We start from the raw sequence: 57,671 nt of genomic DNA on the forward strand, positions 1-57,671 counted from the left end.
GCCAAGCTGTTAACCCAAAAGAAGACGGCGAAAAAGTGAAGAAAAAACCAGTCCGCAGCAAAGATGCAAATATTGGCCGTAATGATTTATGTCCATGTGGTAGCGGTAAAAAATATAAAAACTGCCACGGTGCAGTTTAATAAAGCCTAATTGTATGATTAAATGAATAGGTGGTAACTAACAAAACATGGGGGGATTTTATCCTCTCATGTTTTATGCCGTCCTAAGGGGTAATCATTTAGGCAAAGATTATTGTGAAATAATCAAACCAAATTTGGAGGAATACAAAAAATGTTTGAATTAGCAGACGTGCGTAATGAGTTAGACAATTCAGCTAAGAAATTAGCGGACTTCAGGGGGTCTCTTTGACTTAGAAAACAAAGAGGCACGAATACAAGAATTTGACGAATTAATGCTTGAACCAGAATTCTGGAACAATCAACAACAAGCACAAAATGTTATTAACGAGTCAAAAGGCTTAAAAGAAGTTGTGAATGAATATAAAGAATTAGAAGATACACAAGAAAACTTAGAAATGACATTAGAATTATTACGTGAAGAACCTGATGAAGAATTACAAGAAGATTTAGCCGTGGAGTTAAAAGAATTCGTAGCACGTTTAAAAGAATTTGAACTACAGTTATTATTAAGTGAACCGTATGATAAGAACAACGCAATCTTGGAACTTCACCCGGGCGCTGGTGGTACCGAGTCACAAGATTGGGGTTCGATGTTATTACGTATGTATACACGTTGGGCTGAAAAACGTGGCTTTAAAGTTGAAACAATGGATTATTTACCCGGCGATGAGGCCGGCATTAAGTCGGTTACATTGGCTATCAAAGGGCATAATGCATATGGCTATTTAAAAGCTGAGAAAGGTGTTCACCGTCTTGTACGTATTTCGCCTTTCGATTCATCAGGTCGCCGTCATACTTCATTCGTATCATGTGATGTGATGCCAGAATTCAATGATGAAATTGAAATTGATATTCGCACAGAAGACTTGAAAGTTGACACGTATCGTGCAACTGGTGCTGGTGGTCAGCATATTAACACGACTGACTCCGCTGTTCGTATCACACATACACCAACAGGTACGGTTGTTCAATGTCAGGCTGAACGTTCACAGATTAAAAACCGTGAAAAAGCAATGGGTATGTTAAAAGCGAAGTTGTATCAATTGAAAATTGATGAACAACAAGCACAATTGGACGAAATTCGTGGAGAACAAAAAGAAATTGGCTGGGGTAGTCAAATTCGTTCATATGTATTCCACCCATATTCAATGGTAAAAGACCACCGCACAAGTGCTGAAACAGGAAATGTGCAAAATGTTATGGATGGTGACATTGATCAATTTATCAATGCTTACTTACGATCTAAACTTTAATTTAACTATGAAAAGCCATTCGACGGAGTAATTCGTTGAATGGCTTTTTTGCATGTAAAAAGGGTATGCTTCCTACTTGCAATTTCTTGTAAACGTAGTAAAATACAAAGTAAGAACAAATGTTCCTATTTTGGAGGTGGAAGCATGTCGCGTATCCCAAATGAAGCTCTTGTAGTGCTTGAAACAGTTATTTACTTACCAATGGTACTATCCATTTTTGAAAGAGACTGTAAAGCATTTGAACAAGGAACATTCAAATTGAAGCGGCCATATATCGATTTAGTGCATGAAGCGATGAAACAGGTGCAAAGTGAATTACATGCAGCTCATCAAAATTTGCAAAAAAACCGACTTAAAATTATGCGAGGAAATCGTGATGAGTTATTTTCTGAATATATCTTCATTTACAATAATAATGAAGAACATCGTCGGTATTCTAATATTCGATTACGTAACCGAGTAGAAGAATTGTTATCAATGTATTTAACACGAGTTCAATTTAAAAAAGAGAAGGACGTTTAATCTCAAAACGTTGTTGTAAAAAGTATGCCATTGCTAGTTGAGTTCTCATTGTGATGACTGATACGTCTACTTCAACATCTTGTCCGTTTTTAAAAGACACAAGACTTTTTGATGGACCAGCATCTTCAAAAAACTCAATTGCATGCATAGCAAACCAAACATTATAATGCGAACTAGGTGATAAAGTGGGCATGAAAATACAAGGTGTACCATAATCATATGCAACAACAATCGGTAGTTTATGGCGTGCGCCAAGATATTCTTTTGACTTGTTAGTAGCAAGCTTAAAAGAAGTACCATAGTCAGAGCAAGATTTATGTATTACTCGAGATGGCCTTGCATCTACAAGAAATTCCCTCTCCTTTTCAATTACTCTTGTGTAAATGTGATTACCCTCAAAAACTGGCATAAGGGCAAATGTACTAAAAGACAATGTAAAATTCGATAATTTTGTCAGTTTTTCACCCAATACTTGTTCCTCCCTTCAGAAATAATTAAAATTAGTATAATTTAACTATTATTTTAACTATAATTGGTATAAAGTGCAACTGTAAAATGGAATATATAATTATAATATCCTATATATTTCCTTCGGTATAAATTAAGATTGATTATTTTTCTGAAATTTCTTATAATAGAAAAAAGGCATTCGAGGTGAGATCGTTGGATAAATATTATTCCTATACCGATTTTCTAAAAGTTTTTGGACGAACTGACAACACGAATAATGCTGAAAAATTATTAGATACGATCTATTTAGATTTATTTTTAAACCATGTGCATCGTGCACAAACGGAAGAGTATCTATTAGCTTGCATTGACTCAGCCCTAGATGAAAGAAATGAAGTCGCCTTTTATAAATACGCAAAAGAATTAGAGAAATTGCAGACGACCGCCGGATAAGTATTATTAGACAATTAATGATAATAGAAATACTCGTATAAGTTTCGAACTTATACATAGAGAATTTTTCAGCAAAAAAAAATCGTTCCAATATTGGAACGGTTTTTTTATTGATTAAATCATTGGGTAAAAAAAGTGTAACAGCATAGTGCAAAGATATAATCTCGTTTTTAAATTGAAATTAACGATAGTAAAAGAAGTGATAAAATCCTAAAAACAAATGCCTGGGGAGTACAATAATTGGCAAAACAACGAAACTAGTTTGAAAAACATATGTTCGCTTATTGCTCGATATTTCCAATTTGCTATGGTAAAATATATGTAATTAGTAACAAGGAGGACGTGGCTATGGTTCAGGCATTTGATTTACATTCACCATACAAGCCAAATGGCGATCAGCCAGCAGCAATAGCAGAGCTTGTCGAAGGTGTTCGTCAAGGTAAACAACATCAAACCTTACTAGGTGCAACTGGTACAGGTAAAACATTTACAATTTCCAATGTTATAAAAGAAGTAAAAAAGCCGACCCTAGTAATTGCGCATAATAAGACACTTGCGGGTCAATTATATAGTGAATTTAAAGAATTCTTTCCAAATAATGCAGTAGAATATTTCGTCAGCTACTATGACTACTATCAGCCAGAAGCTTATGTACCACAAACCGATACATATATCGAGAAGGACTCTAGTATTAATGATGAAATTGATAAGTTGCGACATTCAGCAACATCTTCATTATTTGAAAGAGAAGATGTCATCGTCATCGCATCTGTTTCTTGTATTTATGGTCTCGGTTCACCGGAAGAATACCGAGAAATGGTGTTATCCATCCGAACAGAGATGGAAATCGAAAGGAATCAATTGTTACGTAAACTTGTAGATATTCAGTATGAACGTAATGATATTAATTTTACCCGCGGAACATTTCGAGTACGCGGTGATGTTGTCGAGATTTTCCCAGTATCTCGGGATGAGAGATGCTTACGTGTAGAATTTTTCGGTGATGAAGTAGAGCGTATTCGTGAAGTGGATGCGTTAACAGGAGAAATTCTCGGCGAACGAGAGCATGTCGCTATCTTCCCAGCATCCCACTTCGTTACACGAGAAGAAAAAATGGTCAAAGCCATTGAGAATATTAAAGATGAATTGAAGGAACAACTTGAGAAACTTCGTGAGGAAGATAAATTACTAGAGGCACAACGCTTAGAACAAAGAACAAATTATGATTTAGAAATGATGAGCGAAGTGGGCTTCTGTTCAGGCGTAGAAAACTATTCTCGCCATTTAACTCTTAGACCAGCAGGTGCAACACCTTACACATTATTAGATTACTTCCCAGAGGATTTTTTGCTAGTGGTAGATGAAAGCCATGTTACATTACCGCAGATCCGGGGAATGTATAACGGTGACCAAGCGCGCAAAGGTGTTTTAGTTGATCATGGATTCCGCTTACCATCAGCACTTGATAATAGACCGTTAAAATTTGAAGAATTTGAGAAACATGTTCATAACGCGATTTTTGTTTCTGCTACGCCAGGACCTTATGAATTAGAACATACACCTGACATGGTAGAGCAAATTATTCGTCCAACTGGTCTACTTGATCCTGAGATTGAAGTACGACCAATTGAAGGTCAGATCGATGATTTAATCCATGAAATTAATTTACGGACGGAAAAAAATGAGCGTGTATTAATTACAACATTAACGAAAAAAATGTCAGAAGATTTAACGGATTATTTAAAAGAAATTGGGATAAAAGTACAGTACTTACATTCAGAAGTTAAAACGTTAGAGCGAATCGAAATTATTCGTGAATTACGTATGGGCGTTTACGACGTATTAATCGGTATTAACTTACTACGTGAAGGTATCGATATTCCAGAAGTATCTTTAGTTGCCATATTGGATGCAGATAAGGAAGGCTTCCTACGTTCAGAGCGTTCGCTCATCCAAACAATTGGACGTGCAGCACGTAATTCGAACGGACACGTTATTATGTATGCAGATCGTATGACGGATTCGATGACAAAAGCAATCGACGAAACAAATCGCCGTCGTACAATTCAAGGTGCTTACAATGAGGAGCATGGGATTACGCCAAGAACCATTCAGAAGGAAATTCGCGATGTAATTCGGGCAACACAGGCAGCCGAAGAACAAGAAACATATGTAACGAAAGTATTGAAGGGTAAAAAGCTAACAAAGCAAGAAAGAGAAACACTTTTACTTTCATTAGAAAAAGAAATGAAGGATGCAGCAAAAGCGCTCGACTTCGAACGTGCTGCAGAGCTTCGTGATACTATCCTGGAACTGAAAGCGGAAGGATGAAGGAATTGAAAAACCAAGAAATTATTGTTCAAGGTGCACGTGCAAATAATTTAAAAAATGTAGATGTTAAAATTCCGCGAGATAAGCTAGTTGTTATAACTGGCTTATCGGGTTCTGGAAAATCATCTCTAGCATTCGATACAATCTATGCAGAAGGTCAAAGACGTTATGTGGAATCCTTATCTGCCTATGCTCGCCAATTTCTAGGGCAAATGGACAAACCAGATGTAGATGCTATCGAAGGTCTCTCACCAGCTATTTCTATTGACCAAAAAACAACAAGCCGCAATCCACGCTCAACGGTTGGAACAGTCACAGAAATATATGACTATTTACGCCTATTATATGCGCGTGTGGGCAAACCAATTTGTCCAAATCACGGCATAGAAATTACGTCACAAACTGTGGAACAAATGGTCGATCGTCTTGTGCAATATCCTGAACGTACGAAAATGCAATTGTTGGCTCCAATGGTTTCAGGGCGTAAAGGGACACATGTGAAACTTCTAGAAGACTTGAAAAAGCAAGGGTATGTCCGTGTTCGAGTTGACGGAGAGTTACGTGATTTAGATGATAATATTGAATTAGACAAAAATAAAAAGCATAGTATTGAAGTGGTCATTGACCGCATTGTTTTAAAAGAAGGAGTGGAAGCCCGTTTAAGTGATTCTCTTGAGACGGCACTCAGATTGGCAGAAGGTCGTGTAATGGTTGATGTAATGGAGCATGAGGAGCTACTATTCAGTGAACATCACGCTTGTCCAATCTGTGGCTTTTCAATTGGTGAATTGGAACCGAGAATGTTCTCGTTCAACAGTCCTTTTGGTGCTTGCACAAAATGTGATGGCTTAGGGACAAAATTAGAAGTAGATCCAACACTTGTAATACCTGATTGGAGTCGCACATTAAATGATAATGCACTTGCACCTTGGGAACCAACGAGCTCGCAATATTATCCTCAACTATTAAAAGCAGTTTGTGACCATTACGATATCGATATGGATATGCCAGTTGAAGACATACCGAAAGATAAAATGGATAAAATTTTAAACGGTTCAGGCACGGACAAAATCCACTTCCATTATGAGAATGACTTCGGAAATGTTCGAGACCAAGATATTGTTTTTGAAGGTGTCCTACGTAATATTGAAAGGCGCTTTCGTGAAACGACTTCAGATTATATCCGAGAGCAAATGGAAAAGTACATGGCACAGCAACATTGCCCATCTTGTAAAGGATACCGCTTAAAACCTGAGACACTGGCGGTTAAAATTGATAGCAAACATATTGGAGAAGTGACGGACTATTCTATTAAAGATGCATACTTTTTCTTCTCGACGCTATCGCTTTCAGAGAAGGATATGCAAATTGCCCGATTGATTTTACGCGAAATACTAGAACGTCTAGGCTTCCTCATTAACGTTGGGCTCGATTATTTAACATTAAACCGAGCAGCGGGTACATTATCAGGTGGGGAAGCGCAACGCATTCGCTTAGCAACTCAAATTGGCTCGCGCTTAACCGGTGTTCTGTATATTCTTGATGAGCCATCCATTGGCTTGCATCAACGGGATAATGACCGTTTGATTGATACACTAAAAAACATGCGTGATATCGGCAACACATTGATTGTAGTCGAGCATGATGAGGACACAATGCTTGCAGCCGATTATTTAATTGATGTTGGTCCAGGTGCGGGTGTACATGGTGGAGAAATCGTCGCTGCTGGAACACCTGCTCAAGTTATGAAAGACAAACATTCATTAACTGGGCAATATTTAAGTGGCAAAAAATTCATTCCACTTCCATCAGAACGTCGTAAGCCAGACGGACGGTTCATTACGATTAAAGGCGCTAAAGAAAATAATTTAAAAAATGTTAAAGCGGATATTCCACTTGGTTTATTTATTGCTGTAACTGGAGTTTCAGGATCAGGAAAAAGTACATTAATTAATGAAATTTTATATAAATCGCTAGCGCAAAAATTGAACCGTTCGAAGGTAAAGCCAGGTGAAGTGAAAGAAATTACAGGTATCGAACAGCTTGAGAAGGTAATTGATATCGACCAATCGCCAATCGGTCGTACACCGCGTTCAAACCCCGCGACATATACAGGTGTCTTTGATGACATTCGTGATGTATTTGCAACAACGAATGAAGCAAAGGTACGTGGTTATAAAAAAGGTCGCTTTAGCTTTAATGTCAAAGGCGGGCGTTGTGAAGCTTGTCGTGGTGACGGAATTATTAAAATTGAAATGCATTTCTTACCTGATGTTTATGTACCGTGCGAAGTATGCCATGGTAAGCGTTATAATCGTGAAACATTAGAAGTAAAATATAAAGATAAGAGTATCGCCGATGTTTTGAAAATGACCGTTGAAGATGCAGTGGAATTTTTCACAAACATTCCTAAAATATCACGCAAGTTACAAACGATAGTTGATGTAGGTTTAGGCTATATGGAACTAGGCCAGCCTGCTACAACCTTATCAGGTGGGGAAGCTCAGCGTGTGAAATTAGCGTCTGAGTTGCATAAACGCTCAAATGGTAAGTCAATTTATATATTGGATGAACCGACAACAGGATTGCATGCAGAAGATATCGCTCGATTATTGAAAGTATTACAACGTCTAGTTGAAAGTGGTGATACTGTGTTGGTAATCGAACATAATCTGGATGTTATTAAAACAGCTGATCACCTAATTGATTTAGGTCCAGAAGGTGGCGATAAAGGCGGTATGATTATTGCAACTGGAACACCTGAAGAGGTAATTACAGTGAAAGAATCATACACAGGACATTATTTGAAGCCAATTATAGAACGCGATCGAGCACGTATGGATAAAGTATTGACAACAGCTACAAATAAGTAGTTACAAATTTTCTGGGTATGTGAAACTTTTTCCATGAACTTTCGTAAATAATAGTAATAAGTAGAAGGAGGCCGAAAAATGCAAAGTGAGCGTAAACGCATTTTAACATTGCTTGAAAATGGCACCATTACAGCACAAGAGGCAATATTACTACTAGAAGCTTTGGAAAATAAAACAGCTACTAATACATCAACTGGAGCGAATTATACAAGTTCCAGCCAAACTGAAATGAATCAACAAGTAGGGCAATCACAACCTGAAAGAGAACAAAAACAAACAAATTATGATGACTTCTTTGAGAAAAAAGAAGAACCAAAACAACAGTCATCTAAACAAAAATCTACATCAGAGCAAGAATTCTTTGAAGAAATTAAACAAGATTTCACGCAATTTAGTGCCAAGTTTATGGACTTTATGAATACGGCTGTCTCAAAAGTGAAAGACATTGATTTTGACTTTTCATTTGGTGAAAAAAGTGCATTCGAACAGCGTTTTGATCTAGATAATGCGGAATTTACACATATTAGTGTGGATATTCCGAATGGTCAATTGCAAATTAAACCATCTGTTGATGCAACCGTACATGCAGAATGTCGCGTACGTCCAACAATCGTTCGTTCTAGCGAAGATTTACAGAAGGAATTTCTCAATAAATTTATCTTCACGAATGATCAAGGGAAACTACGCATTATAAGTGATTTGAAAGCAATGCGTGTTGATATCGTCCTATATGTACCGATTAGACGATACGAAGCCATCTCAGCGAACTTATTTAATGGTAGTTTTGTATTAACTGATTTGGATGTCAGTAAACTGAAGGTTAAGACAAAAAATGGTCTGATCGATTGTGAAAGATTCGCATTTAAGAGTGCTGAGCTAGAAACTGCTAACGGTGCTATTAAAGTGAAGGATGTAGCAGGAGAAGACCTTGAAGCTGAGACGTTAAATGGCCAAGTGTATATTGACGGAGCAATTCGCGATATTGAAGCGAAATCTGTCAGTGGCCATGTTGTAGTGACTACTCGTGCAATTGATGCGACAAGAATGAAGGCACAAACCGTTGCAGGTACTGTGGAACTTTATATTCCAAGTACATTGTCACTAGAAGGAGAAGTTTCTTCTAACCTAGGTAAAATGGATGTTCAATTGTCAGATGTTCAATATCGCAATGAGCATGAGCAGTTTTTACAAAAATCGGTGCGCTTCTCTAAAAAGTTACTAGATACTTCAACATTAACGATTGATGGTGAAACTAAAACAGGATCTGTCGTTGTTCGATATAATTTGTAATATAAAATAATTTTAGCGAAGGAGATTTTCTCTCCTTCGCTTTTTTAATACATATTTATGATTATTTCGCTATTACAGCAAATTTTTTTTTGTAATAAGCTAGAATTGGAAATTCAATCTAATTGAAATGAAATTGTAATAGTAGACAGGCTATTCAATGATATAATAGCTATTATAATAGAGTAGGGTTTATAGAAAATAGGTGGTAAAAAAATGATCGAAATGAAGAATGCTTACAAGAAATATCCGAATGGAATAGTAGCAGCAAATGGATTAAGTATTAAGTTTAATCAAGGCGAATTTGCTTATATTGTAGGACCTAGTGGTGCTGGAAAGTCGACATTTATCAAAATGATGTATCGAGAAGAACGAGCTACATCTGGGGATGTTATCGTAAATGGTATGAATTTGACGACATTAAAAAACAAAGAAATACCTTATCTCCGTCGACAAATTGGCGTGGTGTTCCAAGATTTTAAATTGTTACCAATGCTAAATGTCTATGAAAATGTTGCATTTGCTTTGGAAGTTATTGAAGAACAACCGGCTACGATACGTAAACGTGTTATGGAAGTATTAGATTTAGTTGGATTAAAACATAAAGCTCGAATGTTCCCGAATGAATTATCTGGTGGAGAGCAACAACGTGTATCAATTGCACGATCGATTGTGAACGTGCCGAAAGTTGTCATTGCTGATGAGCCTACTGGAAACTTGGATCCTGAGACATCTTGGGATATTATGAATCTTTTTGAAGAAATAAATGCACGTGGAACAACAATTATTATGGCAACGCATAACAAAGAAATTGTTAATACAATAAGACGTCGTGTTATCGCTATTGAGGGCGGATTGATTGTTCGTGATGAAAATGGAGGTAGTTACGGCTATGAAATCTAGAACTATAAGTCGCCATTTCCGTGAAAGTATTAAATCGATTGGTCGTAATAGCTGGATGACAGTCGCTTCTGTCTCAGCAGTAACGGTCACACTATTAATAGTTGGCGTATTTATCATGATAATGATGAACTTAAATAAAGTTGCAACAGATTTAGAAAATGATGTCGAAATTAAAGTACTTATTGATTTAGAAGCGGATCAAAAAGCTGAAGATGCTTTACAGAAACAAATTAAAGAATTATCAAGTGTAGATTCTTTCAAGTATTCAACAAAAGAGGAAGAACTTAAACATCTTGTGAAAGATTTTGGAGAAGACTTAAGCCTATTTAAACAGAGTAATCCGTTACGCAACGTTATCTATGTAAAGGCTAGTGACCCGCAGAAAACGGCAACAGTAGCCGAAGAGATAGACAAGCTCGATAATACATATGAGGTATTATACGGTAAAGGTAAGATTGAAAAGCTATTTAACTTTTTAAATATTAGTCGAAACGTAGGTATTGGTTTAATCGTAGCGTTGCTATTTACAGCAATGTTCCTAATCTCTAATACAATTAAAATCACAATTGTAGCAAGAAGAAAAGAAATAGAAATTATGAAATTAGTAGGTGCAACTAACTGGTTTGTACGTATACCGTTTATTCTAGAAGGTATGTGGTTAGGCCTATTAGGTTCTATCATTCCTATTACGGTTGTAACAATTTCATATGTGAAATTACATAGTGTATTGCAACCGAAATTACAAGGTGAAATGTTCCAGCTGTTAGATGTCACACCATTTATTATCCAAGTAGATTTATTAATTTTAGTAATGGGTGTATTTATTGGTGTTTGGGGAAGTTTCATGTCTGTACGTAAATTCTTAAAAGTATAAGTAATCGATATATATTAATAGAAAAAGAGGGGGTTATTAGTTGAAAAAGCAGTTTAAAAATATTTTATATGTCATTACAGCTACAGTATCTTTATCATTGGTTGTTCAACCAATAGCGAATGCTGAATCTCTTAATGATTTAAAGTCTAAACAGCAAGAATTAGATCAAAAAAAATCGAAACTGAATTCCAACATAAATGAAAAATCAAATAAGATTAAGTACAACAAATCAAAGCAAGAGAAAATCAACAAACAAATCCAAAAGCTTGATAACAAGATTATCAAAACGGATGAGAAAATTAGTGTTGTAAAATCGACAATTGCTCAAACAACGAGTGAAATTGAGGACTTACAAACTTCTATCAAAGATTTAGAGACGAAAATTGCAGAACGTGATGCATTATTGCAAGAACGTGCGCGTGCCATTCAAGAAGGTGGCGGTTCAATTAATTATGTTGACGTTCTATTCGGTGCTAGTAGTTTTGTAGATTTAATTGACCGTTTTTCTGCAGTAAACACTTTGTTAGATGCAGATCGTAAAATTTTGCAAGAACAAGCAGATGATAAAAAAAGCTTAGAAGAGCAACAGAAGAAACTTGAAGAAAAACGTAAAAAACAAATTGACAATCGTGATCGATTAGAAGATCTTAAGAAATCTTTGGACTCACAAAAATCAAGTAAGAATAAGTTGATTGATGATCTAGAGCGTGAGCAATCAAAGCTGAAATCTCAAAAGAAATCACTTCAAAAAGAGTATTCTGAAGCGATTAAAGTAAGTAAAAAAGTTCAGAAAGAAATTCAAAGTGAGCAAGCGCGTTTAGCTGAACGAGCACGTAAAGAAGCTGCAGCGAAAGCAAAAGCGAAATCTAAATCAGCAAATGTTTCAAATGTTGGAGAATCAGATAATATTCCAACTGTTTCTAGTGGTACTTGGACAAGACCTACAACTGGTACTGTTACATCTAATTTTGGCTGGCGTGATATAGGCTCAGGTCCAGAAATTGATTATGGTATCGATATTGCAAATAGTGTAGGTACGCCAATCGTAGCAGCAGCTGATGGAGTAGTCTTCCGTGCAAGCCCTCTATCTACATACGGTAATGTAATTATGATCACTCACTCAATTGAGGGGGAAACTTTTACAACTGTATATGCTCACTTAAGTGGCTATAAAGCAAAAGCTGGACAATCTGTTTCTAAAGGTGAAGTAATCGGTTATATGGGACAAACGGGTCGTGCATTCGGAAGTCACTTACATTTCGAACTTCATACAACAGCTTGGCAAGGGCAAAAAGTTGGGGCAGTTGACCCACGTCGTTATATTTCATTCTAATCAGATTTAATAGAAGTCGTCTGGAAATCGGTAAATTCACCGACTACAGGCGACTTTTCTTCTAGGGAATAAAAATTTTTTTAATAGAGCTTTATATTGTAAAAATCAGTCCAGCCATCAATTAGTAAAATAAAAATCTTGTATTCTACCATGACACCCATTAATATACGGTGTAGGGTATATTAATGAGAGTAGGTGTGAACTTTGCCAGTGACAGAATGGTATACTATACGCGGAGTGACATTTCCGACATCATGGGTTTCGGTTCTGATCGCGTTTACTTTGGCGGGAATTATTCTATGGTGGCGTTATGGTAAAAAAGATGCGAGTGTATATGCGGATCATGCTATATTTTTCATTTTAGTTTGGAAGTTTAGTGTGATTGTCACAGATTTGCCGTTGGTAATAAAACAGCCTTTAATTATACTATTTTTTAACGGTGGGACGGTGGGCTTTTACATAGCGATAGTTGCTACTTGTAGTTCTATATTCCGTCAATTGAAAAAGAATGCATTTGCAGCTTCTCAATTACGTACATTAACAATGGCTATTATTTTAACGCAAAGCGTGTATCAAATTGCAATGGCCATGCAAAATGATGGTCTCACTTGGCAAAGGTGGCTAACGGTTATAGCATTTATCATTTGGTTACTAATAGCGATATTAAATGGTCTCAATCAGGATGTTTGGCGTAAGCAACTCATCATTTTATTTAGCTTATCGCATATAATTATCGCATTATTACAACCTGGTGGTTTTTGGCAAAAATCATTAATGATAACTTTCATATTTAGTTTGTTTGTGTTATTTGTCCATTTCTTAAAAGATAACAGTCGTAAACAGATGGAGGCTTCCTCATGAAGAAAAAAATATTTGCGTTGCTAATAATTGCAGCGATGATTGGAATTGCTGTTACTAATTTTGTGAAAACAAAAGTTGCTGAAGAGCAAAAAGTGGATACGAGAGCAACAATTGTTGAAGACACATTAGGTGTTAAAAGTGGCTTAGCTATTGGTGAGGTGGCACCAGATTTTGAATTAGAAACGTTAGAAGGAAAAAAAGTAAAGCTATCTGATTTTCAAGGGAAAAAAGTTATATTAAATTTTTGGGCATCTTGGTGTCCTCCGTGTAAAGCAGAAATTCCTCATATGCAAAAGTATTACGAAAAATTTGCAAAAGAAGATAATTTTGAAATCGTGGCAGTGAACTTAACAAGTCAAAATGAAACAGTAAAGTATGTGAAAAAATTTGTGAAAACATATGAGATGACTTTCCCGGTGTTATTAGATACTAAGGGAGAACAAATGAGAACATATGAAATTTACACGATTCCAACTACTTATTTCCTTGATACGAAAGGAATCATTCAGAAGAAGGTAATTGGTCCTGTCGATCAGGAGAGTATGCGAGAAAGTGTAAAAGCATTAAATTAATAAAGAAAAATCCACTTTTTGATAGTGTTAATCCTAAGAAATCATTCATAAACTGAATGGATATGAAAGGGGTAGACATGATGCGGAAACGTTGGATTTTTCTTTTTTTTATAGTATTGCTAGGAGCTACAGGAATGTATGCAGTATCAAAAATGCAAGGAGCGGAACCATCAAGTGCAAAAGTGAGTAAACTAGAAAAAATTGATGAAGCTTTTAAACTAATAAGAAAAGAATCGGTGCATGAGACTTCTGAGGAACAGTTAGTCGAAGGGGCAATTAAAGGAATGGCGAGTTCACTGGGTGACCCATATAGCACTTATTACACAAAAGAAGAAGCTAGAATGCATAAGGAATCGCTGTCTGATTCCCGTGTTGGTATTGGCGCTGAAATTACAGCAAGTGATGGCAAATTTATTATTGTTTCACCTGTTAAGGCATCTCCAGCAGAAAAAGCAGGATTGAAACCCTATGATGAAATTGTACAAGTAAATAAGGAACGATTAGAAGGTAAATCCATGGCACAGCTTTTAGCTCTTATTCAAGGAGAAGAGGGTACAACGATAAAAATGACTATATTCAGACCATCAGAAGACCGTCATATTGAGGTTTCAATGACAAGATCCGCAATTTCCATGGAAACGGTTCATAGTGAAATTTTACAAGCTGATGATCAGCTAATCGGATATGTATCTATTTCACTTTTTGGTGAAAAAACTGCAGAAGAATGGCAAAAGCATACGTCTTCTTTAATGAAACAAAAAATCTCAGGTCTTATTATTGATGTGCGTAGTAATCCAGGTGGCTATTTACGAAGTGTTGAGCAAGTTATAGCAAGTGTTGTAAAACCAGGCTCTACATATGCTTTTATGCAAAATGCCAAGGGTGAGCTTGAGCCGTTAGTAACTGATGAAAAGAAAAACAAATTAAATTTTGATGCGCAATTAAAATCGTTGCCTATCGTATTACTTCAAGATGAAGGAAGTGCTTCTGCAAGTGAAGTTTTAAGTGGAGCATTAAAAGAATTAGATCGTGCTACTATAGCAGGTGTAAAAAGTTTTGGAAAAGGCACAGTACAAGAAACTTGGCCATTGTTAAATGGTGGAGAATTAAAGTTATCAACGCATAAATGGCTTACACCAAATAAGAAATGGATTCACGGTAAAGGAATAGAAGCAACTTTACATGTAGAACAGGATGATTTATATCATATGGAATTGCCGCCATTAACAGGCAGCTTTGAAGAAGGAGATTTCAATGAGCAGGTAAGATATGTACAAGAAGTATTATCGAAAATGGACTATAAATTAGAACGAACAGATGGCTATTTTGATCGCCAAACAGCTGAAGCAGTTCTGTTATATAGAAAGACAAAGAAATTAGCACAAGAACCTATTGTTAATGAAGCATTCTTTTCAGCATTACATAAAGAAATGGTAGAATATAAGGGTAGCAATGAAAATGATCATCAATTACAAATGGCTATCGGGTATATGCTGAAAAAATTAAAATGATGAATTAACAAGCAATTTGTTTGTTAAAAGTAACTAAAAAAAGGTGTAGTCTTATAATTTTGAGAAATGGCAACGTCTTTACAAGCTTTTTTCTGATATGCCACCCAAAATAGGCTCTAATATTGAAATTTAATCCAAATACCACTACGTTTTCAAACAGTCGTTTGATACAATTAATAAATAGACAAACTACTAGATACACTACGGAAGGTGATACGGAAAATGTACTTAGATATTATAGTTGAGCTGGTTAAAGGCATTGGCCGTTTCTTTTTAAATCCAATTCTATACATTGCCATTATTTTTGCCATATTAATAGGCTATCGACGCGTAATTACAGAGCGTAAATCATTCAACACAAGGATTCGATGGGGCTGGACAGAAACGCTTTTCTTGTTAAAGGACGGATGGCTATTAGCACTCGGCATATCGATAGTAAGCATTGCAATTGGATTAGTTGTACCATTTGAATACTTAGTGTTATTCAGTTGCGCAAGTATCCTTTGTATTTTAACTTTTTATTATTATACAGCTTCAGCGGTTTATCCTTTCGCTATAGCTTTCGGTGTTATTTGGTATTTATATGCGAATGACAAGTCTTTTGATTTTTTAGGGTGGACATTTCCTGGAGAACCGATGGACTTAGGGTTATATGTAGTGATACCAGCGTTTATCGGTTTACTCTTATTAGCAGAAGGTATACTTGTTTATAAGCACGCATCGAATTTTGCTTCACCTAGATTAGAAAAGTCTGATCGAGGTATGCAGGCCACTACATATTTAGTAAAACGATTGTGGCTATTACCGATTTTCTTTGTTATTCCTGGTGGATTAATTCAAGAATATATCCCATTTTGGCCAAAATTTACGATGTCCAATTCTACGTTTTCAATAATATTAGTACCAGTTGTGATTGGCTTTCAGCAGCGCACACGTAAAACATTGCCTGTTCAATTTTATCCTCGAATGGGGAGAACAATTATCTTACTAGCTCTAATTGTGTTAATAGCAGCAGGTATTGCTTACAAGGTAAATGTTCTTGGCTTTATCGCTGTTTGTATCGCTGTATGTGGGCGTGTGCTAATTTCGATTATATATGCTTGGACTGAGCGAAATGCAGGCTATGCGGTAACGCCACACAATTCTGGTGTGGTCATAGCTGCTGTCTTACCAGGATCTCCTGCACAGGCAATGGGGTTACAGGTGGGGGAATGTATCCGTAAGGTGAATGGTATTGAAGTGCAAAAAGAAGAAGAATTATATGAAGCGTTGCAAATAAATGCCGCACATTGTCGTATCGAAGTATTAAATCATGAAGGCGAAGTTCGCCTGCGACAACATGTTATTCATCGACATGATCATTATAAAATCGGTCTACTCGTCGTAAGATAAAGGAGAAAATATAGTATCTATGGTTACTAAAGTAATTTTAGCGCTGTTCATTCCAGGATTACTCGTCGTATTATTTACACGCATCACATTCAGTCATTATGTAGCTTTAGTGTTATCTGTAGCGCTTATTGCAGCTTCAGTTTATGCTGGTTTTACACATACAACTTTTTTATATGTTATTGATGCGCTATCATTAACAGTTGGCTTCTGGTATGCCACACGTATGGTGAATCACAATAAAGAGCAATAAAAATACAAAAAGAAAGCCCGATATGTCGAATGAGACAATCGGGCTTTTGCTTTGCCAGGAAATGACCTGAATGGAGTGTGAGCTAAGAATGAGTAATATTAATAAATATATTGCTCGAATGAGAGCGGAAAGAATAGTTGTTACAAATGAGTAACAAATGATATGACTGTACTCGAATGAGAGTGAATGATTAGATTTTCTCGCAAATGGGCGATACTCAAATAAGAGTTTCTTAGCAGACAATTGATATCATCAACTTTCTTTATTGAACGAAAAGAGCCTATTGCTCCTTTACCAGAAAGAAAACAATAGGCTCTCAAATATATACGAACCATCTCGTTCTCATCTTTCAAGCAAATAATGCTTGTAGGAATTGGCACAGTGTTCATACATGAATCTGTTGCCGAGACTTCATAGGGCCTGTCCCTCAGTCTCTCTGGATAAGAAAGTGATAATACTATGTAATTGTTGTAAGAATTATATATTACTATATACTTCATTGAAAGAAAAGTCAAATAATTTTGAAAGAAATTAAAAAAACAAATTGTAAATTGATAAAATAGCAATGGCACCAATTACAACGATGATCACATTAGCGGTTGCGAATGCGATTGTAAAAGCAGTTACAGTTCCAACTAAACCGAACAATATATCGCCTTCTTTAATCAACAATATTGCCGGGAAGATCATTGCGCCTAAGATTGCGTAAGGAATATTTTGTAAAATGCCAGAAATAATAGGGGGTAATTCTTTCCCTTCTAAGAATGTTAACGGAATTGCGCGTGGAATATACGTCACAAGTGCCATACCAATAAGCATCCACCAGTACCAAGAACCCATTACACAAAACCTCCTTTACGTTTTGCACGATTTGCATAAACGATTTCAACTGTTATTGAAGAAACCAGAGCAGCAACTAATAATGCCCAGCCAGTTGATAAAATTTGTGTCCAGTAGAAAAAGCAATTAATAACTGCAGCGAGTAAAGCGAGCATAATGACTTTGCGATTGCCTTTCATAGAAGGAACTAACAGGCCGACAAACATGGCATATAGAGCAATCCCCATGGCTACTTGCAAAAAGGCTGGCAAATTTGCACCTATTAAGTGACCGACTGCTGTGAAAACAACCCAACTCCCATATGCAATGAGCATTACACCGACACCAAATGAAGTAGGTAGCTTTTCTTCTTTTCGTGTTGCAAGTACAGAAAATGATTCATCTGTTACCCAGAAAGCATAGATGGATTTTTTCCATTTTGTTTCGGATTGCATCTTTTCATTTAGTGATGCCGTCATTAAAAGGTGACGGATATTGACGACAAAAGTATTAAGGACAATCAGTAAAGGATCTGTCCCTGTTGTCAATAAATTTAAAGCTATATACTGTGAAGCCCCAGCGTAAACGAGTATGCTCATAGCCGTTGCTTCAATCATTGACAGACCGGTTGTTTTTGCGAGCAAACCAAATGTCAGTGCAATTGGAAAGTAGCCGATCGCAATACTAGAACCTGCCTTCATACCAGCTGAAAAGCCGAGTTTTTTCATGTGTAGCTCCTCCATTGAAACGTTTAATAAAGTATACAGCTGTATGATAAAATATACAAGAGGTGAAATTTATGGAAGAAATAAGCCGTAATTTAGGAAAACAATTGAAGAAAATCCGTCATCAACGCTTGCTTAGCTTAGATGATATGGCTAAATTAACTGATGTTAGTAAAGGTCAGTTAGCACAAATGGAAAAAGGAGAATCCAATCCAACTGTGTCGACGATTTGGAAAATTGCTAACGGTTTACGCATTTCTTTTTCAACATTATTAAAACCACCGAAGGAGCAATTTTTTAAAATAAATAGTGCAGAGATGCCATTTGTCACGGAGAACGAAGGAAAATATCGAGTATATTCAATTATTCCTTATGACCCTGAACGGGGTTGGGAACTCTTTAAAGTAGAAATGGATCCTGGATGTAGTCATAAGAGTGATGCACATACTGATGGGGTAGAAGAAACCATAACGGCTATAAAAGGACAAGTAGTTGTCGAAGCTGGTGATATGAGTGAAACCTTAAATGTTGGTGAAACGCTCGTCTTTAAAGGACATCAAATCCATCAATATACGAATACAGCAGATGAAATGACTGTCCTGCACTTTATTTTACAATATAAACAGTAACTTTTAAGTAGCGCTCATTCCTCAATTGGGATACCTACAAGACGCTATTTTTTTAGAGAGGGAGAAACATATGCCTGACTGGTTAACGTTAGAAAATTTTCATGAATTAGCAAAAGAGTATCGATCATTTGGCACGCTTCTAGGTATATTACTACCATTTGTTGAAGCTTTCTTACCATTTCTCCCACTAGCCGCATTTGTCGTCGCAAATGCCAGTGCATATGGGCTATGGATTGGTTTTCTACTTTCTTGGGGCGGAGCGGTGTTAGGATCTTATTGTGTATTTTTGATCGTACGAAAATATGGGCAAAGTCGATTATTGAACTACGTGACAAATCGTGCTACGGTGAAAAAATTAATTCATTGGGTTGAAATGAATGGGTTTACTCCGTTATTTCTATTGCTATGTTTTCCTTTTACCCCATCAGCGCTCGTTAATATTGTTGCAGGCATATCCAATTTAAAGCGCCATCATTATTTGTTTACAGTAATGACTTCAAAACTTGTTATGATTTTCGTTATTAGCTGGATTGGCTCAGATTTAAGTGCGCTGGTAACAAATCCTATCCGTACTGGTATAATCGTTATATTGATAGGGATTATGTGGTGGGGCGGAAAAATGGTTGAAGGACACTTAAATGCAAAAGTAGAAGAAGATATGAAAAGAGCTTCCCGAACGGATAAAAAGTGAAGCAATTTGCCACTGTTCTATTTTTAATATAAAATAAGAACAAATGTTCTTTTGCTAAGGGTCTACATATATTTAGCGTTAATAGTAAAATTTGTTAGAGTTTTTATCGTGATTAAAAGAGGGGGAGTTAGAATGTCACTGCGTATTGTTTCTGGAAGGTCAGGCTCTGGAAAATCGACGCTTATTCATAATGAAATAGTTGATATTATAAAGGAACAGTCGATAGGGGCACCAATATTCTTGCTTGTTCCTGACCAAATGTCATTTTCTTCTGAATATGATTTAACACATCGCTACGGTGTATCAGGGCTTATTCGGGCGCAGGTTACGACGTTTAAGCGTTTAGCGTGGCGCGTTCTGCAAGAAACTGGTGGCATTAGCCGACAAGAGATTAACGGCTTCGGCTACCGAATGCTTATCAAACGTTTATTAGAGGATAATAAAGAACAGTTTTCATTGTTTCGTCAAGCAGCTGGAAAACGCGGTTTTACGGATGAGATGGAAACTTTATTAAAGGAATTTAATCGCTATAGTTTGGATAGCAAGACATTAGAACTGCTTTTATCAGATTTTGAGGGCATGAATGCACCACAAACATTGCGGGATAAGGCACATGATCTTCAGTTATTATTGTCCGCTTTAGAAGAGCGATTAGGTACAACATATATTGATAGTGAAGGTTATTTCCCCTTGCTAACAGCACAGCTAAAAGATTCGGAAATTATTCAATCTGCAGATATATATATTGATGGATTTACAGCATTCACAACACGAGAATTTGAACTGGTCAAAGAATTATTAAAAGTAGCGCGTCGAGTAACGGTTGTTTTACCTATGGAGTCAGATGCTGATGCAGACGATGAGCAAGCACTATTTTATCAATCTGCTCGGACAAGTGTACGCTTAAAAGAATTAGCATTTGAAGAAGGTATTGAAGTAGAGCCCACAGTACATTGTCAAACAGTATTCCGTTTTCTAAATAATGATTTGAAATGTATCGAAGAAAAATTTGATTCACATGAAGAAACAACGTATAACTCTTCAGATAATTTTGAGATTATTGAAGCAGTCAATCGCCGTGCAGAAGTACATGCGATTGCAAGGAAAATTAGAGAGTTTATGCAAAATGACAAAATTCGTTATCGTGAGATGGCTATTTTGTATCGTCAAGCAAATGTATATGATCCACTGTTTGCGACAATTTTCCCTCAATACGATATTCCTGTTTTCGTAAGTCAAAAAAAACCCATGCTTCATCATCCATTAATTGAACTAAGTCGCTCGGCTCTGGAAGCTATCCAATCTGATTGGAAGTACGAGCCTATTTTCCGTGCAGTAAAAACAGATTTGTTTTTCCCGGTAGATGCAGATTTACAAGTTTGGCGGGAGCGCGCAGACCGCTTGGAAAACTTTGTTATCGCACAAGGGATTTATAGTGAGCGCTGGTTTGATGAGAATCGTTGGCTATATAAAAAATATCGTGGACTTGAATTTTTAACAAAAAATCAAACAGACGAAGAGCGCGCCTTTCAACAAGAAATTGAAGCAGCTCGAAGTAAAGTAAGAGAACCTTTAAAAGAGTTAGAAAATGAATTAGCTAGTTGTAAAACTGGGCTAGATATCGCAACCGCTCTGTTTAATTTTATTGAGAATCTTGAAGTTTATGAAAAACTACAAGCTTTAAAAGATAAAGAAATAGACAAAGGTCAACTGTTAGCTGCAAGTGAACATGAACAAGCGTGGAACCAATGGGTAGACGTACTTGATCAGTTCGTCATGATGTTTGGTGAACAAGAAATGACGCTAGAAGAAGCGCTGCACACATTAGAAGAAGGGTTCGATACATTAGAATTTTCTCGTATCCCACCGTCATTAGATCAAGTGACCATTGCAACAGCAGATTTGTCTCGTTTAACGAATATGAAAGCAGTTTTCGTAATCGGTATGAATGAAGGTGTATATCCACAAAGGATGGATCATGAAGGATTACTTTCGGATGCAGAACGTGAATGGTTTATGCAACTTGGGATGGAGCTGGCACCAACATCTAAAATGAGATTGTTAGAAGAATCATTCATTACCTATAGAGCCTTAACCATGGCTTCTGAAAAGCTCGTTGTTTGTTATGCGATTGCAGATGAAGAAAGTAAAGCATTATTACCATCGCTATATGTGAAGAAGTTACAGCAACTTATTCCCAATGCACCAATTACAAGAGCGTTAATGGATCCAACTGAGGCATTATCTGAGCTCTCAGATCTCCCTTATATTAATCACCCTAATACGTCTTTAGCCTATTTAATGATGCAACTTAGACAAGTGGAGCATGGAAAAGAGTTATCACCCGAATGGCGTGCGTTACAGGCGTATTATGAAGAGGATCCTTATTGGTCGGATATTCTAGAGCGTTTAATGCGCCCACTAAAAGTGCTGAATAAAGCAGAACAACTTACAACGGATATTACTGATGCATTGTATGGCTCAAATCTAACCTCAAGTGTTTCACGTATTGAGAAGTTTTATGGTTGTCCATTTTCGCATTTTTCAACTTATGGTTTACGTCTTGAGGAACGTGCGGAGTATCGACTTGAAACACCGACAATCGGAGACTTATTCCATGCAGCGCTAAAATGGATTTCTGAGGAAACACATGAGAAGAATATAAAATGGGGTCAGTTAACGCCAGAGCAATGTGCAGATTTAGCAAAAAGAGCAGTGGATAAGATTTCTCCACTTTTGTATCACCAAATTTTAATGAGTACATCTCGTTATCGCTACATTCAAAGGAAACTGACATTGATCGTACAAAGAACGATGCTTTCTTTAAGTCAACATGCACGTGTATCAAATTTCAAACCGATTGCTTTAGAAGCTGCATTTGGACCAGGAGAACCCTTACCGCCATTAATGATCAAATTAGATGGAGGTAAGAAAATGCAAATGCGTGGTCGAATTGACCGAGTAGATGCAACTACAATCAATGATAAACCGTATATTCGCGTTGTAGATTATAAATCTTCTGCGAAAAAGCTAGATTTAAATGATGTGTATTATGGTCTATCTTTACAAATGTTAACCTATTTGGATGTAGCTGTTGAGAATTCAGAGGCATGGTTACCGTTACATTCAGAAGCTGGTGGTGTGTTATATATACATGTCCACAATCCGATGTTAAAGCCACATGATAATTTAGATGGCGCACAGGCGGAACTGGAACGATTAAAAGAATTCAAGATGAAGGGTCTTTTATTAGATGATCGAGAGACTTTGATTGATATGGATGAAGCGCTTGAAGAAGGCGGCCATTCACAAGTAGTACCAGTTTATGTGGGGAAGAAGGATGGTACCGTTTCACCGAAAATGTCTTCCGTTATCTCGACACAAGATATGGGGCATCTCCGAAATTTTGTACGACACAAGCATCAACAGGCCGGTGAGGGCATTTTAGCAGGTCATACTGATATAAGTCCATACCGTATGAAAACACGTACGGCTTGCGAGTATTGCTCATTTAAAAGCGTATGTCAATTTGATACAACAGATGCAAATCAACATTATCGATACTTACAACCAATCGGTAAAAAAGAAGATGTTATTGAGCAAATTCGAAAGGAGACTAAAGCAGATGAAGGAAATTCCTTTGAAGCCGGCGACAGCAACTTGGACTGATGAGCAGTGGAAAGCAATTTGGACTACTGGACAAGATACTTTAGTTTCAGCAGCAGCGGGCTCAGGAAAAACAGCTGTATTGATCAATCGTATGATTGAAAAGGTTATCTCATCGGATAATCCAATCGATGTTGATGAGTTGTTAGTCGTAACATTTACCAATGCGTCTGCAGCTGAAATGCGTCATCGTATGGCAGAAGCGCTTGAAAAAGCTATCACCAATCAGCCAGATTCAAAGCATCTAAGAAGACAATTAAGTTTATTAAATAAAGCACAAATTTCTACATTACACTCATTTTGTTTAAATATTGTTCGACAATATGCGTTTCTATTAGACATTGATCCAGGCTTCCGTATTGCAAACGATACTGAAGCTGCACTTTTAAAAGATGATACGTTGGCAGAAGTACTAGAAGAAGCTTATAACAGTGACCAAGTTGACGATGTATATCGACTAGTTGACAGTTTTACATCTGACCGTGATGACCAAGCAATTGAGACATTAATTGAAAAATTATACGATATGTCACGTGTTAATCCAGAGCCGATGAAATGGCTAGAATCATTACCTGATCAATATGACCTTGAAGGTATTATATCAATTGATGAGTTGCCAATTAGTAAAATAATAAAGCGTTCGGTTAGCCATGCTATTGAAGCTGCCTATGCGCTTATTAAAGATATGCGAGAGCTAAGCCTAGCACCAAACGGCCCATCAGCTTATGGTGAAACGGCTGAGAAGGATTTTATTTTATTAACTGAAGCTCGTGCATTTTTACATGAACGTTCTTGGGAAGAGGCATATGAATATTTTCATGCTGTTAGCTGGGCGAGAATTTCTACGAAGAAGATGGATTGTGATTTAGAAATAAAAGCTCTAGCTCAAAACAAACGTAAGCAAGCAAAGGAACTATTTGATGCCGCTAAAAAACAATATTTCACAAGAAGACCAGAACGATTGCTAGAAGAGATTCGTTTAATGAAACCAATACTCTTAACACTAGTGAAAATTGCTGCAAGTTTCAGTGGAAAATATGCCGCTGCAAAAAATGAAAAAGGTCTTGTAGATTTCTCCGACTTAGAACATTTTGCTTTGCAAATTTTAACGGATGAAATTGACGGAGAACTCGTTCCATCAGCTGTAGCACTGAGTTATCGAGAAAAGTTCAATGAAGTACTTGTTGATGAATATCAAGATACTAATAGGCTTCAAGAAACCATTTTACAGTTAGTGAAAAGTGGTGGGGAAGCGGATGGCAATATGTTTATGGTTGGTGATGTGAAACAATCTATTTACCGATTCAGATTGGCAGAACCGACACTTTTTTTAAACAAATATTTGGCGTTTGAAGAAGAACCAACAAATACAGGTATGAAAATTGACTTAAATGCAAACTTCAGAAGTCGTCCAGAAGTATTGCACGGTACAAACTATATTTTCTCACAGATTATGGGCGAAGAAGTCGGTGAAATCAATTACGACGAAGCTGCAAAATTAAAGCCACAAGCTCCCTATAATGAAAAAGATGCTCCTATTGAATTGACAGTTTTATATACAGATCAAACTGAAGAGGAAGAGTCTAAAGAAGCTGGTGATGGCGAAGCGGGTGTCAGTTCGGAGTTACAAGCTGAAGAAGAATTAAAAAAATCTCAGCAAGAGGCCCGCTATATTATTGAGAAAATAAAGCAATTAATGGCTTCTGGACAAATGGTTTATGATACAAAAAAAGGCACTGAACGACCTTTAGAATATCGTGATATTGTCATATTAATGCGCTCGATGACTTGGTCAGGTGATTTAGCAGAAGAGTTTAAGCTAGCAGGTATCCCGCTATATGCAGAGTTGTCTAAAGGATACTTTGAAGCACTTGAAGTGATGATAATGATAAACACATTGAGAATTATTGATAACCCATATCAAGATATTCCATTAGCATCTGTCCTAAGAGCGCCATTTGTTGGATTAACGGAGAATGAGCTAGCGAAAATTCGTTTAGCTGACCCGAAAGCACCTTTTTATGATGCTTTGAAACAATTTGTACGCATCGAAGGTACGGGTCTAAAATCTAGTACTGCTGAAAAATTACAACGTTTCTTACTTCACTTTGAAGATTGGCGTGATTTAGCTCGTAGGGGTTCTCTAGCAGACTTAATTTGGCGAGTATATATTGATACGAATTATTATGAAATGGTTGGTGCAATGCCTAACGGCAAACAGCGTCAAGCAAATTTACGTGCACTTCATGATCGTGCGTTATCGTATGAAAAAACCTCATTCCGAGGGCTTTTCCGATTTTTGAGATTCGTAGATCGTATGAGATTACGTGGTGATGATTTAGGAACTGCACGTGCAATTAGTGAAACGGAAAATGTTGTACGTTTAATGACAATACACTCATCTAAAGGCTTAGAATTTCCTTATGTTTTTGTAGCCGGATTAGGACGAGAGTTTAACAAAATGGATTTCAATTTACCGTATTTATTCGACCAACAATTTGGTTTAGCGGTGAAAATGATTGATCCTGAGAAACGTATTCAATATACCTCCCTACCATTCCTTGCGATGCAGGAGAAAAAGAAGCTTGAGTTAAAGGCAGAAGAAATGCGCATTCTTTATGTTGCGATGACACGTGCAAAAGAACATCTTTACCTAGTAGGTACAGTGAAAAATTGGGATAAGACAAAAGCTGTTTGGGAAGATGCAAAACTATTACCTGCAGGTGAAATGCTACCTGATCATGTTCGTGCTTTAGCAAAAAGCTATTTAGATTGGATTGGTCCAGCTTTAGCTAGACACCCAAACTATGACCGATGTCTAAATGATTCAACTCAGTTACTTAATAACGAATTATCAAGTTGGAAAGTTCAAGTGATAGGTGCAGAGCATTTTATAGCTCCATTAGAAATGGCGGAAATAAACGAAGCTGTTGTTGAGGATACGAAAAAATCTACTCTTGTTGATGAGGGTTTATTAACAACTATCAAAAAGCGTTTTGATACAGCATATGCGTACGATAGAGCGATAGCAAAACGATCTAAAACTTCTGTTAGTGAACTAAAACGTCTGCAAAATTTAGAACAATCCGAGCAACCTGAATTTTTTTGGAATGCACCTAAAAAACAACAGCAAGTGGCAAAAAGACCTAGCTTTTTACAACAACGTTCGTTAACAGCAGCCGAAATTGGAACAGCTATGCATACGGTAATGCAACATCTACCGCAGCAGGGTTTACATTCAATTGAAGAGGTTGATGTTTTTGTGCAAGGGCTTGTTGACCGTCAACTTTTGACGAAGGAAGAGGGGGCAGCTGTATATGCACCTAAAATTGTAGGCTTCTTTGCAACATCTGCAGGTCAGCGCTTTATGAATGCAGTGGAACTTTATCGAGAAACACCATTTACTTTTAGTATTACTGATGAAGACGGTGACTCACAAATCGTACAAGGGATTGTCGATTGTCTATTTAAAGAAGCAGATGGTAATTGGATTTTACTCGACTATAAAACCGACCGAATTAAAGAAACGATGAAAACAGTTGAAGGCTTACAAAAGGAAATGAAAGAACGTTACGATGTACAGTTGACGCTATATAAAAAGGCGATAGAAGAGACTTTAAAAATCAACGTTGCAGAAAAATTAATATATGCATTTGACGCACAGCGCTCAATTGAATTATAGGAGGAAAAGCTTTTGAATTTAACACCAACACCTATGCAAAAAAGGATTGATACGCTCGATATAATACGAGGTTTTAGTTTGCTAGGTATTTTTTTAGTAAATATGTTTGCGTTTAGTACGCCTTCGCCACATATTGATTTAAAAACTTGGTTCGAATCGCCACTAGATAAACAATATCATCAGTGGCTAGATATTTTTGTGCAAGGAAGCTTTTATCCATTATTTTCAATGTTATTTGGCTACGGTTTAGCGATGCAATTTGCGAAAGCAACGCAGTTAGGTGACAACTTCTATAAGATTGGATCGAAGCGTTTAGTTGTGTTATTTGGCATTGGTGTGTTACATGCCTTCCTTATTTGGTGGGGAGACATTCTAATGACGTATGCATTTTGTGGTTTCTTTTTATTGATTCTGTTACGTCTGAAACCAGTTTGGTTAATAACAATTGGTGGCGTATTATATGGAATTGTACATGGCTTTTTAGTGGTATTAATGGGATTAGCCTCATTGGTGCAAGAGTCTACTGATTTTTCAGAGTTTGTTGACATAGCAGCTATCGAAAGTGCAATAGCTGCTTACGGTTCCGGTTCGTGGATAGAGGCTTTCATGCAGCGTCTAGCAGATTTACAAGTACAGGCATCCCCGAGTATGTGGATTATGGCATTGTTTACGATTTTGCCATATATGTTATTAGGGGCTGCTGCATCCAAATGGCAGCTAATTGAACGTGCAAAGGAAAAACGACTATTTTGGATTATTTTAACTGTTATTACTATACCGGTTGGGGTGGCGCTTAAAATGTTGCCATATAATTTAGAACGCAATCTTTTCCTTGATTATGTGCAAGTTTCTTTCGGTGGTCCAATTCTTGCGATAGGGTATGCGGGTCTAATCGTTCTATTATGCCAAATTCCCAAATTCACAAAAATATTGTCGCCTGTTGCAAAGGCAGGACGTATGTCGATGACAATATATTTAATGCAGTCTATTATTGGAACATTTATTTTCTATCACTATGGATTAGGATTATATGGTAAAATCGGTGTCGATACCGTTACGTGGTTAGCTGTCGGGATATTTGTTCTGCAGATAGTATTTGCTGAGCTGTGGTTCCTGAAATTTAAGCAAGGACCGGTTGAAGCAGTGTGGAAACGATTAACTTACGGAAAAATGTTACAGAAAAAAGAGGAAATTAGTCGATAATTAATGTATCATTGAAAAAAAAGAAGGAGTGCCAATATTCATGAAAATTTTATCATTTCGTTATAACGATGTAGTAAGTTTTGGTCCGAAAGTAAAAAAAGAAGAAGCTGTATGGGATGTTTTAGCAATCCAAGAAGCTCTTCAAGTACTACCTTCTTTCGCTACAACAATTGTAGAGGGGATGACAGCTGGTTTTGAGTTTGTAGAACAATCTCGTAAACTTGTAGAAGCTGCACAGAATTCAGAAAACCCAGAGCAATTTAAATATGCATTTACGGAAATTGAATGGTTAGCACCAATTCCGCGTACAACGAAAAATATTATTTGTGTTGGTAAAAACTATCAAGATCACGCCAAAGAAATGGGCGCTGAATCTGCTCCAGAAAATTTAATGATCTTCACAAAAGCACCAACTTCTATTGCTGCAGATGAGCAAACAATCTCTGCACATGCAGATGTCACTTCGGCACTTGACTATGAAGGTGAATTAGCAGTCGTTATTGGTAAAAAGGGTAAGAACATCCCTACAAAACTAGCGTATGACTATGTATTTGGTTATACAATTGCTAATGACATTACTGCACGTGATTTACAAGCAAAACATAAGCAATACTTCTTAGGGAAAAGCCTAGACGGCGCTTGTCCGATGGGTCCATACTTAGTAACAAAGGATGAGATTCCAAATCCGCATTCTTTATCAGTCGTTACAAAGGTGAATGATGAAATTCGTCAAAATGGTTCAACAAAAGATATGATCTTCACGATTGAAGAAATTATTTCTGAGATTTCTAGATTAGTAACTTTAGAGCCGGGTGACGTGATCTTAACAGGTACTCCAGCTGGCGTTGGTAAAGGTATGAACCCACCAACATACTTATCATCTGGTGATGTAGTAAAAGTATCAATAGAGGGTATTGGAACTCTAGTAAACCGCTTCGAATAAGCTTATTAGCATTTTATAGATATTACTACAGACCGGTGGATGATTTTCCATCGGTCTGTTATATTTGTATAGTTTTCCACCTCGTGATAGGATATTAATGATTATTAAAATTATATAAGGTGGGGTAATTAATGGATTTTTTAGCTAGCACCCATTTACACATTACAACTTGGGTAATCGCAATTATCTTGTTCCTAGTTTCTGCTGCTATGCAAAGTGGTACTAAAGGACAAAAAGTAACGCATATGATTTTACGTGTATTCTATATTCTAATCATCATTACTGGTGGCGCATTATTTGCTAAAGGTATGGATTTTAATATGGGTATGCTTTATGGTTTCAAATTCATTGGTGGTATTTTAGTTATTGGTATGATGGAAATGGTTTTAGTGAAAAAAGCAAAAGGTAAACCAACAACTATGTTCTGGATTCTATTTGCAGTATTCTTATTAATCACTATGTTCCTAGGATTTAAATTACCAATGGGTCTGCATTTCTTAGCTTAATAACTGGCATGATAAACAGCCACATGACGAATCTCGTTGTGTGGTTTTTTTGTTGGATAAAGATGATGTTATAACAGTTAAATTCGTACTTTTAGGACGTGAATATTCTGCTAAATAACAAAGGGAGCAGATAGCGCAACAAACATCGGCTTTAACGCAACAAACGATGAAGTCAGTGCAACAAAGGAGCCACTTAACGCAACAAACAATGCAGATAGTGCAACAAACAAGTTTATAAGAAATTTCCATTTGATAGGTTTAGTAGCTAAACCGGCCGCTTCAGCATTTAAGTAAATTCACATTTTTGTCGAATTTGTTTCGGTTTCGTTTGTTTTTAGTGTTAAAGCATAGCGGGGATGGTGTGGGTTTGGTAAAATTACGATGGACAGTTCTGCAGAGGAGGACTATAAGTGAACGTTGCAAAGTGGATTAGTACGGTAGTTGCGTCAGTGCTTTTGGCTACGACAATGGGGTTTACACCTATTGCGAAGGCAGAGACTGAAGTGACGCATAATATTAAAGATGAAAGTATCTATGATCTCTTAGTGGATCGTTATTTTAATTCATCGGTCGAAAATGACTATAATGTAGATGCTCGAGATCAAAATGCTTTTGCTGGTGGTGATCTTAAAGGGATTGCTACTAAACTAACACATATTCAAGATATGGGATTCACTATTCTATCGATTGGTTCGATATTTTCGACTGAATCATATGATGGAAGTGCGGTAGTGGATTACGAAAATATTGAACGTCATTTTGGTACAGCAAAAGAATTTAATTCTTTGCTGTCTGATGTTCATAAAGGCAATATGAAGCTAATGGTTGATTTTCCGCTAAATAATATTAGCAAAAATCACGTTTGGGCTAAAGATAAAGCCAATTCAGATTGGTACGAAGCCGCTGATAACGGTCGTATAAATTGGAATACAGAGAATCCTGATGTACAAAAGGCATTAATCAATGCAGCAACTGATTTTGTTAAGAAATACGATATTGATGGTATTCGTTTAACTAATTTAGGTAATAGTAACACAGCATTTTTAAATGAAATGATTCAATCATTAAAAAATACAAATAAAGATATCTATGTTACATCTTCCGAAACCAGCGATGCAAATTTTGATATGTCTATTAATAAAGAGACAATCGATATTTATCAGTCGATTTTCAAAAATGTCGATCTAGATTCATCAAAAGTGGAACAACCACTTGGCACAATGAATAAAGACGATGCAAAAAAACCTTCAGCTATTATGTTAGATAGTTTAAATAGCTCTCGTTTTACATTTGCTTCAGCAAGTGAAAATATGTATCCACCAACACGTATTAAAGTAGCGATGGCTGCGATGTTTACGTTACCTGGTGTACCAGTAATGACATATGGTACTGAAATTGCACAAAATGGTGAACAAGCCCCTGAATCACATGCAATATTTGATTTCAAAACGAAGGATGATATCGTTTCAAACATAGGCGACGTTCAATCTGTTCGTAATAAATCAGAGGCGCTGCGTACTGGGGACTTTAAACTATTAAAGAATGAAGATGGTTTCATTGTATTTGAACGTTCTTCTGATGACGAACAGTGGATTGTCGTTGTGAATAATACAAAAAATACACAGCATATCGATTTAGATAAAGATATTATTGGAGAAAACAAAGAACTGCATGGCTTATTTGAAAGTGATATCGTACGTCCGAATGATGAGGGCGTATACCGAATCGTGGTTGATCGTGAAATTGTTGAACTATATCAAGTAAAAGAAGATAATGGCTTGAATATCTCATATATGATTTCATTAGGTTGTGTCTATGTGTTATTCATAGCATTTATCGTATTAGTATTACGTAAAGGTAAAAAAAATAGAAAAGCAAAAAATAACTAAAATAAAATCCCTTAGAGAATGTAAGTTATCTCTAAGGGATTTTGCATTTTAAGCTATAGGGTATTGATTTAAGTAGAAAATAGCTAAAGTACCTGGACCCGCATGTGATGCAATTGCAGAGCCAATCAAATGGATTTCTACAGCTTTAGGCTGGAATCTGTCTATTATCATAGCTTTCATCTCTTCAGCAGTGGCTAAATCATCTCCATGACTAATGGCAATAACTTGATCACTTAAACGGTCACCTGTTTCTTCCATCTTGTCTAAGATACGTTTCATCACTTTCTTACGCCCGCGATGTTTTTCTATAGGTATGAGTTTACCATCCTCCACATGAAGTAATGGTTTAATACTAAGTAAGCCACCGATAAATGCGCTTGCTTTTGAAACGCGTCCACCACGTGCTAAATAATCTAAGTCTTCTACTGTAAAGAAATGTTCCATATGTTGCGCATTTAAACGAACTTTCTCTGAGATTTCATCTAGACTTAAACCTGCTTCGCGAAGGCGAACAGCTTCTTTTACAACTAGACCATAGCCAAGTGAAGCACATTTAGAATCTACGATTGTTAATTTTATATCAGGGTACTGTTCTTTAACTTGTTTGTAGATCATTACAGCAGTGCTGTATGTACCAGATAATTCAGATGAAAAAGCTATATAAAGACCTTCCTCACCTGATTTTGCTAGCTCTTCGAAAAGTTCCAAAAACAACTCAGGAGATGCTTGAGAAGTTTTTGGTTGTCCGCCTTGACGGATATATTCGTATACTTTTAAGCCGTCGATACCAACGACATCAGCATATTCTTCGTTGTTCATATGAACTCGTAAAGGTATTAGTGTGACATTATTTTGTTCATAAAAAGATTTAGGTAAATCAGAAGCGCTATCTGCATAGATTCTCATTTATTTACCTCCTAGTGTAATTTATTTTAAGTTTAGTCGGTCGATCAAGAGGTTTGCTATACCATCCTCATTGTTAGTTTGTGTTATTTCATCTGCAATGTTTTTGAGCTGTCCAATACCATTACCCATTGCAACTCCAAGGCCTGCGTATTCGATCATTTCTAAGTCATTGTCTTCATCGCCAAACGCAATAATACGTTCGCGCGGGATTCGTAAATCCTTTGCAACATGCGATAACCCAACTGCTTTATGCATGCCTCGACGAACGATTTCAATTACTTCCCAAGGGTCACCCCAGCGACGGTGATCGATAAGCTCAGCTTTTGTATCTGCTAAATGTTGGCGAATTAAAGGCACATTCGAAGAGCTAGCTTGAATTAAAAGGCTTGTGGGATTATCTTTTAAATAATCATGTAATATACCTGTCGTTACTTTTGGTTCGCCCATTGTTAAAATATCTAAGATTTTTTGATCATGGTATTGAACATACACATCATCCATAACCTCAGCGATTAAATTTTCAATTTCATAATGGTTGATGGATTCGACAACATCTTTTACAACTGATAAATCTATTGGGCTATGAATTGTTTGCCAAGAAGAGTTTGTTGGGTGATGTACAAAGGCTCCATTAAAATTGACGATTGGTGTATGTAAACCTAGCTCTTGATAGTATATTTTACTCGCACGATACGGTCTACCAGTAGCAATCATAACTTGATGACCTGCTTCTTTTGCCTGTAGTAAAGTGCGTTTTGTTTTTTCAGAAATAACTTTCTTGTCGGTTAAAAGTGTACCGTCTAAATCTAAAACAATCAAATGTGGTTGTACCATATGAAAAAACTCCTTTCCTACTTTAATAGAGTGTATCTTTAATCTTACTTGTTCGTCAAAACTTTGTCACCGTCAATTATTTTTGTTACGATATTAGAATAAACTATCAAGGAGTGAATGCAGTGAAGGTTCAACAAGAACAGTGGGGTAAAATTCCGTTACTTCACATATATGATGAAGAGACAGTAACATCAGCATCACCAGTTGTCATTTTTCTCCATGGCTTTATGAGTGCGAGTGAACATAACTTGCACTATGCATATAAACTAGTTGAAAGAGGCGTTCGAGTATTATTACCAGATGCTTATCTTCATGGTGAACGTGATGAAGGGCTAGATGAAGTTCAACTTAGTTTACGTTTTTGGGAAGTAATCTTAACTTCAATTGAAGAAGTTGATTTTTTACATAAGCAGTTAATAGAAAAAGGTTTACTGCCAGAAGGTAAAATAGGTTTGGCAGGAACTTCTATGGGTGGAATTGTTACATTAGGTTGCTTACGTGTATATCCTTGGATTCAAACTGCATCAGTTATGATGGGTTCACCTTGTTATGTTGAACTATCAAAAGCACAGATGGCTCAATTTGAAGAGCGAGGTTTTAAAATTCCGATATCAGAAGAAGAGCTTCAGAAAATGGAACAAACACTTAGCTACTTTGATATGTCAAAACACCCTGAATCAATGGCTAACCGTCCAGTGTTATTTTGGCATGGTAAGAAAGATCATATGGTTCCATTTGCTCCTACATATCAATTTTATGAGAGTATACAAGCAGATTATGCAGACCATCCCGAAGATCTTGTCTTTATCGTCGATAAACAAGCAGGGCATAAAGTATCTCGTCCAGGAATGATTGCGGCAACAAAATGGCTTGCAGACCATTTGGCATAAGTCGTTACATTTGTTATGATGGGATAAACACTATGCAGAAAGGGGAAACACTATGGATGCAGAAATGAAAGAAAGTATATATGGTGCTTTAGAAAACGTAATTGATCCTGAGTTAGGTATTGATATTGTCAACTTAGGTTTAGTATATGAAGTAGATTTATCTGAAGAAGGATTATGTGTAGTAACCATGACATTAACATCAATGGGTTGCCCACTTGGTCCAGTTATTGTTGACCAAATCCGTACAGCACTATTTGAATTACCAGAAATTAAAGAGGTAAATGTTGATATTGTATGGAATCCACCATGGAATAAAGACAATATGTCACGTTATGCGAAAATAGCTTTAGGCATTCGCTAATACTGTAAAGAAAACCCGTTCGGACTTAAAAGTCGAGCGGGTTTTTTTAATTTATAAACGGGTATAATATATGAGGTTAGTCAATTCTACAAATAGTAAGAGGGCAGTTTTCACATTCACATTCATCTTTTAGAAATTGTAAATTAAGAACTGTGATTGTACTCTTGTCAAATGTAATAATATTATTCTTCTTCAGGTCATTTAACGTACGGTTAATGACTTCTCGGCTAGTAGCACAGAGATTAGCTAGCTCATTATTAGTCAATTTATAGTTAATATTGATTGAGCCATCATCTAACTTTTCACCATAAGTGTTTGATAATCGTATCAATGTAGAAAAGAGTGCGCCCTTTTTTCCGTGTAGTAATAAATCACGAAGTCTAGATTGACTTTTCATATTTTGCAACTGTATCCAACGCAAACATGCAATCATCAATGACGGTTCTTGACTGAGATAGAGTTCAAGCGTGTTGTTATCGATAGTTAAAATAGTAGTCTGTTCCATAGCGGTAGCTGTTGTTGAATTATAATCTAGAGAACTAAAAATAGTACTTTCACCAATTAAATTATTACTACCACAGATACGAATAGTTATTTCCTTCCCACTAGCAGTTTCTTTTGAAATTCTCACTTGTCCTGATACAACAAAAAAAACATCTTGGGTACGGTCACCTTCTAAGAATATAGGGGTGTCTTTGGCGAATTTGACAACTGTACCATGCTCTTTGAAAAGTGAATGGATCTTAGGTGGGATAGTTTCAATTTCCTCCAAAATATTCACAACCTCTGCTGTTTTTCACAATTATAACATACTGTTTTCTTGCAATTGGGGAATATTTCAATTTCTCGATTTTTTTCTATTTGACGATATTGAAGTTTGATTAAAAACATATTAGAATTGGGAAAATATTTTAGTCAAAAAAGGTCAAACAAATCACTTTACATTCATGGGAAGACGATAATATAATGTAGTTAATCAAAAGGTCAAAAAAGGTCAAATAGGGAGTGAACTATAATGCAAATGAATATGAATAATGAAGAGCAAAAAAGTCCACTTGAACAATTTGGACGTAATTTAGTAGAAGAAGTGAAAAATGGCAAAATGGATCCAGTTATTGGTCGCGATCAAGAAATTCGTAATGTCATTCGAATATTATCACGTAAAACAAAAAACAACCCTGTATTAATCGGTGAACCCGGTGTTGGTAAAACTGCGATTGTTGAAGGATTAGCGCAACGTATCGTCAAAAAAGATGTACCAGAAGGATTAAAAGACCGTAAAATTTATGAGCTGGATATGAGTGCATTAATCGCTGGTGCTAAATATCGCGGGGAATTTGAAGAGCGTTTAAAAGGTGTCTTGAAAGAAGTAAAAGAAAGTGAAGGTCAAATCATCCTATTCATCGATGAGATTCATACAATTGTTGGTGCAGGTAAAACGGATGGTGCGATGGATGCAGGGAATATGCTCAAACCAATGTTAGCTAGAGGTGAGCTACATTGTATCGGTGCAACTACATTAGATGAGTATCGTATGTATATCGAAAAGGACCCAGCACTTGAACGTCGTTTCCAACAAGTTTTAGTTCGTGAACCATCTGTAGAGGATACGATTTCTATTTTACGCGGTTTAAAAGAACGCTTCGAACTACATCATGCAGTCAAAATTCATGACCGAGCAATTGTAGCTGCTGCAGAATTATCAAATCGTTATTTAACTGAGCGTTTTATGCCAGATAAAGCGATTGATTTAATCGATGAAGCTTGTGCGATGATTCGTACAGAAATAGATTCGATGCCACAGGAATTAGATGAAGTAACACGTCGTACAATGCAACTTGAAATCGAAGAGCAAGCCTTGATGAAAGAAAAGGATGATGCAAGTAAGAAACGACTTGTAGCACTTCGTGAGGAATTATCGGTGCTAAAAGATTCTACCTCTAATATGCGGGAGCAGTGGGAAGCTGAAAAATCATTTCTTCAGGTTATCCAAGAAAAACGTGAAACACTTGATCGTTATCGCAGGGATTTAGAAGAAGCTGAAAATAATTATGATTTAAATAAAGCAGCAGTTCTAAGACACGGTAAAATTCCTGAATTAGAAAAAGAATTAATAGAACTAGAGCAGAATTTACAGCAAGGTAATGACCGTCTGCTACGAGAAGATGTCACAGCTGAAGAAATTGCTTCAATCGTTTCAAGATGGACCGGTATTCCTGTAACGAAATTAGTTGAAGGCGAACGCGAGAAATTACTCAACCTAAAAGCTACATTACAAGAGCGAGTAGTTGGTCAAGACGAAGCTGTTCAGTTAGTAACTGAAGCGGTTTGGAGAGCACGTGCAGGTATTCAAGATCCACAAAAACCAATCGGATCTTTCTTATTCTTAGGCCCAACAGGTGTAGGGAAAACAGAATTAGCAAAAGCTTTAGCTGCCCAATTATTCGACTCTGAGGATCATTTCATTCGAATTGATATGTCTGAGTATATGGAAAAACATAGTGTATCTAGATTAGTAGGAGCGCCTCCTGGCTATATAGGTTATGAAGAAGGTGGTCAATTGACAGAAGCTGTCCGTAGAAACCCATATGCAGTAGTATTATTAGATGAAATTGAAAAGGCACATCCAGATGTGGCGAATATTTTGCTACAAATTCTAGATGATGGCCGTATTACTGATAGTCAAGGTCGTATGATTAACTTCACAAACACAGTGATCATATTGACATCTAATATCGGTTCAAGTTATTTACTCGATATGCCTGAAAATAGTGAACATGCTGTTGAGGACCTAGTAATGGCATCTTTAAGAGAGCATTTCAAACCAGAGTTATTAAATCGACTTGATGATATCATAATGTTCCATTCATTAACAAACGAACATTTTTATCGAATAACTTGGAAGTATATGCAGTTATTACAAAAACGAGTGGCTGAACAAGAAATTGAATTACAAGTTGATGAAGATGTCATCCAGTGGGTAGTAGCAGAAGGAATAGATCCAACTTTTGGAGCAAGACCTTTAAGAAGATTTGTACAGCGACATGTTGAAACGCTCGTTGCAAAAGAATTGTTAAAAGGGGAGACAGTACCAGGGGATCGACTAGTCATTTCAATGGAAGATGGTAAAGTAACAATTCATAAAGACCCAGCGTAATGATAAAAAGTCTGAATAACCTTGATAATAGGTTGCTCAGACTTTTTTTAATAAAAAAACCCCGTCCAATCTTTGGACAGGATTTTCATTATTGTTGGTGACCTACTTGTTTAGGTGATTCGTTTGGAATAACATTGCTAATAATAATTAAGAATACAGAGAAAACTACTGAAAGCCCTAATCCAAGATTTAAGTTAAATCCAACATTCTGAATTGAACTTACTACGTAGTTCAGTACAGAAACTAATAATGCTGACCAGAAAAATAGCATAATATATCTCATTAATTTCACCTCTAACTAACTTTTTTACCTGTTCTATCATATCATATAGCCATATTTAAATAAAAGAATCTTTTCATTATTATGCCCCGTTATTTGGACAAAAATTGACGAAGTGTTGAAAAAGTATAAATCTTTCGTTATAATTATTACCAGGTACTAATAATTGATAACAAAAGAAAAGAGGCGCTACTTCATGAACGCTGGAATAATAGGCTTAGGAAGATGTATCCCTAATCGCGTAGTCACAAATGCTGACTTAGAAAAATTGATGGATACATCGGATGAATGGATTCGCACTAGAACAGGAATTGAAGAACGAAGAATCGCATCAGATGAACATAACTCTTCTCATTTAGCTTTTGAAGCTGCAAAAAAGGCAATAGCTAATGCTGGAATTTCGGCTGATCAAATCGGACTTATTTTAGTTGCAACCGTAACACCTGACCGACCATTTCCGAGTGTAGCGTGTATGATACAAGACCAACTCGGTGCACATAATGCAGCTGCAATGGACTTGTCCGCTGCATGTGCAGGATTTATGTATGGATTGGTAACGGCTAAGCAATTCATTGAATCTAATACGTATGATTATGTATTAATAGTTGGTGTTGAAAAGCTTTCGAAAATTACAAACTGGGAAGATCGCAATACTGCTGTCCTATTCGGCGATGGTGCATGTGCAGCTGTGATGGGTAAAGTATCTGAAAATCGAGGGATTTTATCATTTGAGCTAGGTTCAGACGGCTCAGGCGGAAAGCATTTGTTCCAAAATGACGCAGGTCATATTGAGATGAATGGTCGTGAAGTTTTCAAATTTGCAGTACGTCAAATGGGTGAATCAGCTTTAAATGTCATAGAGAAAGCTGGATATACTAAGGAAGAAGTTGATTTCCTTATTCCGCATCAAGCGAATATTCGAATTATGGAATCTGCAAGACAAAGACTAGGTTTGCCAGAGGAGAAGATGTCTACTGCTATCAAAAAATATGGCAATACATCGTCTGCTTCAATCGGCAATGCATTAATAGAAGAACTAGAAGCCGGCAAAATTCATGATGACGATTTACTCGTACTCGTTGGATTTGGTGGCGGCCTTACATGGGGCGCCGTTGCAATGCGCTGGGGAAAATAACAATACAAAGAAAAGAGGGAGTTAAAATAACATGACAAAACGTCGAGTAGTTGTTACAGGTATGGGTGCTGTAACACCGTTAGGAAATGATGTAGAAACAACATGGAAAGCGATTAAAGAAGGCCAAAGTGGTGTAGGTCCATTAACACGTATAGATGCTGAACAGTTTCCTGCAAAAGTTGCTGCAGAAGTAAAAGATTTTGATATAGAAGCATATATTCCTCGCAAAGAAGCACGTAAAATGGATCGTTTTACACATTACGCATTAGCGGCATCTATTATGGCTGTAAAAGACGCAGAGTTAGAAATAACTCCTGAAGTTGGTCTGCGTACAGGTGTTTGGATCGGTTCTGGTATTGGTGGAATGGAAACTTATGAGCAACAATTCCGCAATTTCCTTGAAAAAGGACAACGACGTGTTAGTCCATTTTTCGTACCAATGATGATTCCAGATATGGCTGCAGGGCAAGTATCTATCCACTTTGGTGCAAAAGCCATTAACTCATGTTCAGTAACAGCTTGTGCATCGGGTACAAACTCAATTGGTGATGCGTTCAAAGTTATTGAGCGTGGTGATGCAGATGTCATGATTACTGGAGGAGCAGAGGCGCCAATTACGAATATGGCGGTTGCAGGATTTTGCTCAAATACGGCACTTACATTAAACCAAGATCCGCAAACTGCATCTCGTCCATTCGATGCAAATCGTGATGGTTTTGTTATCGGTGAAGGATCGGGTATTGTTATTTTAGAAGAATACGAACATGCAGTAAAACGTGGTGCGAAAATCTACGGTGAAGTTGTAGGGTACGGTTCAACTGGCGATGCCCATCATATTACAGCACCTGCTCCAGAAGGTGAAGGTGCAGCACGTGCTATGAAGCAAGCGATTGATGATGCTGGAATTGACGCAACAGAAATTGGTTATATTAATGCCCATGGTACGAGTACACCTTATAATGATTTATTTGAAACGAAAGCTGTAAAGACTGTATTTGGAGAGCATGCGTATAATTTAGCAATGAGTTCTACGAAGTCGATGACAGGTCATTTACTTGGAGCAGCTGGTGGGATTGAAGCAATCTTTTCAGTACTTGCATTAAAAGAAGGAATTCTACCTCCAACGATGAATCTAGAAACAACAGATCCTGAATGTGACTTAGATTATGTTGCTAACGGTGCTAGAGAGAAAGAAATTACTTATGCCTTAAGTAATTCACTAGGTTTTGGTGGGCATAATGCGTCACTACTATTTAAAAAGTTTCAATAAGTTATAAATGACCACAGGGTGAATACCCTGTGGTTTTTATCTATACAATTTTATTGTTTATATTAAATAATTACTGGAATAATAGTGTATTTCATTATAGTAAGTGAAAGATTATTAATTCGTTACAACATCATATTTTCGTATAAAAAATGACCTCGTTAGTTATAACGAAGTCATTTTTTCATATAGTAATAAAAACTAGAAAAGGAAATATGCAAATGCGCTTACTATTTTTCTTAACTTTTTACGGTCTGATGGTAATAAGTTCAACACATATGATTCTCTATTTGAACTACCGTGCACTAGGATATACTTGGACAGCCGTTTTTCTGTTCATCTTGCATTCAGTTGATTTCAAAATTTTCATCGGCTCAAGTATTGGACTAGTTATCGTCTATTTCTCCCAAGGCCCATCGCGTCTTCCATTTTCTTGATTGTTGCACTTGCAATTGCGTTCGCTTTTTCAGCACCGGCATCTAAAATATCATCTAATTGAGGTGAATCGATTAACTCGTTAAAACGTTCTTGGATAGGTGCTAGATGATTAATAACACTTTCAGCAACACCTGCTTTGAAAGCACCATAACCCAGCCCAGCGTATTTTGCCACAAGATTATCAATTGATTCATTAGTTAATGATGCTTCAATTGTTAGTAGATTAGAAACACCAGGTTTAGATTCAGTATTGAAAGCAACGACGCCTTCAGAATCTGTCACGGCAGATTTGATTTTCTTCTCGATCTCTTTTGGAGTATCTAGAAGGCGGATTGTTGCTTTTTTGTTGTCATCCGATTTACTCATTTTTTTCGTTGGCTCTTGAAGTGACTTAATACGAGCACCGTTTTTTGGCAATTGAATAGTAGGAATCGTGAATACTTTACCGTAACGTTTATTGAATCGTTCAGCTAAGTCACGTGTAAGTTCTATATGTTGTTTTTGATCGTCACCAACTGGCACGATATCTGTGTTATATAGAAGAATATCTCCAGCCATAAGTGGTGGATAAGTAAGTAAGCCGGCAGAAACGGCCTCTTTACCAGTAGATTTATCTTTGAATTGTGTCATACGCTCAAGTTCACCGATGTAAGAAGTACATTGTAACATCCATCCGGCTTGTGCATGTGCAGGTACTTCTGATTGAATAAATAGTGTTGATTTTTCTGGATCAATACCTGTTGCTAAATATGTTGCAGCAAGCGTGCGGACGCTGTTACGTAGTTCTTTACTATCTTGTGGCATTGTAATTGCGTGTTGATCTACTATACAAAAAATACAATCGTACTCGTCTTGCATAGTTGTAAACTGTCTAAATGCACCAATATAGTTACCTAATGTAATGACACCTGTTGGTTGTACACCTGAAAAAATACGTTTCATAATTGAATTCCTCCTTGGATATAAAAAAACATCATGCGTCTCCTAAATAGGGACGAATGATGTTGAATCCGCGGTACCACCCAAGCTTGTCGATAAATCGACCACTCATCCTCGTAACGTGAGGTTAACGAACAGAGCTACTACATAAAGGTTCGCAAAGTTAACTCGGAAGTCCATTCCACTTAGCGTATCGTCTGTTTGCACCGACCACAGACTCTCTTTACATACGACATAAATGTACTATTCTTCGTCTTCGTTTTTCTATATTACTTTGTGTGATTATAATATAGTACAATGCCAAAAATCAAGCAATCCTCTACAGATTACAAATAATAAAAAATAAGGGCAATGAACATCATCATAATGGTAGCTCCACCGATTTGTAAAATACCCAAATAGGGCATTGAAACAATTTCAGATGGGGCTCTCATGCTTTTAACATCCTCTAATCTAGATGACTTAACAAAAACCTTACGCATACTAACCGTGAAAATGTCAAAAAAGCCCGATGATAGAATATATGAGGTGAGTCCAACAAAAAGCACAATGGCTCCTATGATAAATGAAACATTAATGTAATCGATCAATCTCAGCACTTTATATTGAAAAAGCATGATGATCACGATTAAAAATTGAAGAACTAAGAAGAGAATACCTTTCTTTTTCAAGCGAATAACCCCCGATTCTTTATTCATTTTAGTTGAATAAAGATGAAAAATCAAAAATTTTTAACATTATTATATATTCAGAAAATTAGAACTTTATGCTGATGAATGTTGGTGTTATGGGATTTGCTAATCAAGTATACGTCAAAAAAAGACATTTTTATCAAAAGGTTACTGTACAACTTTTTTTGAATATGTATAATTAGCAATGTAATGATTTTTCAGAAAATTCAAGGGGGTTAGCTATACATGAAGAAAAGTAAACTAGTGTGGCTATCAAGTCTTTTACTTGTACTTAGTGTTTTCTTAGCTGCTTGCGGCACAGGAAATGACAAAGATACAAGCAAAGAATCTGGTAGTGGTAGCAAAGAAAAATCAGGTAGTCTTGATGCAACACAAGAACTAAATATTATGGAAACTGCTGAAATTCCAACACTGGACTCAGTATTAGTAACAGATGTAGTGGGATCTAACGTTTTAAACAACGTTAATGAAGGATTATATCGTTTAAATCAAGAAAACTTACCAGTTCCAGCGATTGCTGCTGAAGAACCAGAAGTAAACAAAGAAGGTACCGTTTATACATTTAAGATTCGTGAAGCTAAATGGTCAGATGGTTCTGCAGTAACTGCCAATGACTTCGAATATGCATGGAAACGCGCAATTGATCCTAAAACTGGATCTGAGTATGGTCCATATATGATGGACGGTGTCATAAAAAACGCATCTAAAATTGGTAAAGGTAAAGCAAAAGTTGCTGACCTTGGTGTAAAAGCTCTAGATGAAAAAACACTAGAAGTTACACTTGAAAAACCAGTTCCTTATTTCTTGTCTTTAATTTCACTAGGTACATTCTTACCTCAAAAAGAAGAATTCGTAGAAGCACAAGGTAAAAAATACGCTTCAAACTCAGAAACAACTTTATACAATGGTCCATTCGTTCTTGAAGACTGGGATGGAACAGGATTAACTTGGAAATATACTAAAAACGATAACTACTGGGACAAAGATAATGTAAAACTTGACACAATCAATGTAGACGTAGTGAAAGAAGTTCAGACTCAATTAAATCTTTATACTTCTGGTAAAAAAGACCGTGCAGGATTATCAGGTGAATTTGCAATGCAATATGCTGACAATCCAGATGTAGTGAAAGACGTTGAATCTTCACCTTTCTACTTGAAATTAAATCAAAAACGTGATGGTAAAAAAGATACAGCTCTTGCAAATGTAAACATTCGTAAAGCAATTTCTATGGCTTTCAACAAAGAAGATTTAACGAAAGCAGTATTAGCTAATGGTTCATTCGAAGCTAACTACTTAATTCCAACTGAATTCACATTTGATGAAGATGGTAAAGACTTCCGTGAAATAAACGGAGATATGAACAAATATAACCTTGAAGAAGCTCAATCATATTGGGAAAAAGGTCTTAAAGAACTTGGAACCGACAAAATTGAATTAGACTTCTTAGGCGATGATAGTGACTTAGCTAAAAAAATGGACGAGTACTTGAAAAACCAATTAGAAAAAAATCTACCGGGTTTAAGTATTAAACTGAAAGAAGTTCCTTTCTTAGTACGTGTTGATTTGAATTCTAAACAAGATTACGATATCCAAGTTGCAGGTTGGGCTCCAGACTTCCAAGATCCATACACATTCTTAAATTTATGGTTATCAGATAGTCAACAAAACAATATGAGCTATGCATCTGAAAAGTACGATAAATTAGTAACAGATGCTCAAACAATTTATGCAACTGAGCCAGCAAAACGTTGGAAAGCAATGGCAGATGCAGAAAAAACATTGATTGAAGAAGATGCAGCGATTGCACCTATTTATCAACGTGGTACTATGGCACTTCAAAAACCTTATGTTAAAGGTTTAGTGAAACATAACTTTGGTGCTCAATATAGTTATAAATGGACATATATCTCAGGTAAATAATAGTATTCAATTTTATGAGATTATGATTAAACCCTGAATGGGGAGAGGAGTATGTGGTTGATTTTAAGCCATATACTCTCTTTTTAATCAGATATTAATGAATTGGAAAATCTTTCGATTCATAGTTTTGCTGAATAACAACTTTTTCAAAGAGTGGAATTTTCTAATTGAGATATTTCTATGAGTTCCATAGTTACGACCACTATTTTAGGAGGTGCAAGAATGGCAAAGTACATTTTAAAACGAGTATTGTATATGATACTAACATTATTCCTGATTGCAACATTTACGTTCTTCTTGATGAAGATGTTGCCGGGTTCCCCTATAGCTAGCTCACCTAAACTAACCCACGAACAGTTAGCTGCGGTGGAAGCAAAATATGGATTAGATAAACCGCTTCCAGTTCAGTATGGAATATATATGAAAAAGATGGTACAACTTGATTTTGGCGTATCTTATCAATTTAAAGGTGCAAACGTTACAGAATTAATTATTAACCGTGCTGGTCCTTCATTCCTTTTAGGTATTCAAGCGCTTATACTCGGTACTATAGGCGGTATTATTTTAGGGATGATTGCAGCTTTAAGGCAAAATACTGTATGGGATTACGGCAGTACTTTAATCGCGATATTCGGTATCTCCATTCCTTCATTCGTATTTGCTTCATTACTTCAATATTGGATTGGTGTTAAGGGAGGATTCCTTCCGGTCGGATTATGGGAGAATGGGTGGCAATCTAGTATTTTGCCAACAATCGCATTAGCAATGGGACCTCTAGCGACATCAGCTCGTTTCATTCGAACAGAAATGATAGAAGTATTGGGAACTGACTATATTACTCTAGCAAAAGCTAAAGGTGCTAGCGGCCTTGAAATTGCATTTAAGCATGCATTTCGTAATGCATTAATTCCATTAATAACAGTAATGGGACCTTTAGCAGCAGGTTTAGTAACAGGTTCTCTTGTAGTTGAACAAATATTTGCCATTCCTGGTATTGGTGAACAATTCGTTAAAGCGATTCATGCTAGTGATTATTCCTTAATAATGGGAACAACAATGTTCTTTTCTGTACTATTGATTTTAGTTATTTTCATTGTTGATATTTTATATGGCATTGTAGATCCACGTATCCGTTTAGCAGGAGGTAATAAATAATGACAAATGCATATCGTAAATTACCACCTGAAGCTTTTAAACACGTACACATGGATGGCAGCCACTCTGAGAAAATTTCTAAACCATCCTTAAATTTCTGGCAGGATGCTTGGTTACGTATACGAAAAAATAAAGCAGCTGTAGTGAGTATATTTGTACTGTTATTCATCATTCTGATGTCATTTATCGGACCGATGATTAGCCCACATGACTTTGAAACGCAAGAAATAACTCATGCAAATTTACCTCCAAAAGTACCTGGTCTGGAAAAGTTGGGAATCTTTGATGGAACGGGGAATATGGGTGGTAAAGAAGTCGATTTGTATGAAATGAAAAACGTTGATACTTACTACTGGTTTGGTACAGATGGACTTGGTCGTGATATGTTCTCACGTGTCTGGAAAGGTACTCAAATTTCATTATTAATTGCTTTTGTTGCAGCTGTAATTGATATGGTTATTGGTGTAGCTTACGGTGGTATTTCGGCATTCTATGGTGGTCGTGTTGACGATGCGATGCAACGTATTGTTGAAATTTTATATGGAATACCAACACTGATCGTTGTTATTTTAATGATACTTGTGATGGATCCGGGTATTATGGCCATTATTATTGCCATTTCAATTACTGGTTGGATTGGTATGTCCCGTATTGTTCGAGGACAAGTATTGAAATATAAAAACCAAGAGTTTGTACTTGCAGCTAGAACTTTAGGAGCAAGTAATGGACGTATTATTAAAAAACATTTATTGCCAAATGTTATGGCAGTTATCATTATAAACACAATGTTTACAATTCCTAGTGCGATATTCTTTGAAGCATTTTTAAGCTTTATCGGATTAGGGTTGCAATCACCAGATGCATCTTTAGGTACTTTAATTAATGATGGTTACAAACTAATACAGTTCCAACCTCATATTTTAGCTATACCAGCAGCAATTTTAAGTTTATTAATGATTGCTTTTAACTTAATTGGTGATGGTCTACGTGATGCACTTGATCCAAAAATGAAGGATTAATAGGAGGAAAGCAGTTATGGAGAAAATACTTGAAGTAAAAAATCTTGAGCTTTCCTTCCACACATTTGCTGGTGAAGTGAAAGCGATTCGTGGTGTGAACTTCGATTTGAAAAAAGGAGAAACACTAGCAATCGTTGGGGAATCGGGTTCAGGTAAATCGGTTACGACTAAAGCTATTATGCGTCTTCTCCCTGAATCTAGTTCGGAATTTAAAAATGGTGAGATTTTATTTAATGGAAAAGATTTGACGAAATTAACTGATAAAGAAATGCAGAAAATTCGCGGAAAAGATATCTCGATGATTTTCCAAGATCCTATGACATCTTTGAATCCAACGATGACAATTGGTAAACAAATAATGGAGCCGATTTTAAAACATCAAAATGTACCGAAATCAGAAGCTCAACAAATGGCCATAGATCTATTAAAACTAGTAGGTATGCCGCAACCTGAACAACGTATGAAACAATATCCACATCAATTTTCAGGTGGTCAACGTCAGCGTATCGTAATTGCAATTGCATTAGCATGTAATCCCAAAATTTTAATTGCTGATGAACCGACAACTGCATTAGACGTTACAATTCAAGCTCAAATTCTTGAACTGATGAAAGATCTACAAAAGAAAATTGATACATCTATTATTTTCATCACCCATGACCTGGGTGTTGTAGCAAATGTGGCTGATCGTGTAGCTGTTATGTACAGTGGTAAAATTGTTGAAATTGGTACAGTAGATGAAATATTCTACAATCCGCAGCATCCATATACTTGGGGGCTACTAAGTTCTATGCCTTCATTAGATGTGCAGGAAGAGAAACTATATGCAATTCCAGGCACACCTCCAAATTTACTGAATCCACCAAAAGGGGATGCTTTTGCGCTTCGTAGTGAATATGCTATGCAAATCGATATGGAAGAAACGCCACCATTCTTTAAAGTAAGTGATACACATTATGCGGCAACTTGGTTATTACACCCAGATGCGCCAGAAGTGACACCACCTGCTACAATTATTGAAAGAATGAAACGATTCCCTAATAGTCGCTATTACGAAAGTGCTAATGGAGGTATTTTAAAATGAAAATCCCAAAAAAACTATTGGAAATCAAAAATTTAAAACAATACTTCAATCCTGGAAAACCAAATGAAGTTAAAGCTATCGATGATATTACATTTGATATTTATAAAGGAGAAACTTTAGGATTAGTAGGGGAGTCAGGGTGTGGGAAATCTACGACAGGTCGTACGATTATTCGCCTATATGACGCCACTGATGGTGAAGTTCTTTATGATGGTGTAAATGTCCATGGTCGTAAATCTAAAACGGAACTAAAGTCGTTTAACCGCAAAATGCAAATGATTTTTCAAGATCCGTATGCATCATTAAATCCACGTATGAAAGTTTTGGATATCATTGCAGAAGGTTTAGATATTCACGGCCTTGTAAAAAACGCAAAAGAACGTCAAGAACGAGTCTATCAATTATTAGAAACAGTAGGCTTAAATAAAGAACATGCTAACCGTTATCCACATGAATTCTCTGGTGGTCAACGTCAGCGATTAGGAATTGCTCGTGCACTTGCAGTAGAGCCGGAATTCATCATAGCAGATGAACCAATATCTGCACTAGATGTGTCAATTCAAGCACAAGTTGTTAATCTATTAAAAGAGCTACAAGAAGAAAAAGGATTAACCTACTTATTTATCGCACATGATCTTTCGATGGTTAAATATATTTCTGATCGAATCGGTGTAATGTATTTTGGTAAATTAGTAGAACTTGCACCTGCAGAGGATCTATACAAATATCCTATGCATCCTTATACTCAATCACTACTATCAGCTATTCCGCTTCCAGACCCTGATTATGAGCGTAATCGTGTGCGTAAAACATATGATCCAAAGTCGCATAATTATAAAGCTGGAGAGAACGTAACTATGCGTGAAGTACGTCCCGGACATTTTGTCTATTGCTCTAATGATGAATTTGAAGTATTAAAAGCAGAATATGCAAATAACTAATCATTGTGATTAATTAAATGCTGCCTCTTTAGTCAATGAAATAAATTGACTAAAGGGGCAGTTTTGTATTTTGTCAAATTTGATTTATGAAATTTATTTAAAATTGAAACTTTTTTTGGAGATTGAACGTATAATTAGTGTAAATATAATATATATTTTTTCAATATAGAGATTCTAAATGAGAATATTTATTTGAAATAATAGGTTTACTGTAATGCATTTTTGGGGATACTACATATATACGCGTAATAAAGTGGTCTAACCTTTATGGAAAAACTCGAAATGATAGAAAAAACGGTCATAACTTACAATGGAAATTTTTCTTAATAGCATATATTCAAATTGGACAAAATGTTGTATAATATGCTTACAGTTCTTTTTTTAAAGTCATTCTAATTTAGGAATGTTATTATATTCGCTACACATTTTGAAAGGATGTGTTTTATATGATGGTGACATTATTTACTTCACCCAGTTGTACATCTTGTAGAAAAGCAAAAGCATGGTTAGAAGAACATGATATTCCATATACAGAAAGAAACATTTTCGCGGAGCCTTTAAGCATAAGTGAAATAAAAGAAATTTTACGCATGACTGAGGATGGTACAGACGAAATAATCTCAACTCGTTCTAAAATTTTCCAAAAACTAAAAGTGGATGTAGAAACTTTACCGTTACAACGTCTTTATGAGTTAATCCAAGAACATCCAGGGCTTTTACGTCGTCCAATTATTTTAGACGAAAAACGTTTACAAGTTGGGTATAACGAAGATGAAATTCGTCGTTTCTTACCTCGTAAAGTTCGTGCTTATCAATTACAAGAAGCACAGAAGATGGTTAACTAATAATAAGAGTCATTTTCATGTAGCATGCTCGCTCGAAATAGTCAGCAGAATGCAATATATGTCTCTTCAAAGCCAGTTGTTGTTAAGTGTTACACAACTGGCTTTTTTTTATGCATTAAAAAAATTTCATTATTTACGATATAAAAGAGGCTAGTACACCTATACATAGTAGTGTTATGACTTGATTTACTAAACCTTGTCTACTACAATTCATATACTGTTGTAATTTTCCGAGTTAATTCCTTTCCATTTTCAACAAACTCATCATACAATAGTATTAGACACTGTATTATCAAGAAATTTTAAAGACTTGTTCATAAGTGAACTCGATGCATCTATTAGTATTGACCGAAGGGAGTTGTGTAATATGGACATCGAACGCATAAATGAGAATACACTTAAACTCTTCATTTCTTATCATGACATTGAAGAACGTGGATTCACGAAAGATGAAGTATGGTATAACCGGGAAAAAAGTGAAGAACTCTTCTGGTCTATGATGGATGAAATAAATGACGAAGAATATTTTGAAGTTGAAGGACCATTATGGATCCAAGTGATAGTTCAAGAGAATGGCCTTGAACTGACTATCACACATGCTAAAATTTATAAGGACGGTCAGCATATCGAACCGCCCTTCGATATAGAAGATAAACAAAGAATGATGTCATCCGCATTTGGTGGCGATGAGCCAAAAGCGCATGAATTTGACGATTTCGAAGATCTTGTAAACAGTACAATTGATGAGGACTCCGATTTTATCTTTAAATTACAGGAATTTGATGATATTATTCCTCTTGCACAAAAAATACAAGAGACATCACTATTCCATAATGCGTTGTATCAGTGGGAAGGCAACTATTATTTATACATCCGTTTTAATGAAGAGGTTTTACATGATGAAGCTGAAGATATTTTCAGTGTTATTACTGAATTTTCTACAGACGCAGAAGTAACAATCCACATTCTTCAAGAATACGGTAAAGCATTAATGGAAAAAGATTGCTTTGATACAGTCATAAAATATTTTGTTAAATGACAGTGAAAATCCTCCGAATACCGGGGGATTTTTTCTTGCAATTTATCCCATAAATTAATAGAATGGATAAAAATAGGAGGTGTTTGTATTTTAACTGCAATAACAACAAAAAATGAACTATTTATTTTGTCTATTTCACATACTAAAGAAAAGCTAAAACAGTTAAGGCGGACCCATAAGTTTTTTTGTCCGCAATGTAAAGAAGAGTTACAACTTCGAATAGGTGAAATTGTTGTTCCACATTTTGCTCACAAAAAGGATTCGAATTGTCCTCAGTTATTTTCGGATGGAGAGTCAAAAGAACATTTAATAGGTAAGCAACAACTTTATCATTTTTTTGAAAACAAAGGATTAACTGTTCAACTGGAGCCTTTTATAAAGAACTTGTCTCAACGGCCGGATTTATTGGTAACAACTCAAAATGAGCAATTTGCGATTGAATTTCAATGTAGTAATATTCCTATTGAAGTTGTACAAGCTCGGACTAAAGGTTATATGAATGCAAGTATAGTTCCTTTATGGCTTCTTAAAACCCCTAATTTTAAGCAGCTAAAATCTACAAGTATTCAACTTATTCAACTCTCTCCGTTTCGTCAGCAATTTATCACATGTCATCCCCAATACGGATCAACCCTTCTTACTTACAATCCAACTACAGCAACGTTTATTTATTATTCTCATCTATTGTTCATAAATGGCTATCGCTTTATTGCTAAGGTACAACAGTTACCGATTTCACAACAACATTTTCCGTTTTTGCATTTAAAAGAGCCTACAAAGGAGGAATTTGCTCATTATTGGCAATTCCATTTGCAGATCCGACAGCGTTTTTTACGTCACCGTTTCTACTTAAGTAGGAAAGGGGTTCAGGATAGGTTCTTAAAAACCTGTTACAGTGCGCGTATGAGACTTGACCAATTACCTCTCTTCATTGGCTTGCCTGTTCGAAACGCCCGGTATATTGATGTCTACATTGTAGAATGGCAAGCTACATTACTATTCTTTTTACAAGATTGCCAAATTAGTATATTACAAGTAGATGATGAGGTTATTTCAATATTTACCTTAAATAATTCAGAATATTTCGAAGATGAACGAAGTAAAGAAGCGATTCTTCACTATATTTTGTTGTTGAAAAAATTAGGTATTCATTCAATACATTGTTCAACAAAAGAAGCTAATATCTTACAATTATTGCATAGTGAATTCCTTGCAAAGTGTTATGAAAATTGAGAAAATAATAAAGTGTTTGTTTCTCAACGTATTTACTATAGGAGGTCATAAATATGACAACGAAATCAGAACAAAAAGTATTAACAAGACAAGAAGTACCTGTTGAACTTACTTGGCGTCTTGAAGATATCTTTGAGACAGACGAAGCTTGGGAAGCAGAGTTTAAGGATATTAGTGCTTTGAGTGAAAATGCTGCAACTTATCAAGGTACAATTGAAAACGGTGCACAGGCACTTTTAGCGGTTCTACAATACCGAGATGAATTGTATTCAAAATTAATGCGTCTTTACACATATTCACATATGCGATTGGATCAAGACACAGCTAACAGTTTCTATCAAGCAATGGACAGTCGTTGCAAATCACTTTATGCGAAAGTTTCAACGGGTCTGTCATTTTTAACGCCAGAAATTTTAGCATTAGATGAAAAAATAATTGAACAATATCTAGCTGAAAATGAAGAACTTAAATTATACAGACAAGAATTGCTTGAAATTAACATTGGCCGTCCACATATTTTACCAGCGGAGCAAGAGGCAATCCTTGCACAGTTGTCAGAAGTTACAGGTGCATCGTCTGAAACATTTAGCACATTAAATAACGCTGATTTACAGTTCCCTACGATAGAAGATGAAAATGGTCATCAAGTTCAACTAACACATGGGAATTATACACATTTCTTAGAGAGTGGCGATCGCAAAGTACGTGAAGCAGCATTTCGCGCAATGTATAAAACGTATGGAGAATTCCGTAACACATTTGCAACAACCCTTGCTGGTAATGTTAAAGGTGATAACGTAAATGCACGTATTCGCAAATATGAATCAGCTCGTCAGTCAGCCATGGCTGCAAATCATATCCCGGAAAAAGTATATGATCAACTTATCTCGACAATTCATAAGTATTTACCGTTGATGCATCGTTATATCGCGTTGCGCAAAAAGGTATTGGGTGTCGATGAACTTCATATGTGGGATATATATACACCACTTGTACAAGAATCAAAAGTGGATATGCCATATGAAGAAGCAAAAAATCATATGTTAAAAAGCTTTGAAGTACTTGGTGATGAGTATGTAAGTATTGTCAAACAAGGTTTAGAGGATCGCTGGGTAGATGTATTGGAAAATAAAGGGAAAAGAAGTGGCGCGTATTCTTCAGGTGCGTATGGTACGAATCCATATATCCTAATGAACTGGCAAAATAATTTAGATAATCTATTTACTCTTGTTCATGAGTTTGGACATAGTGTCCATAGTTACTTCACTCGTAACAACCAACCATTCGTATATGGTAACTATTCTATTTTCGTTGCAGAAGTTGCATCAACATGTAATGAAGAGTTATTAAACCATCATTTATTAAATACGATTGAAGATCCACAACAACGTATTTATATATTAAATCACTGGTTAGAAGGATTCCGAGGTACAATTTTCCGCCAAACAATGTTTGCTGAATTTGAACATATTATTCATCAGCTTGACCAAAATGGGGAAGCGCTAACAGCAGAAAAAATGACGGAAGTCTACTATAATCTAAATAAACAATATTATGGTGACGATATTGTTGTAGACGAAGAGATCGGTCTAGAATGGGCGCGTATCCCTCACTTCTACTACAACTACTATGTATACCAATATGCCACAGGTAAGAGTGCGGCTACTGCTCTAAGTGCTCAAATCCTTGAAGAAGGACAACCTGCAGTAGATCGTTATATTAACAATTTCCTAAAAGCTGGATGTTCAGACTTCCCAATTGAAGTATTAAAAGCGGCGGGCGTTAATATGGAATCTGCTGAGCCTATCGAAGAAGCTTGCAAAGTATTTGAGAAAAACTTAGAGGAACTAGAAAAACTGCTAGATGTATAATAGTTAATGATTAAAAGTCGAAGTGGAAATAATTCTCTTCGGCTTTTTAATTTGAAATCATTCCATATAGTGATATGAAATAATAAGTGATATTTGAATAAAATACCATAAATAATACTAACAAGACTCGACAAAATCATGTCAAATTGAAGTTTAAAAGACTTATGACTACTTGCAAACGCTTTCCTTATGACAACTTTGTGAATTCAATTCTGAAGCATTGCTATATCATTTTTTCCATGCTAAAGTGTTAGATGTGAAATAAATCACAAACAAACATACACCCCTTTGTTTGAACGTGAACATTTCTCCCATCCCCTTTGTGAAAAGAAGGCGTCTCTCGTAGAGGCGCCTCTTTTATTTTGTTATATTTTATTAATTGGTAACTGTCATCGACATGTTAACTTGTATCTTCCATACAATCAACAAGATTTTTAATTTAAAATAAAAAAAGACTAGCAACGATATAATAGATCGTTACTAGCCTATATATAATTTATTTTAAACGCCACAGCGATGATTCTTCATAATTGATGCGGTCGACTTTTTGTTGTAGCATTTTCTTTTTTAACTCTCGATCAGCAGTTTGTTCAGTTATGTTATAAATGGATGCTACTTCTTTAGTTGATAATGTATGATACCGTTTAAATAATTCTTCTACTGAAGGAGGCTGTTGACAAATAAGTTCACCGTCTAATAATTCTTCTAGTATTTGTTCATAAACTTCATATGAATAATTTCCACTAACTTTTAAACCTGCATCTTCAATATTTTCATTAAAGAAAACGAAGCTTGGTACTTCTTCTACATCCATCTCGCGCGTAATGCATAAATCACTTTGAAATGCACGAGAAGCTTCCAACGACTGGAAGTCTGTTTGGAATTCCTGAATATCCAAATTGGTCTCTTTGGCGATTTCTACCAATGTTGAGCATGAACGGACGTTTTTCTTATTCAATAATACATATTCCTGCAATTTCATTAGGTAGCGATAGCCAGCTTTTTTTCCCTGTAATTCAGCGGCCTTTACTGCAATTGAAGGAAGAACAGGATGAGAGACATCGATTTCCTCTAATTCACTATTACAGCTATTTACACGTTGGCAAGCGACATTAAGTGAAGCTAATTCTGTACTAAGAACAAATCGTAAAGTAAAGTACTGATTATAGTTTACTTGAAGCTTACGGATAATTGTTTGTAAATCCCAACTGTTTGGAGCAAGTGGATCAATGAATACATAAAGTTCAATCGGTTTACTAAGAGTAGTAGTAGGCGAAGGCGGTGCCGGCATGATCTGAATATTATTCACTCTAATACCTCCTCGTCGTTATCAGGTGAATTAATCATGTGGTGCGCTGTAAGGACGAGTCGTTTATAGTATATTTCTCGAATCTTTCCATCTAATCCAACCTCATCCATTGCTTCAGCCATACATTCTAACCATGCTTGTGCACGTTCAGGTGTAATTTTGAAGGGCATATGACGGGCTCTCATCATTGGATGCCCATGCTCTTCAGTAAAAAGATTTGGACCACCTAAATATTGAGTTTGAAATTGAATTTGCTTGCGTGCTGTTTCAGTTAAATCATCAGGAAATATCGGCTTTAGCTTCGGATTTTTAGCGACTTTGGAGTAGAAAATCTTAATCATTTTAGATAGTGTTTCTTCGCCAATTTCCTCATAAGGAATAATAGGTTTTTGCGTCATTGATGATGCTCCTTTGCTTTAGCTGTAATTCTATTCTATCAACCTAAACGTTTTTTCTCAAACAAATCGATTAAATTACATTACTTTTTTCATATAGTTTAATAAAAAGAGCCGAAAAAGTGTATGGTTATACTGAAAAATCGTGTCTTCTATGTAATGCATTCATAAAAAAATCGACATAATAATAAGATATATGTCGATTCTAAGAGTGAATTGATATGTAATTATTCGTCAACTACGACAGTTAACTAATTAGGCTTGATAGCTGTTCATGATCTTAGTAACATAATTTGTCGTCTCTTTAAATGGTGGAATACCATTATATTTAGAAACATTACCTGGCCCTGCATTATATGCAGCTAGCATTAGATTCATATCACCACCGAATTTATCATACATTTGTTTCAAATATTTCGTACCGCCCATAATGTTTTGTTCTGGGTCAAAGACATTGGAAACACCAAGGAATTTGGCTGTACCTGGCATTAATTGCATTAGACCAGCAGCCCCAGCCTGGCTTACGACAGAGTTATTAAAATTAGATTCTTGTTTAATTACAGATTTAATCATTTTTTCGGGAATACCATAAGTTTCGGACGCCTTTTTTATAATGGCATCATATTGCGTATTTGAAGTGACATTAGTAGGTCCCGCAGTATAACCTGTTAATACTGGATTCAAAGGTGTTGTACCATACGTATTAGACACTGAAGTGGGTCTATAAACAGGTGAAGTACCTTTATAGTACAAGCTCGAAATTGTATTATTTGAGCTCGGTAATGTAGACCCTATTAAGCCACTACCTAATAACGAAGAATAATCTGAAGCAGATAAATTGTTTGAGCCCGACACTGAGTTTGTTAAGCCTAGTAATTGTGTAGGGGAATTCTGAGATTTTGATGAAGTCATCATTTCATTCATTAGTTGGGTAAACATATTAGATGAAGAAGATGATTCATTTGCAGATAAGCTAGTCGATCCCATGGATTGAAGACCTTGAATTTCAAGGAGCGTTTTCAATGCTGATATATCCATCTATTAACCTCTTTTCTTATTGGCGGCGGCCATGAAGCGAGCAATTTTTTTATCAGCCACTCTAATAGGTATTGAATGTGTGGCTAGAAATTCCTCGAATATTGTTCTTCCTGTTTCCTCATTAGTCACTTCAAATTCTAATTCATAATCATCAGTGTCCAAATAGCGAGAATGGTCGAAAACGAGAAGACCGCCATTATATTTTATTTCGGCACGCTTTGTAAAAAGTGTACCTAATAGTTGTAAATCTGCTGGATTAATCTGAAGTTTTCTCAATCGAGTATCTACTTCATCTGCTTTTAGAGTTGCTCCGTTTAACACGGCATTTACGTGCTCCTCAGATAATAAATCCGTTGTTTCTAATAATCCAATACCAGTCGCAGGTTCTTTTAGTGTGCATTCAAAGCGATTTTGAACTTCGCGTATTCGTAGGCCTGAACGTGCTTTCTTTAATCTGAAATCCGCAGTATCGAAATAATGATTTGCCTGTTCGTGAAAATCTTCATTTGGAATAGCAAAAGTAATACAAAGCGCTTCATATTCCTCTTTTGAAAGTAGGTTTTTAAACTCAATTTCTAGTTGATGTGCCATGCCAATCACCCTCTCTTTTAATAAATTCGTATTAATTAATTATAGGTGAAGTATAGATGGCATTGCAATGTTTGTCGAAATGGGGAAAAGCATAACAATTCACCGAAAAAGTGGGTAGTAATGAGGCTTACTATGATAAAATGATAGGAGATTCACGGAAAGGAAGATAGGCTTTGCGTAAAACATATACAGTAGAAAATGGATCACAACAAGAAAAACAAGTTCATTTACAAATATGCGGACAGACACCTAATTGTGAATGGCGAGCTGCAGGTCAGGTTATTACTGATTCAGACGCCATGGCTTTTATCTATCTAATGGATGCCGGGGAAGACTACCATTACATAAATTTCCCACAAGCTATTTGGCCACTATTAGTCAAAACATTACAATCTGATTTTGAGCCAATATTAACTTGGGGTAATGGACAGACCGAATTAGTGAACTTCCAGGAAGAATTAAACGCACTTATATTTAATATTGAAGGAAATCATAATTATGGAGCAGACTTTTCAACAGCTGTTGAAGAAGCCTTTGCTGAAATATTGAACGAATCCCGAGAAGATTAGGG

General features: G+C 36.2%; 51 protein-coding genes, 1 riboswitch and 1 other annotated feature (1 of these 53 running past the window's edge). Of the genes, 38 read left to right on the forward strand and 13 right to left on the reverse strand.

All coding sequences use genetic code 11. The annotated features are described in order from the left end of the window. From secA to ACQKM9_RS01045, 3 genes are all read left to right on the forward strand, one after another. On the forward strand, positions 1-140 hold the 3' portion of the coding sequence (gene secA, locus ACQKM9_RS01035) for a preprotein translocase subunit SecA (RefSeq protein WP_427731867.1). Its footprint begins 2,371 nt before the window's first position; 140 of the gene's 2,511 nt are visible here — the last part of the coding sequence; its start codon lies off the left edge, out of view; it ends in the stop codon at positions 138-140. A gap of 151 nt (positions 141-291) precedes the next feature. Beyond that, positions 292-1,393, forward strand: a protein-coding gene (gene prfB / locus ACQKM9_RS01040) for a peptide chain release factor 2 (RefSeq protein WP_427731869.1) whose coding sequence is annotated in 2 segments (ribosomal slippage) — positions 292-366 and positions 368-1,393 — 1,101 coding nt in all. Because the reading frame shifts where the segments join, the coding sequence is not laid out codon by codon here. A 144-nt stretch (positions 1,394-1,537) separates the two neighbouring features. Further along, complete coding sequence (locus ACQKM9_RS01045; protein ID WP_427731871.1) at positions 1,538-1,915, forward strand: hypothetical protein; 378 nt, start codon at positions 1,538-1,540, stop codon at positions 1,913-1,915. On the opposite strand, the gene ACQKM9_RS01050 is transcribed toward ACQKM9_RS01045, so the two are convergent. Then, on the reverse strand, positions 1,893-2,384 hold the full coding sequence (locus ACQKM9_RS01050) for a competence protein ComK (protein WP_427731873.1): 492 nt from the start codon (positions 2,382-2,384) through the stop codon (positions 1,893-1,895). The two genes, ACQKM9_RS01045 and ACQKM9_RS01050, sit on opposite strands and share 23 nt — an antisense overlap. 185 nt (positions 2,385-2,569) lie before the next feature. On the opposite strand from ACQKM9_RS01050, the gene ACQKM9_RS01055 reads away from it, so the two are divergent. From ACQKM9_RS01055 to ACQKM9_RS01110, 12 genes are all read left to right on the forward strand, one after another. Next, a complete protein-coding gene (locus ACQKM9_RS01055; RefSeq protein ID WP_427731875.1) occupies positions 2,570-2,818 on the forward strand; it encodes an IDEAL domain-containing protein in 249 nt (82 codons plus the stop codon). Between the two features lie 348 nt (positions 2,819-3,166). Next, a complete protein-coding gene (uvrB, locus tag ACQKM9_RS01060) occupies positions 3,167-5,149 on the forward strand; it encodes an excinuclease ABC subunit UvrB (protein ID WP_427731877.1) in 1,983 nt (660 codons plus the stop codon). A gap of 5 nt (positions 5,150-5,154) precedes the next feature. Then, positions 5,155-8,022, forward strand: coding sequence for an excinuclease ABC subunit UvrA (gene uvrA / locus ACQKM9_RS01065; protein ID WP_427731879.1), 2,868 nt, complete (start codon positions 5,155-5,157; stop codon positions 8,020-8,022). Positions 8,023-8,100: 78 nt separating this feature from the next. Beyond that, entirely contained in the window at positions 8,101-9,312 is a 1,212-nt protein-coding gene (locus ACQKM9_RS01070) for a DUF4097 family beta strand repeat-containing protein (protein WP_427731881.1), read from the forward strand. A 213-nt stretch (positions 9,313-9,525) separates the two neighbouring features. Then, positions 9,526-10,212 (forward strand): cell division ATP-binding protein FtsE, encoded by a 687-nt coding sequence (gene ftsE, locus ACQKM9_RS01075; protein WP_427731883.1) that lies wholly within the window; start codon positions 9,526-9,528, stop codon positions 10,210-10,212. After that, complete coding sequence (gene ftsX, locus ACQKM9_RS01080) at positions 10,202-11,086, forward strand: permease-like cell division protein FtsX (RefSeq protein ID WP_427731885.1); 885 nt, start codon at positions 10,202-10,204, stop codon at positions 11,084-11,086. Before ftsE ends, ftsX begins: the two co-directional genes overlap by 11 nt. A gap of 40 nt (positions 11,087-11,126) precedes the next feature. Next, positions 11,127-12,419, forward strand: coding sequence for a murein hydrolase activator EnvC family protein (locus tag ACQKM9_RS01085; RefSeq protein ID WP_427731887.1), 1,293 nt, complete (start codon positions 11,127-11,129; stop codon positions 12,417-12,419). A 210-nt stretch (positions 12,420-12,629) separates the two neighbouring features. Beyond that, positions 12,630-13,280: a hypothetical protein gene (locus ACQKM9_RS01090; protein WP_427731889.1), complete on the forward strand. Its 651-nt coding sequence runs from the start codon at positions 12,630-12,632 to the stop codon at positions 13,278-13,280. Further along, positions 13,277-13,852: a peroxiredoxin family protein gene (locus ACQKM9_RS01095; protein WP_427731891.1), complete on the forward strand. Its 576-nt coding sequence runs from the start codon at positions 13,277-13,279 to the stop codon at positions 13,850-13,852. Before ACQKM9_RS01090 ends, ACQKM9_RS01095 begins: the two co-directional genes overlap by 4 nt. Before the next feature lie 80 nt (positions 13,853-13,932). Next, positions 13,933-15,363 carry a S41 family peptidase gene (locus tag ACQKM9_RS01100; protein WP_427731893.1) on the forward strand — a complete coding sequence of 477 codons (1,431 nt, stop codon included), beginning with the start codon at positions 13,933-13,935 and terminating at the stop codon, positions 15,361-15,363. Positions 15,364-15,585: 222 nt separating this feature from the next. Further along, positions 15,586-16,755, forward strand: coding sequence for a PDZ domain-containing protein (locus ACQKM9_RS01105; RefSeq protein ID WP_427731895.1), 1,170 nt, complete (start codon positions 15,586-15,588; stop codon positions 16,753-16,755). Positions 16,756-16,774: 19 nt separating this feature from the next. Then, complete coding sequence (locus ACQKM9_RS01110; protein ID WP_427731897.1) at positions 16,775-17,005, forward strand: CsbA family protein; 231 nt, start codon at positions 16,775-16,777, stop codon at positions 17,003-17,005. Positions 17,006-17,344: 339 nt separating this feature from the next. Beyond that, a riboswitch (SAM riboswitch) is annotated at positions 17,345-17,452 on the reverse strand. Between the two features lie 84 nt (positions 17,453-17,536). Here ACQKM9_RS01110 and ACQKM9_RS01115 read toward each other — a convergent pair. Next, positions 17,537-17,845: an AzlD domain-containing protein gene (locus ACQKM9_RS01115; protein WP_427731898.1), complete on the reverse strand. Its 309-nt coding sequence runs from the start codon at positions 17,843-17,845 to the stop codon at positions 17,537-17,539. Beyond that, positions 17,845-18,552, reverse strand: coding sequence for an AzlC family ABC transporter permease (locus tag ACQKM9_RS01120; protein ID WP_427731900.1), 708 nt, complete (start codon positions 18,550-18,552; stop codon positions 17,845-17,847). The genes ACQKM9_RS01115 and ACQKM9_RS01120 overlap by 1 nt, the downstream gene beginning before the upstream one ends. Positions 18,553-18,623: 71 nt before the next feature. On the opposite strand from ACQKM9_RS01120, the gene ACQKM9_RS01125 reads away from it, so the two are divergent. The 8 genes from ACQKM9_RS01125 (at position 18,624) to ACQKM9_RS01160 (ending at position 31,758) form a co-directional block, all read left to right on the forward strand. Then, positions 18,624-19,178, forward strand: coding sequence for a helix-turn-helix domain-containing protein (locus ACQKM9_RS01125; RefSeq protein ID WP_427731902.1), 555 nt, complete (start codon positions 18,624-18,626; stop codon positions 19,176-19,178). A gap of 70 nt (positions 19,179-19,248) precedes the next feature. Next, positions 19,249-19,869, forward strand: a complete 621-nt coding sequence (locus ACQKM9_RS01130) for a TVP38/TMEM64 family protein (RefSeq protein ID WP_427731903.1) — start codon at positions 19,249-19,251, stop codon at positions 19,867-19,869. 132 nt (positions 19,870-20,001) lie between these two features. Then, on the forward strand, positions 20,002-23,538 hold the full coding sequence (addB, locus tag ACQKM9_RS01135; RefSeq protein ID WP_427731905.1) for a helicase-exonuclease AddAB subunit AddB: 3,537 nt from the start codon (positions 20,002-20,004) through the stop codon (positions 23,536-23,538). Further along, entirely contained in the window at positions 23,495-27,217 is a 3,723-nt protein-coding gene (gene addA / locus ACQKM9_RS01140; RefSeq protein WP_427731907.1) for a helicase-exonuclease AddAB subunit AddA, read from the forward strand. Before addB ends, addA begins: the two co-directional genes overlap by 44 nt. Before the next feature lie 12 nt (positions 27,218-27,229). Further along, positions 27,230-28,420 carry a DUF418 domain-containing protein gene (locus ACQKM9_RS01145; RefSeq protein WP_427731909.1) on the forward strand — a complete coding sequence of 397 codons (1,191 nt, stop codon included), beginning with the start codon at positions 27,230-27,232 and terminating at the stop codon, positions 28,418-28,420. Between the two features lie 40 nt (positions 28,421-28,460). Beyond that, a complete protein-coding gene (locus ACQKM9_RS01150; RefSeq protein WP_427731911.1) occupies positions 28,461-29,363 on the forward strand; it encodes a fumarylacetoacetate hydrolase family protein in 903 nt (300 codons plus the stop codon). Between the two features lie 131 nt (positions 29,364-29,494). Further along, complete coding sequence (locus ACQKM9_RS01155) at positions 29,495-29,869, forward strand: YisL family protein (protein WP_427731913.1); 375 nt, start codon at positions 29,495-29,497, stop codon at positions 29,867-29,869. 410 nt (positions 29,870-30,279) lie between these two features. Next, the gene (locus ACQKM9_RS01160) at positions 30,280-31,758 is read left to right on the forward strand and encodes an alpha-amylase family glycosyl hydrolase (RefSeq protein ID WP_427731915.1); all 1,479 of its coding nucleotides are present in this window, start codon (positions 30,280-30,282) and stop codon (positions 31,756-31,758) included. Positions 31,759-31,806: 48 nt separating this feature from the next. On the opposite strand, the gene ACQKM9_RS01165 is transcribed toward ACQKM9_RS01160, so the two are convergent. Together ACQKM9_RS01165 and ACQKM9_RS01170 are read right to left on the reverse strand one after the other, a co-directional pair. Further along, complete coding sequence (locus tag ACQKM9_RS01165) at positions 31,807-32,664, reverse strand: DegV family protein (protein WP_427731917.1); 858 nt, start codon at positions 32,662-32,664, stop codon at positions 31,807-31,809. 21 nt (positions 32,665-32,685) lie between these two features. Then, the gene (locus ACQKM9_RS01170) at positions 32,686-33,498 is read right to left on the reverse strand and encodes a Cof-type HAD-IIB family hydrolase (protein WP_427731919.1); all 813 of its coding nucleotides are present in this window, start codon (positions 33,496-33,498) and stop codon (positions 32,686-32,688) included. Between the two features lie 122 nt (positions 33,499-33,620). Between ACQKM9_RS01170 and ACQKM9_RS01175 the strand changes: the two genes are divergently transcribed. Both ACQKM9_RS01175 and ACQKM9_RS01180 read left to right on the forward strand, forming a co-directional pair. Next, complete coding sequence (locus tag ACQKM9_RS01175; protein WP_427731921.1) at positions 33,621-34,388, forward strand: alpha/beta fold hydrolase; 768 nt, start codon at positions 33,621-33,623, stop codon at positions 34,386-34,388. 52 nt (positions 34,389-34,440) lie between these two features. After that, the gene (locus ACQKM9_RS01180; RefSeq protein WP_427731923.1) at positions 34,441-34,749 is read left to right on the forward strand and encodes a metal-sulfur cluster assembly factor; all 309 of its coding nucleotides are present in this window, start codon (positions 34,441-34,443) and stop codon (positions 34,747-34,749) included. Between the two features lie 76 nt (positions 34,750-34,825). On the opposite strand, the gene ACQKM9_RS01185 is transcribed toward ACQKM9_RS01180, so the two are convergent. Next, positions 34,826-35,521 (reverse strand): Crp/Fnr family transcriptional regulator, encoded by a 696-nt coding sequence (locus ACQKM9_RS01185; protein WP_427731925.1) that lies wholly within the window; start codon positions 35,519-35,521, stop codon positions 34,826-34,828. 243 nt (positions 35,522-35,764) lie between these two features. On the opposite strand from ACQKM9_RS01185, the gene ACQKM9_RS01190 reads away from it, so the two are divergent. After that, on the forward strand, positions 35,765-37,906 hold the full coding sequence (locus ACQKM9_RS01190; protein ID WP_427731927.1) for an ATP-dependent Clp protease ATP-binding subunit: 2,142 nt from the start codon (positions 35,765-35,767) through the stop codon (positions 37,904-37,906). An 88-nt stretch (positions 37,907-37,994) separates the two neighbouring features. On the opposite strand, the gene ACQKM9_RS01195 is transcribed toward ACQKM9_RS01190, so the two are convergent. Then, positions 37,995-38,189, reverse strand: coding sequence for a YjzD family protein (locus tag ACQKM9_RS01195; RefSeq protein ID WP_038179641.1), 195 nt, complete (start codon positions 38,187-38,189; stop codon positions 37,995-37,997). Between the two features lie 193 nt (positions 38,190-38,382). On the opposite strand from ACQKM9_RS01195, the gene ACQKM9_RS01200 reads away from it, so the two are divergent. Both ACQKM9_RS01200 and fabF read left to right on the forward strand, forming a co-directional pair. Next, complete coding sequence (locus ACQKM9_RS01200) at positions 38,383-39,321, forward strand: beta-ketoacyl-ACP synthase III (protein WP_427731929.1); 939 nt, start codon at positions 38,383-38,385, stop codon at positions 39,319-39,321. 31 nt (positions 39,322-39,352) lie between these two features. Continuing rightward, on the forward strand, positions 39,353-40,591 hold the full coding sequence (gene fabF, locus ACQKM9_RS01205; RefSeq protein WP_427731931.1) for a beta-ketoacyl-ACP synthase II: 1,239 nt from the start codon (positions 39,353-39,355) through the stop codon (positions 40,589-40,591). A 387-nt stretch (positions 40,592-40,978) separates the two neighbouring features. Here fabF and trpS read toward each other — a convergent pair whose 3' ends face one another. Together trpS and ACQKM9_RS01215 are read right to left on the reverse strand one after the other, a co-directional pair. Further along, positions 40,979-41,968, reverse strand: a complete 990-nt coding sequence (gene trpS / locus ACQKM9_RS01210) for a tryptophan--tRNA ligase (RefSeq protein WP_427731933.1) — start codon at positions 41,966-41,968, stop codon at positions 40,979-40,981. A 45-nt stretch (positions 41,969-42,013) separates the two neighbouring features. Next, positions 42,014-42,231: a binding site (T-box leader), on the reverse strand. Positions 42,232-42,291: 60 nt separating this feature from the next. Then, positions 42,292-42,636: a DUF3899 domain-containing protein gene (locus ACQKM9_RS01215; protein WP_427731935.1), complete on the reverse strand. Its 345-nt coding sequence runs from the start codon at positions 42,634-42,636 to the stop codon at positions 42,292-42,294. A 246-nt stretch (positions 42,637-42,882) separates the two neighbouring features. On the opposite strand from ACQKM9_RS01215, the gene ACQKM9_RS01220 reads away from it, so the two are divergent. The 9 genes from ACQKM9_RS01220 to pepF all read left to right on the forward strand — a co-directional run bounded on the left by ACQKM9_RS01220 (position 42,883) and on the right by pepF (position 53,767). Then, positions 42,883-44,580 (forward strand): peptide ABC transporter substrate-binding protein, encoded by a 1,698-nt coding sequence (locus ACQKM9_RS01220; protein WP_427731937.1) that lies wholly within the window; start codon positions 42,883-42,885, stop codon positions 44,578-44,580. A gap of 222 nt (positions 44,581-44,802) precedes the next feature. Further along, entirely contained in the window at positions 44,803-45,735 is a 933-nt protein-coding gene (gene opp3b, locus ACQKM9_RS01225; RefSeq protein ID WP_427731939.1) for an oligopeptide ABC transporter permease, read from the forward strand. Beyond that, positions 45,735-46,754, forward strand: a complete 1,020-nt coding sequence (gene opp3C, locus ACQKM9_RS01230; protein ID WP_427731940.1) for an oligopeptide ABC transporter permease — start codon at positions 45,735-45,737, stop codon at positions 46,752-46,754. Before opp3b ends, opp3C begins: the two co-directional genes overlap by 1 nt. A 16-nt stretch (positions 46,755-46,770) precedes the next feature. Continuing rightward, complete coding sequence (locus tag ACQKM9_RS01235; RefSeq protein ID WP_427731941.1) at positions 46,771-47,838, forward strand: ABC transporter ATP-binding protein; 1,068 nt, start codon at positions 46,771-46,773, stop codon at positions 47,836-47,838. Between the two features lie 2 nt (positions 47,839-47,840). After that, positions 47,841-48,779, forward strand: a complete 939-nt coding sequence (locus ACQKM9_RS01240) for an ABC transporter ATP-binding protein (protein ID WP_427732783.1) — start codon at positions 47,841-47,843, stop codon at positions 48,777-48,779. A gap of 449 nt (positions 48,780-49,228) precedes the next feature. Next, positions 49,229-49,624 carry a transcriptional regulator SpxA gene (gene spxA, locus ACQKM9_RS01245; RefSeq protein ID WP_179078282.1) on the forward strand — a complete coding sequence of 132 codons (396 nt, stop codon included), beginning with the start codon at positions 49,229-49,231 and terminating at the stop codon, positions 49,622-49,624. Between the two features lie 367 nt (positions 49,625-49,991). Further along, positions 49,992-50,663, forward strand: coding sequence for an adaptor protein MecA (gene mecA / locus ACQKM9_RS01250; protein WP_427731942.1), 672 nt, complete (start codon positions 49,992-49,994; stop codon positions 50,661-50,663). 87 nt (positions 50,664-50,750) lie between these two features. Further along, entirely contained in the window at positions 50,751-51,896 is a 1,146-nt protein-coding gene (locus tag ACQKM9_RS01255) for a competence protein CoiA (protein ID WP_427732785.1), read from the forward strand. Positions 51,897-51,949: 53 nt separating this feature from the next. Beyond that, positions 51,950-53,767, forward strand: coding sequence for an oligoendopeptidase F (pepF, locus tag ACQKM9_RS01260; RefSeq protein WP_427731944.1), 1,818 nt, complete (start codon positions 51,950-51,952; stop codon positions 53,765-53,767). 496 nt (positions 53,768-54,263) lie between these two features. On the opposite strand, the gene ACQKM9_RS01265 is transcribed toward pepF, so the two are convergent. The 4 genes from ACQKM9_RS01265 to ACQKM9_RS01280 form a co-directional block, all read right to left on the reverse strand. Next, positions 54,264-55,076 (reverse strand): ClpXP adapter SpxH family protein, encoded by an 813-nt coding sequence (locus tag ACQKM9_RS01265; RefSeq protein ID WP_427731945.1) that lies wholly within the window; start codon positions 55,074-55,076, stop codon positions 54,264-54,266. Next, complete coding sequence (locus ACQKM9_RS01270) at positions 55,073-55,474, reverse strand: globin (RefSeq protein ID WP_038179615.1); 402 nt, start codon at positions 55,472-55,474, stop codon at positions 55,073-55,075. Before ACQKM9_RS01270 ends, ACQKM9_RS01265 begins: the two co-directional genes overlap by 4 nt. A 252-nt stretch (positions 55,475-55,726) precedes the next feature. Further along, positions 55,727-56,509 (reverse strand): lytic transglycosylase domain-containing protein, encoded by a 783-nt coding sequence (locus ACQKM9_RS01275; RefSeq protein ID WP_427731947.1) that lies wholly within the window; start codon positions 56,507-56,509, stop codon positions 55,727-55,729. Positions 56,510-56,512: 3 nt separating this feature from the next. After that, on the reverse strand, positions 56,513-57,100 hold the full coding sequence (locus tag ACQKM9_RS01280; RefSeq protein ID WP_427731949.1) for a CYTH domain-containing protein: 588 nt from the start codon (positions 57,098-57,100) through the stop codon (positions 56,513-56,515). A gap of 173 nt (positions 57,101-57,273) precedes the next feature. Here ACQKM9_RS01280 and ACQKM9_RS01285 point away from each other — a divergent pair, with 173 nt between their 5' ends. Then, complete coding sequence (locus ACQKM9_RS01285; RefSeq protein WP_427731951.1) at positions 57,274-57,669, forward strand: hypothetical protein; 396 nt, start codon at positions 57,274-57,276, stop codon at positions 57,667-57,669. Positions 57,670-57,671 lie beyond the last annotated feature (2 nt).

This window comes from Viridibacillus sp. NPDC093762, from assembly GCF_050279675.1.
Classification (GTDB): domain Bacteria; phylum Bacillota; class Bacilli; order Bacillales_A; family Planococcaceae; genus Viridibacillus.

Excerpts from the sequence above, each read along its gene's own strand:
- ACQKM9_RS01045 (WP_427731871.1), top strand. The coding sequence starts at position 1,538 with ATGTCGCGTATCCCAAATGAAGCTCTTGTAGTGCTTGAAACAGTTATT.
- uvrB (WP_427731877.1), top strand. The coding sequence starts at position 3,167 with ATGGTTCAGGCATTTGATTTACATTCACCATACAAGCCAAATGGCGAT.
- ACQKM9_RS01070 (WP_427731881.1), top strand. The coding sequence starts at position 8,101 with ATGCAAAGTGAGCGTAAACGCATTTTAACATTGCTTGAAAATGGCACC.
- ftsE (WP_427731883.1), top strand. The coding sequence starts at position 9,526 with ATGATCGAAATGAAGAATGCTTACAAGAAATATCCGAATGGAATAGTA.
- ftsX (WP_427731885.1), top strand. The coding sequence starts at position 10,202 with ATGAAATCTAGAACTATAAGTCGCCATTTCCGTGAAAGTATTAAATCG.
- ACQKM9_RS01095 (WP_427731891.1), top strand. The coding sequence starts at position 13,277 with ATGAAGAAAAAAATATTTGCGTTGCTAATAATTGCAGCGATGATTGGA.
- ACQKM9_RS01100 (WP_427731893.1), top strand. The coding sequence starts at position 13,933 with ATGCGGAAACGTTGGATTTTTCTTTTTTTTATAGTATTGCTAGGAGCT.
- ACQKM9_RS01105 (WP_427731895.1), top strand. The coding sequence starts at position 15,586 with ATGTACTTAGATATTATAGTTGAGCTGGTTAAAGGCATTGGCCGTTTC.
- ACQKM9_RS01110 (WP_427731897.1), top strand. The coding sequence starts at position 16,775 with ATGGTTACTAAAGTAATTTTAGCGCTGTTCATTCCAGGATTACTCGTC.
- ACQKM9_RS01115 (WP_427731898.1), bottom strand. The coding sequence starts at position 17,845 with ATGGGTTCTTGGTACTGGTGGATGCTTATTGGTATGGCACTTGTGACG.
- ACQKM9_RS01120 (WP_427731900.1), bottom strand. The coding sequence starts at position 18,552 with ATGAAAAAACTCGGCTTTTCAGCTGGTATGAAGGCAGGTTCTAGTATT.
- ACQKM9_RS01125 (WP_427731902.1), top strand. The coding sequence starts at position 18,624 with ATGGAAGAAATAAGCCGTAATTTAGGAAAACAATTGAAGAAAATCCGT.
- ACQKM9_RS01130 (WP_427731903.1), top strand. The coding sequence starts at position 19,249 with ATGCCTGACTGGTTAACGTTAGAAAATTTTCATGAATTAGCAAAAGAG.
- addB (WP_427731905.1), top strand. The coding sequence starts at position 20,002 with ATGTCACTGCGTATTGTTTCTGGAAGGTCAGGCTCTGGAAAATCGACG.
- addA (WP_427731907.1), top strand. The coding sequence starts at position 23,495 with ATGAAGGAAATTCCTTTGAAGCCGGCGACAGCAACTTGGACTGATGAG.
- ACQKM9_RS01150 (WP_427731911.1), top strand. The coding sequence starts at position 28,461 with ATGAAAATTTTATCATTTCGTTATAACGATGTAGTAAGTTTTGGTCCG.
- ACQKM9_RS01155 (WP_427731913.1), top strand. The coding sequence starts at position 29,495 with ATGGATTTTTTAGCTAGCACCCATTTACACATTACAACTTGGGTAATC.
- ACQKM9_RS01165 (WP_427731917.1), bottom strand. The coding sequence starts at position 32,664 with ATGAGAATCTATGCAGATAGCGCTTCTGATTTACCTAAATCTTTTTAT.
- ACQKM9_RS01170 (WP_427731919.1), bottom strand. The coding sequence starts at position 33,498 with ATGGTACAACCACATTTGATTGTTTTAGATTTAGACGGTACACTTTTA.
- ACQKM9_RS01180 (WP_427731923.1), top strand. The coding sequence starts at position 34,441 with ATGGATGCAGAAATGAAAGAAAGTATATATGGTGCTTTAGAAAACGTA.
- ACQKM9_RS01190 (WP_427731927.1), top strand. The coding sequence starts at position 35,765 with ATGCAAATGAATATGAATAATGAAGAGCAAAAAAGTCCACTTGAACAA.
- ACQKM9_RS01195 (WP_038179641.1), bottom strand. The coding sequence starts at position 38,189 with ATGAGATATATTATGCTATTTTTCTGGTCAGCATTATTAGTTTCTGTA.
- ACQKM9_RS01200 (WP_427731929.1), top strand. The coding sequence starts at position 38,383 with ATGAACGCTGGAATAATAGGCTTAGGAAGATGTATCCCTAATCGCGTA.
- fabF (WP_427731931.1), top strand. The coding sequence starts at position 39,353 with ATGACAAAACGTCGAGTAGTTGTTACAGGTATGGGTGCTGTAACACCG.
- trpS (WP_427731933.1), bottom strand. The coding sequence starts at position 41,968 with ATGAAACGTATTTTTTCAGGTGTACAACCAACAGGTGTCATTACATTA.
- ACQKM9_RS01220 (WP_427731937.1), top strand. The coding sequence starts at position 42,883 with ATGAAGAAAAGTAAACTAGTGTGGCTATCAAGTCTTTTACTTGTACTT.
- opp3b (WP_427731939.1), top strand. The coding sequence starts at position 44,803 with ATGGCAAAGTACATTTTAAAACGAGTATTGTATATGATACTAACATTA.
- opp3C (WP_427731940.1), top strand. The coding sequence starts at position 45,735 with ATGACAAATGCATATCGTAAATTACCACCTGAAGCTTTTAAACACGTA.
- ACQKM9_RS01235 (WP_427731941.1), top strand. The coding sequence starts at position 46,771 with ATGGAGAAAATACTTGAAGTAAAAAATCTTGAGCTTTCCTTCCACACA.
- spxA (WP_179078282.1), top strand. The coding sequence starts at position 49,229 with ATGGTGACATTATTTACTTCACCCAGTTGTACATCTTGTAGAAAAGCA.
- mecA (WP_427731942.1), top strand. The coding sequence starts at position 49,992 with ATGGACATCGAACGCATAAATGAGAATACACTTAAACTCTTCATTTCT.
- pepF (WP_427731944.1), top strand. The coding sequence starts at position 51,950 with ATGACAACGAAATCAGAACAAAAAGTATTAACAAGACAAGAAGTACCT.
- ACQKM9_RS01270 (WP_038179615.1), bottom strand. The coding sequence starts at position 55,474 with ATGACGCAAAAACCTATTATTCCTTATGAGGAAATTGGCGAAGAAACA.
- ACQKM9_RS01275 (WP_427731947.1), bottom strand. The coding sequence starts at position 56,509 with ATGGATATATCAGCATTGAAAACGCTCCTTGAAATTCAAGGTCTTCAA.
- ACQKM9_RS01280 (WP_427731949.1), bottom strand. The coding sequence starts at position 57,100 with ATGGCACATCAACTAGAAATTGAGTTTAAAAACCTACTTTCAAAAGAG.